Consider the following 56586-nt stretch of genomic DNA (forward strand, 5'->3'; position numbering starts at 1 on the left):
CTCTTTCGAGAGATGAAAGATGGACGTAGGATGGCAACGCAACACTCCAATTGGTCTGGACAACCGAGCCGATCATACATCGGCTCTGGGGTGTTGCACTTCGCGCTGGAAATCAGGGATGGCTCGTTGGCTTCTCAACAAAGCCAGGGGATCAGAGAGTTCGAGCCAGACTATGACAGCATGGTGACATGGAAATAGGGGTGCCGACAAATCCTTTCAAAGACGTCACGGCGCGGCCGGGTATGCTGCCGGGCTAACAAGGTCGAGGCGCAGTGGGATCGTCAGTCGTGGGCGCTGAGATCGAGCCGGGTCGCCGAAAGAATTGGTCCCGGTTCGCCAGTTTGCGACATCAGCTGGATGAAGACGGCGCAACCGTTCTCGCCGTTGGCACCCGTTGTCAGGGTGGAGATTGGCAGGCTGATCTTCATCGGCTCGCCGGACCATGCACCCATAATTCGCCAGTCACGAACCGGGTTGGTCTCGACGAGCGTCGATCCGAGGTTCTCGCCGCGCGTGATTTCAGTCTTCGAGCGTGCGTCATAGGTGACGACAATCAGCACCGGCAGTGATCCGTCGCCGATCGGCTGGGACATGCTGGCTCGGATTTTCAGGTTGTCTCCGACGATGCGGGCCGAGACGGATGCACCACCGTCTGTATCGATTGCTGATAGGGTCTGGAGAAGCTCGACAACGTCTTCGGACTTGGCCCCGACGATCTGTCTGCGGCCGTCGACGATCATCTGGGGCGTAAAGAGCGTCGAGAGGTTGAAGCTCTCGCCATAGGCCTGTTGCCGCGCCGTATTTTCGGGCGAGCCATAGGTGTCGCGCCAGCCGATATAGTCCCAATAGTCGACATGATAGGCTAGGGCGAGAACACCGGGTCGCTCGGAGAGATCGGACAAAGCCGTCTCCGCCTGCTGACAGGAACTGCAGCCCTGGCTTGTGAAAAGCTCCACCACATGCGCAACGCGCGAGCCTTCTTCCGCGCTCTCTGGTTCCTGCGCAAACGAAGAGTGAGCCGTAACCATCGCTAGGAAGATGACCAGCAGGAAAACCGGTTTCCAGACGGCTGATGATGCCGAGGCTGGCTCTTGAAGTCGAGCCGATGGAAAACCGCAACTGTGCAAAGCTGTCGTCAAACCTTCGAGGATTACATGGCGTTTACGGCGCTTAGCCGCCTATCGGCAATATGATAGGAACCTGATCGCCACCGAGCCAGTCACGTCAGGGTGAGGCGAAAAACGATCGCGCGACGCGAGCGTGATTAAAATGTGAGCAGCAATTCCTCGTCTCGCTGTCTGACGTGAAAAAGCCGCCGGACAAGAAGTCCGGCGGCTTTCGATTGGTTAAGGCAGCGCCTGACCTCAGGCTGCGAGCTGGCGCAGCACGTAGTGAAGGATGCCGCCGTTCTTGTAGTAAGAGAGCTCGTCGTCGGTATCGATGCGCGTCTTGATCTTGATCGTCTGCTTCGATCCGTCGGCGCTCTCGATTACGGCTTCCATTTCCTGACGCGGCTTGATGTCCGTCAGGCCTTCGATGGTCACCTTCTCGTCGCCCTTGAGGCCGAGCTTCTCCCACGATTGACCTTCCTCGGCGAAGACGAATGGGACGACGCCCATGCCGACGAGGTTCGAGCGGTGAATGCGCTCGAAGCTTTCGGCGATGACGGCCTTCACGCCCAAGAGGATCGTACCCTTGGCTGCCCAGTCACGCGAGGAGCCGGTGCCGTATTCCTTGCCTGCGAAGACGACGAGCGGCACGCCCTCGTCCTGATACTTCATCGCCGCGTCGTAGATCGGCATCTGCTCGCCGGACGGATGGTGGATCGTCACGCCGCCTTCGACGCCCGGAACCATCTGGTTCTTGATACGGATATTGGCGAAGGTGCCGCGCATCATAACCTGATGGTTGCCGCGCCGGGCACCATAGGAATTGAAGTCGATCGGCCGCACCTGATGGCTGACGAGATATTCGCCCGCCGGACCGTCCTTCTTGATCGAGCCTGCCGGGGAGATGTGGTCGGTCGTGATCGAATCGGCGAAGAGGCCCAGGATGCGGGCACCCTTGATGTCCTCGACCGGCTTCGGCTCCTGGTCCATCCCGTCGAAATAGGGCGGGTTCTGGACATAGGTGGAGGTGTCGTCCCAATCGTAGGTAAGGCCGCCAGAGACGTCGATCTTCTGCCAGTGCTCATCGCCCTTGAAGACATCGGCATAGCGATCCTCGAACATGTCGCGGGTCACCGTCTCGCGGACGATCTCCGCGATCTCGTGCGTCGTCGGCCAGATGTCGCTGAGATAGACATCATTGCCGTCCTTGTCCTGCCCGAGCGGCTCCTTGGTGATGTCCTTGAACATCGTGCCGGCGATCGCATAGGCGACGACGAGCGGCGGCGAGGCGAGATAGTTCGCGCGAACGTCCGGGTTCACGCGGCCTTCGAAGTTGCGGTTACCCGAGAGCACCGAGCAGGCGACGAGATCGTTCTCGTTGATCGCTTCAGAGATCGGCTCCGGCAGCGGGCCGGAATTGCCGATGCAGGTCGTGCAGCCGTAGCCAACGAGATTGAAGCCCATCTTGTCGAGATCGGTCTGGAGACCAGACTTTTCGAGATATTCGGTCACAACCTGCGAGCCTGGCGCGAGTGACGTCTTCACCCACGGCTTCACCGTCAGGCCCTTCTCGAACGCCTTTCGGGCGACGAGACCCGCCGCGACGAGCACGTTCGGGTTAGACGTGTTGGTGCAGGAGGTGATCGCGGCGATCACTACGTCGCCATGGGAGAGGCCGTGAGAGGCGCCTTCCACGTCGTGTCGATAGGCGATGTCGCCCGGCACCTCGTTCGGCAGTGTCGCGCCTTCATCCATGAAGCGCGAATCGCCTGACGATTCCGGGTTGTCGTCCTTCTTCCGTCCACCCGTGATTTCGTCCAGCGCCTTGTGGAAGGCCGGAGCCGCATCAGTCAGCGCCACGCGATCCTGCGGACGCTTTGGACCGGCGAGCGAAGGCACCACCGTCGAAAGATCGAGCTCCAGCGTATCGGTGAAGATCGGATCCGGCGTCGAGTCCTCGCGGAACATTCCCTGAGCCTGACCGTAAGCCTCCACCAGCGCAATGCGATCCTTTTCGCGTCCGGTCGCTTCGAGATAGGCAAGGGTGTCCTTGTCGATCGGGAAGAAGCCGCAGGTTGCGCCGTATTCCGGAGCCATGTTGGCGATGGTCGCCTGGTCTTCCAGCGTCAGGTTCGAAAGGCCCGGGCCAAAGAACTCGACGAACTTGCCGACGACGCCCTTCTTGCGCAGCATTTCGGTGACCGTAAGCACGAGGTCGGTCGCGGTGGTGCCTTCCGGCAGCGAGCCTTCGAGCCTGAAGCCGATCACTTCCGGAATCATCATCGAGATCGGCTGACCGAGCATGGCAGCCTCGGCCTCGATGCCGCCGACGCCCCAGCCGAGAACCGAGAGGCCGTTGATCATCGTGGTGTGCGAGTCGGTGCCGACGAGTGTATCGGGATAGGCGACGGTTTCACCGTCAATCTCACGTGTCCACACGGTCTGGCCGAGATACTCCAGATTCACCTGGTGGCAGATGCCGGTGCCGGGCGGCACAACGCGGAAGTTCTGGAAGGCTTCCGAACCCCAGCGCAGGAACTGGTAGCGCTCCTTGTTGCGCCCGTATTCGGCGTCAACGTTCTTCTCGAAAGCGTCGGACGTGGCGAAATAGTCGACCATGACCGAGTGGTCGATGACGAGATCGACCGGAACCAGCGGGTTCACCTTCTTGGGATCTGCGCCGAGCTGCTTGGTTGCATCACGCATGGCGGCGAGATCAACCACGGCCGGAACGCCGGTGAAGTCCTGCATCAGAACGCGGGCGGGACGATAGGCGATTTCGTAGCCGGCCTTGCCCTTGTCATCCAGCCATTTCGAGACGGCCTGGATATCCTCCTTCGTCACCGTGCGCCCGTCCTCGTTGCGCAGCAGGTTTTCAAGGAGAACCTTCATGGAGAAGGGAAGGCGGGAAATGCCATCGAGGCCGTTCTTCTCGGCTTCCTTAAGGTCGAAGTAGGCGTAAGGTTTCCCGCCGACGTCGAGCGTCTTGCGGCATTTGAAGCTGTCGGGATGATTGGACATGGAGCGTTTCGTTCCTTTTCGAACCGAGACGACGGCCGAAGGGCGAACAGGCTTCGCGCGGCGGAAGACGCGCGTCGAAGATGCGGGTACGACCATTTCCGCTTTGCCCGCCCCGGGCACCCTCGGGACATCAAGGTGCCGCAGCATCGGCTCTAATGACGATCCACGCCGGTCGCTGGCATGGCTTGTAAGGTGCATCTAGCGCTGATTGGAACAGCTATAAAGGGCGTCTGGCTCAACCGACGCGAATTTATGCTTCGCTGCAGCATGATCCGGCTCGGCGCCGACGAGGTTCGGGTATTCGCAACTCGGATTCATCGCGGCGCCAAGTCCTTCGAAGGGCGTTGGAAAGACTACTCTCGGCGCGTCTTCTGTCGTCTTCCGGTTGCCAGTTTGCACTTGAAAGGATTTAAAGGTTCTGCGAAGACGAATACGCAACTCAAGGGCGTGCGATGCCGGTGAACAAGAAGAAGCCTAACCCAATCGACACCCATGTCGGCTCGCGCGTTCGGCTCCGCCGCACAATGCTCAGCCTCAGCCAGGAGAAGCTCGGCGAGGCCCTCGGAATCACGTTTCAGCAGGTCCAGAAATACGAAAAGGGCACGAATCGGATCGGCGCCAGCCGGCTGCAGCGCATTTCCGAGGTCCTGAAGGTTCCTGTCTCGTTTTTCTTCGAAGATGCTCCTGCTAGCGGCGAGCATGTGGCTGGAATGAGCGAACCGGAGGGTGGCGACTACGTCGTCGACTTTCTTTCGACGTCTGAAGGGCTGCAACTCAACAAGGCTTTCATAAAGATTGAAAACCAGAAAGTCCGACGTCGCGTCGTCGAATTGGTGCGCTCTCTGGCCGAGGATGATGACGACTGACCATCCAGTCGCCAGCCTTGTAAGGCAGTGGTTACGGAGGATACTCAAAAACCGCTAAACTGCCTAGAATCGGTCCAAAAGCGCGCTTTTGGAAGCTTTCCAAGCGTCGTCGTGCCTCATGGCATATTTGAGCTTTGGCGTCTTCGCTGCCTTGACCTTCGCTCAGCAATCGCTTCAAAGGCATGCCGGTATGGCCGATTTGTCGCCGCTGCTTGAAAATGCGCGGCCGCGGCCGGTGATGATTTTCAGAAAGACAGGAGTCGATTTGAATGGCGCATGCCAATTACATCTTTACGAGCGAAAGCGTTTCGGAAGGCCATCCCGACAAGGTCTGCGACCGCATCTCCGATGAAATCGTCGATCTCATCTATCGCGAAGCGCGCAAAACGGAGTCCAATCCGTGGGACGTTCGTATTGCATGTGAGGCTCTCGCAACGACCAACCGTGTCGTGATCGCCGGCGAGGTTCGCCTGCCTGACAGCCTGATGAAGGAAAACAAGGCGGGCGAGAAGGTCGTCAATGCCGGTCGCATTCGCTCAGCGGCACGGCGCGCGATCCGCGACATCGGCTACGAGCAGGACGGTTTCCACTGGAAGACCGCCAAGATCGACGTTCTTCTTCACTCCCAGTCGGCCGACATCGCCCAGGGCGTCGACAAGTCTCATGAGACGCGGGACAAGGAAAGCGCGGATACCGACGAGGGCGCGGGCGACCAGGGCATCATGTTCGGTTATGCCTGCCGCGAGACGCCGGATATGATGCCGGCTCCGATCTACTATTCGCACAAGATCCTCGAACTCCTCTCCGCCGCCCGTAAGAAGGGCGAGGGCGAGGTCGCCAAACTGGGACCCGATGCAAAGAGCCAGGTCTCGATCCGCTACGAGAACGACGAGCCGGTCGAGGTCACCTCGATCGTGCTCTCCACCCAGCACGTCGATCCGAGTTGGGATTCGGACAAAGTCCGCTCTGTCTGCGAGCCCTATATCCGTGAAGCGATGGGCGAGCTGCCGATCGCCGACAACTGCATCTGGTACATCAACCCGACTGGCAAGTTCGTGATCGGCGGACCGGATGGCGACGCGGGCCTCACCGGCCGCAAGATCATCGTAGATACGTATGGCGGCATGGCGCCCCATGGCGGTGGCGCGTTCTCCGGCAAGGACACGACGAAGGTCGACCGCTCGGCCGCCTATATGGCGCGCTATCTGGCAAAGAACGTCGTTGCGGCCAAGCTCGCCGACAAATGCACCATCCAGCTCGCCTACGCCATCGGTGTCGCGCAGCCGGTTTCTGTCTACGTCAACATGCACGGCACGGCGAACAAGGTGACCGAGGAGCAGGTGGAGAAGGCGATCCGCGCCACGGTCGATCTTTCGCCGACCGGTATCCGCAAGCATCTCGATCTCAACAAGCCGATCTACGCGAAGACGGCAGCCTACGGCCATTTCGGTCGCAAGCCGGGTCGCGACGGATCGTTCTCCTGGGAGAAGACCGATCTCGGCACGAAGCTGAAGGCGGCGATCAAGGAAGGCTGAGACTTTCCGCTATCCAGCCGATGGATCGAAAACAGAAGATATTCGAAGCCGCGCCTCAAGGTGCGGCTTCTTTGCATTCGCACTTTAATTGGACCGACAGGCCGAGACCGAAAAAGCGATGAGCGGCGACACGAATTCTTCCCATCCGACGCGCCAGCGTGAAGCCTTTTTCGGACGGCTGAAGGGCCCGAAACTTCGGGAGCGTCAGCGGCGGCTGATCGAGGAGGAGCTGCCGAAGTGCCGAGTCGATCTGGCTCAAGGCACACCAGAAAATCTCGGAGATCTGTTTCCGGTTCCGGTCGATACGGTGCGGTTGGAGATCGGGTTCGGCGGTGGAGAACATCTCCATCACGAAGCCGGGCGTTACCCTGAAACGGGCTTTATCGGCGTCGAGCCCTTCGTCAACGGTATGGCCAAGCTGCTGGGTCGTCTCGACGATGAGCCGCGCGACAATCTTCTTCTCTTCGACGAGGACGCCGTCACGCTGCTCGACTGGCTTCCGGAGGCGAGCCTTTCTGGCGTCGACCTATTCTATCCGGACCCCTGGCCGAAGAAGCGCCATTTCAAACGCCGCTTCGTGAACGAGAAGAACCTCGATCGGCTCGCCCGCGTTATCAGACCCGGTGGCCTCTTCCGCTTCGCCTCGGACATCGACACCTATGTGAACTGGACGCTGGTCCACTGCCGCGATCATTCCGCCTTCGATTGGCAGGCAGCCGGGCCGGCAGATTGGCATACGCCGTATGAAGGCTGGCCGGGGACCCGCTACGAGGCAAAGGCCAAGCGGGAAGGGCGGACGCCTGCTTATTTGACGTTTATGCGAGTTTAGGTCGGCAATTGCTTAAATAACGGAAGACAGCCGGTTTGCCGTCTCCGGCATGACTGTCAGGCTATTATCGATTCGCTCTCGCCAGCGGGGGCCTCGCGAACGAGCATTGGCATAAGCTTCGGCGAGATCGTCGGGTCGATCTTCGGCGAGAACCGAGACGAGGAATTTTGCCTGGGCGCGGTCTTTCCGGGCCTTCAGTTGATCCGGACCCTCCCGCCGTCGATCTGCGACGATCAATTTGTGTATGGCGAAGCGCTCAGGCCTCGGTATTTGAACCAGAACGCCGGAGCGGTAGAGAGCGACCGCCTTGATCGGTTCCGCAATGAGGAAATTCAGGTAGTTCAAGGCCTGAGCGCTGACCCCGAGGGCTGGCAGCGGCTTGACTGTCTCGTTTCCGAAGGCCGGCGTCAGAAACTCGACCATGGCTTCGCCGCTGCTTTGTCTCCACCGCCAGACTTGCCGATCGAAGATACCGGGAACCGGATCGAATTTTAGAGATGCGAGAATGGTGCCGGGATCGGTATCCACCTTGTCTTCGATTGCAAGTGAAAGCCGTTCGAAACTGGCAAAGTCGACATCTCCGGTCTGAGCCAGTTCTTCGTAGTCCATCCGAACGCCGAGTTCGCCTTGATACAGCGCGTAGGCAGAGGTTCCCACGAGGGTGCCGCCGAGGCGGAAGACGCCTGCCTTGGAAAAGGCGAGTAGCATCGACCCGGTCTCGCGATCGGTAGTGATGAAGCCCTCGGCCCGGAGTGTGCGAACGAGGCGGCTCATGCGCTTGGCGCGCTCGTCAGCTTCCGCCTTGAGCACGCTTGCTCTTTCCAGGCGTTCTCGGAGATCTGGTAGATCCTCGCCCAGATAGCGGCTCTTCATTTCGGATCCGAGGCGAAAGCGCTCGTATAGGTAGGTGCGGCCATTTCGTCTGCGCTCCTCGACAGTGCCGATCAGTCGCGATGCCTGATCGTCGAGATGAAGGCGCAGGAGGTCCTGATAAGCGACATGGGCCGGACGGCTATGTGATAAGATTTTCATGGCCGTGTATACGCATTTCGATAAACTGTGTGCATCAAAATAAAATTTGATGCACACAAAAGCAATGTGCATCAAAAAAACTCTTGATGCACACAATGCATTCCATTCACGCGGGTCAGTTTGGCACTCGGGACTCAATATCACTCTTGAACCCGACCTCCGATCAGCGTATATCCCGCCCATATTCTCTACGGTCGTTTCGAGAGAGTGGGTCCACCCGGTCCCGCTCTTTTTTGTTTTCGGGACATGGCGAAATCGCTCCGAAACGGCTGGGACGTCACATGAAAATCTGTGTTCTGCGCATTCACGCGGAACGGAGATAAGAATTACCGGAGCGACATTGACCGAACAAGAAACACGCATCGTGACCGAAGACGGACTTGAGGCGAAGATCGCCGCTATCGTCGAGCCGGTGATCGTGGAGATTGGCTATCGGCTGGTGCGTGTGCGCGTTTCCGGCATGAACGGCAAGACGGTGCAGATCATGGCCGAACGGCCGGACGGCACCATGGATGTCGAGGGCTGCGAAGAGGTGAGCCGCGCGATCTCGCCGGTACTCGAAGCCGAGGACCCGGTCGACGGAGCCTACCATCTGGAACTATCCTCGCCAGGAATAGATCGTCCGCTCGTGCGCGCCTCCGATTTCGAAGCTTGGGCGGGCTTTCTGATGAAGCTCGAAACCTCGCGCCTCGTTGCCGATCGCAAGCGCTATCGCGGGAAGATCCTGAAGGTCGAGAACAACGCGATCACCATCGAGCGTGACCAGCCGGCCTATGGTGAGCCGGCTTCGGTGGAAATTCCGCTCGATGCGATTGCCGACGCTCGCCTCGTTCTCACCGACGAGTTGATCGAAGCGTCGCTTAAGGCCGACAAGGCCCGGCGCAAGGGGCGCGGCAACGCCGCTGACAACGATAACGACGATGGCGAAACTGGCCGTCCGCATTGATCCATCCGTCGAAGCGTGGAGTTCTTCCACGCTGCGACGCAAGAGCCGGCCTGAATGTCGGTGAGACGAATGACTATTCGAGGTCGCCGCCGCGCTGTGAAGCCGGCCCGATCCTGAACGGAGGAATGAAAACATGGCAGTGAGTGCGAACAGGCTGGAGCTTCTGCAGATTGCGGATGCCGTCGCCCGTGAAAAGACGATCGACCGTGAGATCGTCATCGAGGCGATGGCCGACGCGATCCAGAAGGCAGCGCGCAGCCGTTATGGTCAGGAGACCAACATTCGCTGCGACATCAATACCAGGACCGGCGAGATGAAGCTGCAGCGGCTTCTCGAAGTGGTCGAGAATGTCGAGGATCCGGCGACCCAGATCTATCTTGAGCTCGCCCGCGACAAGAACCCCGACGCCGAGCCGGGCGATTTCATCGCCGAGCAGCTCCCGCCGATGGATTTCGGCCGCATCGCCGCCCAGTCCGCCAAGCAGGTCATCGTGCAGAAGGTGCGCGAGGCCGAGCGCGACATGCAGTATGACGAGTACAAGGATCGCGTCGGCGAGATCATCAACGGTCAGGTCAAGCGGGTCGAATACGGCAATGTCATCGTCGATCTCGGCAAGGGCGAGGCGATCATCCGCCGCGACGAGCAGATCCCCCGCGAACTCTATCGTCCGGGCGATCGCGTGCGCGCCTATGTCTACGATGTCCGACGCGAGCCGCGTGGGCCCCAGATCTTCCTGTCGCGTACCCATCCGCAATTCATGGCGAAGCTCTTCACCATGGAAGTGCCGGAGATCTACGACGGCATCATCACGCTTAAGTCGGTTGCTCGCGATCCGGGCTCGCGCGCCAAGATCGCCGTCGTTTCGTCCGACTCCTCCGTCGATCCGGTCGGTGCCTGCGTCGGTATGCGCGGTTCCCGCGTTCAGGCGGTCGTTGGCGAGCTTCAGGGCGAGAAGATCGACATTATTCCCTGGTCGCCGGATGCGGCTTCCTTCATCGTCAACGCCCTTCAGCCGGCGGAAGTCGCAAAGGTCGTTCTGGACGAGGATGCCGAGCGTATCGAGGTGGTCGTTCCGGACGATCAGCTGTCCCTCGCCATCGGTCGGCGCGGCCAGAACGTGCGGCTTGCTTCGCAGCTCACCGGCTGGGACATCGATATTCTGACCGAGGACGAAGAGTCCGAGCGTCGTCAGAAGGAGTTCAACGAACGCTCCGAGATCTTCATGGAAGCGCTCGACGTCGACGAGATGGTCGGTCAGCTTCTTGCATCGGAAGGTTTTGCGACGATCGAAGAGGTCGCCTATGTAGATGCTGAGGAGGTCTCCTCGATCGAGGGCTTCGACGAGGATACGGCCGAGGAACTCCAGAGCCGCGCCCGCGAATATCTGGACAAGCGCGAAGCGGAATTCGACGCCAAGCGGGTCGAGCTGGGCGTTCAGGACGAACTTCGCGAGATTCCGGGTCTCACCACCGAGATGCTAGTCGTGCTCGGCGAGGACGGCACCAAGACGATCGAGGATTTCGCGGGTTACGCCGTCGACGATCTCTGCGGCTGGACGGAGCGCGCGAAGGGTGAAACCAAGCGCTTCGACGGTACGTTGAGCAAGTTCGAAGTCAGCCGCGCAGATGCCGAGCAGATGGTTCTCAATGCCCGGCTGAAGGCAGGCTGGATCACTGAAGACGATCTCGCCGGCGAGGAAGAGGTCGAAGAGGAAGCTGAAGCCGAGACGGCGTAATATCCGGTCTGGACGATTCGGCCCTTTCTCATGTGAGAGGGCCGGTTTTCCGGATCACGCTAATTGGTGAGGCGAGGGTCAGGGATCGAATGAGTGCGGTCGAAAGCGAACCGGTGGACGAAGAGGAGATGGTTTTGAACGACCGGACCTGTATCGTGAGCCGGGAAGCGATGGACGCGGATCGGCTCGTTCGTTTCGTCCTCTCTCCCGACGGACAGGTGGTTCCGGACCTGAAGCGGCGTCTTCCGGGGCGCGGCGCGCATGTCAGATGCGCTCGGACATCGGTCGATGAGGCGATGCGCCGCAAGCTGTTCGCCAGGGCCTTTCGCGGAGAGGTCAAGGGGCCTGCCGATCTGGGTGCCGACCTAGACCGGCTGCTCGCAAAGTCTGCGTTGGGCTCGCTGGGTCTTGCCAAGAAGGCCCGCCAGCTCGTCACGGGTTCGGCGAAGGTCGAGGCTGCGGCACGAAGCGGAGAAGCGCTTTTCATCCTCCACGCGCAGGAGGCGAGCGAAGATGGAAGAAGAAGAATTGCCGCGGCCCGCTATGCCGGTGCCGACGGTTCGATGGAGAATGCCGCTCCGGTGGCGGCACCTTTCTCGGGAGTCGATTTGGATTTGGCGCTCGGGGGTGGAAATGTGATACATGCGGCGATCCTATCCGGAGATGCGGGATTGGCCGCCGCAAGACGCCTCCGGGCGCTCTTGGAATATCGGAGTGAAAGCCCTTCGGCCGCTCTTGCGGATGCGGAACGACACGCGCATGGCGAGGTCCAGCGATGAATTGAGTTGAATTCGGGAACGCACCCTCAAGAGGCGGCATTCCCAACATGGAACGGGCGCGGGACGAAATCTGCGTCGAGAAACGGAATTATAGATGAGCGATACCAAGTCCGGCGACGACAAGACGCTGAGTGTGAACCAGAAGAAGACCCTGTCCTTGAAGCGTGGCGGCAACGAACAGTCCACGGTCAGGCAGAATTTTTCCCATGGGCGCACGAAAAACGTCGTTGTCGAGACGAAGAAGCGGCGGATCACCAAGCCTGGCGATCAGGGTGCTTCTTCATCTGTTGCGGAAGGCCTGAAACCGCGTGCGCCGAAACCGGCGGCACCGGAACCTGCAAAACCTGCCGAGCCGAAGGCACCGGCGGCCGATAATCGTACGGTCGCACCGCCTCCGCCGCGTCCGCAGGCGCCGAGTGGCAAGCCGCGCAATATCGAATTCGCGAAGCCGCAGCCGTCGAGCCCCGAGCCGACCGAGCCGGTGAAGGCTGAAACGCCTGCCGTTGAAGCGCCCGCCGCAGAAGCGCCGGCTGTCGAGGCGGTGGCTGAGCCCGCGCCGAAGGCCGAAGCGAAAGCCTCTGAGCCCCAAGCCAAAACGGAGCCGAAGGCGGAGACAGCGGCGGCTTCTTCAGCTCCAGCTAAAGCAGAGCCTGCGAAACCGACTGCTACTGCCGCGCCCAGGCCTGCGGCGGCAACGCCTGCAAAGCCTCAGTCGGGCGGAGCATCCGCGCCGCAGGGTCGCGGTGGCCAAGGCGCTGGCCGCGGTCGCGATGATCGCCGCCCCGGCGGCCGTCAGGATCGCCGCGATTCGCAAGGTGCAGGCGGTGGCCAGCAGCGCTCCCCGCGCGGTGCAGTCCTGTCCGATCTTTCGTCGCGCGAGATGGACGCACGCAAGCGTGCGCTCGAAATCGCCAAGCAGCGCGAAGTCGAGGCGCGCCGTGTCTTCCAGGAAGACGAGGCCCGCCGCAAGTCCGAGGACGAACGTCGCCAGCGCGAGCGTGCGGAGGCCGAACAGCGAGCCGCTGAGGAAGCCGAACGCCGCGAGCGGGAAGCCGAAGAGCGTCGCAAGGCCGAGGAAGAGGCCAAGAAGAAGCCTGCGGCCGCAAAACCGCGTGGCGGTGCCGCCAAGCAGCCCGATCCGATGTCTCCTGCGGATGCCGAAGCGGCGCTTGCTCGCGAAGAACGCACTGGCAAGCGCGGCAAAGTCTCCGAGGAGGAGGAGCGCCGTCGTAAGGGCGGTGCGGAAGCGCCCCGTGGCTCGAAATCCTCAGGTGACCGCCGTCGCGGCAAGCTGACGCTCGATCGGGCCCTTTCGGGAGACGACGGCGGGCGCAGCCGCTCGCTTTCGTCGATCCGTCGCCGTCAGGAAAAATTCAAACGGTCGCAGCAAAGCGTGCCGAGAGAGAAGATTTCGCGCGAAGTGGTTATTCCCGAAACGATTACGATTCAGGAACTCGCCAACCGTATGTCCGAGCGGTCGGTCGACGTCATCAAGTACCTCATGAAAGAGGGACAGATGATGAAGCCGGGTGACATCATCGACCAGGATCTGGCCGAGCTGATCGCCTCCGAATTCGGCCATACGATCAAGCGTGTCGCCGAGTCGGACGTCGAGGAAGGCATCTTCAACGTCGACGACAAGGAGGAGAACCTCCAGAGCCGTCCGCCGGTCGTTACGATCATGGGCCATGTCGACCACGGCAAGACCAGCCTTCTCGACGCGATTCGCAAGACGAAGGTGGCATCGGGCGAATCCGGCGGCATCACCCAGCATATCGGCGCCTATCAGGTGGAACAGGACGGACAGAAGATCTCGTTCATCGATACGCCGGGCCACGCCGCCTTCACCTCGATGCGTGCCCGCGGTGCGCAGGCTACGGATATCGCCGTCCTGGTTGTTGCAGCCGACGACAGCGTGATGCCGCAGACAATCGAGTCCATCAACCACGCCAAGGCGGCCGGTGTGCCGATCATCGTGGCGATCAACAAGATGGATAAGCCGGATGCCGATGCCTCGAAGGTCCGTAACGGCCTTCTGCAGCATGAGGTGTTCGTCGAATCCATGGGTGGCGAGGTGCTCGACGTCGAGGTTTCGGCCAAGAACGGCACCAATCTCGACAAGCTTCTGGAAACGATCCTGCTCCAGTCCGAGATCCTCGATCTGAAGGCCGATCCGGACCGTACGGCGGAAGGCGTCGTCATCGAAGCGCAGCTCGACAAGGGCCGTGGTTCGGTCGCGACCGTCCTCGTCCAGACCGGTACGCTCCGTCGAGGCGACATCGTCGTTGCAGGCGACGAGTGGGGCCGCGTTCGCGCCCTCGTCAATGATCGTGGCGAACAGCTGAAAGAGGCTCCGCCCTCCATGCCGGTCGAAGTGCTCGGCATGCAGGGCACGCCGATGGCCGGCGATCGCTTCGCCGTCGTCGAATCGGAAGCGAAGGCCCGCGAGATCTCCGATTATCGCCAGCGTCTCACCCGCGAGAAGCAGGTCGCCAAGTCGGCAGGCCAGCGCGGCTCGCTCGAGCAGATGATGAGCCAGCTGACGGACTCCGGCCTCAAGACGTTCCCGCTCCTGATCAAGGGCGACGTCCAGGGTTCGATCGAGGCGATCGACGGGGCACTGGAAAAGCTTGGTACGGACGAAGTGCAGGCCCGCATCATCCATTCGGGTGCCGGCGCTATCACCGAGTCCGATATCTCGCTCGCCAAGGCCTCGAACGCTTCGATCATCGGCTTCAATGTCCGTGCCAACAAGCAGGCTCGTGACGCGGCGGCTCAGGAAGGCATCGAGATCCGTTACTACAACGTGATCTACGATTTGGTGGACGACGTGAAGGACGCGATGTCCGGGCTTCTTGCACCGGAACGCCGCGAGACTTTCATCGGCTACGCCGAGATCAGGGAAGTCTTCCAGATCACCAAGGTCGGCAAGGTCGCGGGTTGTCTCGTTACCGAGGGCGAAGTCGAGCGTGGTGCGGGCGTTCGCCTCTTGCGCGACGACGTCGTCATCCACGAGGGCACACTCAAGACGCTCAAGCGCTACAAAGACGAAGTCTCGAAGGTCCAGAGTGGTCAGGAATGCGGTATGGCGTTCCAGAACTACGAGGACATTCGCCAGGGCGACGTCATCGAGTGCTTCCGAGTCGAACACGTGGCCCGCACGCTCTAAAGCTTCGCGGATCGGACGATTAAACGTGATTGGGAGGCGGGCGAGCGATCGCCCGCCTCTTTGATTTTAGGCAATTCATCGTACTTCCCATAAGGCTGATGCGGAATTACTCTAGCAATTCGCATGCCTGTTCGCTTAATGCTGAATCAGGATCATCGGGCTCGGGGTGACGGATGGCGAAGGGTATCGACAGTGCGATCGACTCGGTCAGCGAGCGCGTCGAGGGAATCTGTGAGTTCCTACATGAACTCGATGCCGGCAAGCCGGTCGACGAAGAGGCGTTGAAGTCCGCAGTTCACAACTGCGCCAACGTCTCTCAGTCCATGAGAAGCCTCAAGCGCGTTGCCGAGCGCCTCGAAAATCGCGCTAAGCCAGCAAAGTAACCGCTCGATTACGGGCATAAGGCAGCCACTTTGCTTCGGGACGTCTGGCCTTCTTTCGTGCCTTCCCCTATTGCGGCCTGACGGTGCCGGCTGATCTTGCCTCTTTCATCGGCGCCGGCCTGGAAATGACAGCGGGACCGCTCAACCATGGTTGCCACCGATATCGCGACGCGGGTGTGGAACCACACCTTCAAGCTCGATCCGATCGTTCGCTCGCTTCTCGATACCGATTTCTACAAGCTGCTGATGCAGCAGATGGTGTTCGGGCTCTATCCGGATATCCAGGCGACCTTCAAACTCATCAATCGCACGCAGTCGGTGAAGCTCGCCGCCGAGATCGACGAGGCCGAATTGCGCGCTCAGCTCGACTATGCGCGCTCGCTGAAATTCACCAAGCGCGAGATGATCTGGCTGGCCGGTAACACCTTCTACGGGACGAGCCAGATCTTCCGGCCTGACTATCTGGAATGGCTCGCCGATTTCCAGCTGCCGCCCTACGAGTTGAAGACCGTCGACGGCCAGTTCGAGCTGACCTTCGATGGGCCTTGGACACACACGATGATGTGGGAGATTCCGGCGCTCGCGATTGTCAACGAACTTCGTTCAAGAGCCGCACTGCACGACTTCGAGCGCTTCGAACTCGACATCGCCTATGCGCGTGCGAAGACCAAGATGTGGGAGAAGGTCGAGCGGCTGCAGGCTTTGCCCGACCTGAAAATTTCCGATTTCGGTACGCGGCGCCGGCACTCCTTCCTCTGGCAGCGTTGGTGTGTGGAAGCGCTGAAGGAGGGCTTGGGCAATCGGTTCATCGGCTCCTCCAATGTGCTGCTCGCCATGGAGACCGATCTCGAAGCGATCGGCACCAATGCCCACGAATTGCCGATGGTTCTTGCCGCGCTAGCCGAGACGGAGGCCGAACTCAGGGCCTCGCCCTACAAGGTGCTGGAAGACTGGCAGAGCTACTATGGCGGCAATCTGCTCATCGTGCTGCCCGACACGTTCGGGACTGGAAGCTTCCTCAAGGATGCGCCGGACTGGCTGGCGAACTGGACCGGCTTTCGCCCGGACTCCGCCCCACCGATCGAGGGCGGGGAAGACATCATCGACTGGTGGAAAGCGAAAGGCGTCGATCCGAAGGAGCGGCTGCTCGTCTTCTCCGATGGGCTCGATTCCGACACGATCGAGGAAGTCTACCGGCACTTCCACGGCCGCGTCCGCATGAGCTTCGGCTGGGGTACCAATCTCACCAACGACTTCCGCGGCGTCGCACCGGAACCCGCCGATGGTCTCGAAGCGATTTCGCTCGTCTGCAAGGTGGTGAGCGCCAATGGCCGACCGGCCGTCAAGCTCTCGGACAATGCGGCTAAGGCGACCGGCGATCCGGCCGAAGTCGAGCGCTATCTTCGAATATTCGGTGAGCCGGACTACGGCGAGCGCAAAGTCGCCGTCTAGTCGGTCCCGCGTTCGCGGGGCACATCCGATCGTCGGTCTCGTTCTACATCTGCTTCGTGCCGGGCTTCTTCCGGTGCGTTCGTACCGGTTCCGTCCTCGCTGTCCTCGAAAGCATCCGGATCGAGCATATCCGCGTCTTCCAGCTCATTGTCATCGGGCGATTGCGCCGCCCCGACCGCAAGAGCGGCAAGCGCGCCCTTCTTTGGCGGGACGAGGACCTGGGCCGGGCGGATGCGCAGCTTGGCGATGCGGTTCTTGTCACGCTTCAGCACCGTGAAGCGCTTCTGGAAGAAGGTGAAGGCCTGTCGTTCCTCGGGGATCGTCCCCGTCTCGTGGATGACGAGGCCGGCGATCGTCACGGCTTCCTCGTCTGGCAGGTTCCAGTCGAGCGCCCGGTTGAGGTCGCGGATCGGCACCTGACCGTCGACCACGACGGAGCCGTCGGCCTCCGTCGTGACGCCCTGCATTTCGAGATCGTGTTCGTCGGCGATGTTGCCGACGATCTCTTCCAGAATGTCCTCCAGCGTGATCAGCCCTTCCACTTCGCCATATTCGTCGACAACGATGGCGAAATGCGTCTTGCGGCGCAGGAAGGCGTTCAGCTGGTCCTGAAGCGTCGTCGTCTCAGGCACGAACCATGGGCTCGCGCAGACCTTCAGAATATCGATCCGCGAGGGATCGTTCTCGACCTCATGCAGCGCGCGCAAAAGGTCCTTGGCGTGAACGATGCCGACGATGTTGTCGTAGTGCCCGCGCCAGACCGGCATGCGGGTATAGGGACTTTCGAGGATCTGCTTGACGATCTCCGCCGGCGGGTCTTCGGCGTTCACCTGACGCATGCCCGTCCGATGGACCATCACGTCGGAGACTTCGAGTTCGTGCAGGTCGAGCAGGCCTCCCAGCCGGTTGCGGTCGGCGTTGACCAGCGAGCCCTCACGGTGGAGCACCTCGACGGCGCCGCGAAGCTCCTCGTGGGCGGTCAGCAGCGAGGCCGATGAATCACGGCCCGCACCCAGCATGATGAGCAGTTTGCGAACGATCCAGTTGACGACGCGGGTGAGGGGGCCCAGCGTCGCGACGACGATCGATACGGCCCGCGCGACCTTCAGCGCGAATCCGTCCGGAGAAGCGATGGCTGCCGATTTCGGCAGGACCTCGGCGAAAATGACGACGAGGATCGTCATCGCGATGGTCGCGTAGACGACGCCCGACTGGCCGAAGATGCCGAGAAATGCGGTCGTCGCCAGCGATGAGGCGAGAATGTTGACGAGGTTGTTGCCGATGAGAAGGGCGCCGATCAGCCGGTCGTTCTTCTCCACGAGCTTCTGGACGATCGTCGCGCGCGCGTCGCCGTTCTTCTCATAGCTCATCAGCCGCGCCCGCGAGACCGCGGTGAGCGCGGTCTCTGACCCCGAGAAAAAGGCCGAACAGCAGATCAGGATGATCACGAAGAAAAGCAGAACCCAGAGGGTCACGGTCATTGCGCGAGCTCCTGTGCCAAAAAGCGGCGCACCGTATCTGGATCGACATCGTTCTCGATATAGGCCTTGCCGATCCCTCGCGTCAGGATGAAGGTCAGGGTGCCGCGCAAGACCTTTTTGTCCTGGGCGATGGCGTCCATCAGGTCTTCGACCGCCGGCGGGGCGCCGGGGATATCCTGAATCGTCGTCGGCAGTCCGACGCTCGAAAGATGCGCCGCGACTCGCCGGGCATCTTCTTCAGGGGCGAGGCCGAGAAAGGCGCAGAAGCGATGGGCAAGGCAGACGCCGATCGCGACGCCCTCGCCATGAACCAGCCGCGCTGCGTCGTATTCACAAACCTTCTCGAGCGCATGGCCGAAGGTGTGACCGAGATTGAGAAGCGCCCTCGAGGCCTCCTCGGTTTCGTCGCGGGCGACGACCTCCGCCTTCGCTTCGCAGGAAGCCGCGATCGCATCGATCAGCGCGCCTGCACCGGCGAAGATTTCCCGGTGATTTCGATCCAGCCAGTCGAAGAAGTCTGGCCGATCGATCAACCCGTATTTGACGATCTCTGCATAGCCGGCGGCGAACTCGCGCGGCACCAGCGTGTCGAGAAGGGCCGTGTCCGCAAGAACCAGGCTCGGCTGGTGGAAGGCACCGACGAGGTTCTTGCCCTGTGGCGAGTTGATGCCGGTCTTGCCGCCCACAGAGGAGTCCACCTGGGCTAGCAGGCTCGTCGGCATCTGGACCATCGCCATACCGCGCCGCACGACCGCGCTTGCGAAGCCTGCGAGATCTCCGATGACACCGCCGCCGAAGGCGAGAACGGCGTCGCCGCGCTCGAAACGACCTTTGATGACCTCCTCGACCACCCGCTCGAGGCCGCCATAGGATTTCGTCTTCTCGCCAGCCGGAAGGATGATCGCGCGGTGTTCGACTCCTTCGGCTTCCAGAGCGATCTTCAGCCGGTCGAGATGGACCTTGGCGACGTTTTCATCAGTGACAATCGCCACGCGCGCTCCCGGCAGTACGGCCTTGATCCGCCGGCCAGCCTCGTCGATCAGTCCCGGCCCGATGACGATGTCGTAGGAGCGATCGCCCAGAGGCACGGTAATCGTCCTCTGCCGCAGGGCCGTGGTCTCGCGCTCTTTTGACTCCGCACTCACAATTTGTCTCCCTTGCCGAGATAGTCACGAAGCGCTTCGGCCGCTTCGGCTGCGATGATGTCGCGTTTGACCTCCCGCGACTGGATGACGATGTCCGCGCCGCCATAGATCGGATAGCGCTCTTCCATCAGTTTCTTCATGGTCGCGCGGGGATTGCCAGTCTTCAGGAGTGGGCGATTGGAGCGCTTCATCACGCGCATCATCAGCGTATCCAGATCGGCCTTCAGCCAGAGCGTAACCGCATGCTCCTTGAGATGGGCACGGGTTTCCGCGTTGATATAGGCGCCGCCGCCGGTGCCGAGCACGCGAGGGCCTTCCAGAACCAGCCTTGAGACGACGCGGGCTTCCAGCGCCCGGAACTCCGGTTCGCCGTAGGATTCGAAGAGTTCCGGGATAGACATCCGGGACACTTCCTCGATTTCCTGATCGCTGTCCGAGAACGGAATACCGATAAGCGACGCAAGCCGGCGTCCGACGGTCGTCTTTCCGGCTCCCATCAAACCGACGAGCGCGATCGATCGGTCCTGGAGCTTGTCCCGGACGTCCGAATAATCGAGCGTTGCCGTGTTTGATGTCATTGAAGCCGGTCTTTCCTCTCGCGCCTCAAATTGTACTTAGCCGATCGATCGGGCCGATGCGGGTTGCCAGTGATTCGCAGAACCCCGAGCCGATATTGGGGATCGGGCCGAGTTTTGCTTTGCAATATCGGCCCGCCAAGATAAAAGCCTTTCTAAGAAACGCCGCCCTTTTCGCGAAGACGCCTTTTTGCTCGATAGGCCGCAGCACGAAATCTTCCTAACGCCGCGATGCCGACCCTCTTCCGCCTCCTCACGATCCTCGCGATCATTGCCGGCATCATCTACGGCATCATGGCCGCGCTCGTCTACTTCGTCGAACCGACGCGGAGCGAGTTGACGATCGAAGTTCCGCTTCCGCCTCTCAAACCCGTCGAACCTGAGCCGGCTCCTCCGCAAACGGATGATGCCGCCGCAGTTGACGGCGCTGGAGAGGGGACTGCTCCCGCCGAGACGGCGCAATGAGCAGCCCGGCCGCAGCGCCCTCTTCGACAGGACCCGGTGACGGCGCGATCATCGAAGCTTTTCTCGAGATGATGGCAGTCGAGCGCGGGGCCGCCGACAACACGCTTCAGGCCTATGCGCGCGATCTCGATGCCGCTCGCCGCTTCCTCAAGCCCCACGGCGGGTTCATGCGGGCTGAGAGCGATGCGATCCGCGCCTATCTGACCGATCTTTCGGCGCAAGGACTGTCGGAAGCGACGCGCTCGCGGCGGCTATCGGCTCTGCGCCAGCTCTATCGCTTCCTCTACACCGAAGGGCGTCGCAACGACGACCCGACCGGGCCGATCGAGGGCGCGCGCAAGAAGCGGCCTTTGCCGAAGGTGATGAGCGAGGACGAGGTCGACCGCCTGCTGGAACTCGCCGCGGCTGAAACGCGTAACGGCGAACTCACCGCGGGAGCCCGCTTGAGAGCGGCCCGCCTTCGGGTTCTCGTCGAGCTTCTTTACGCCACTGGCCTGCGCGTTTCCGAGCTCGTTTCGCTGCCGAAGAGCATGCTCGCCAACCGGGCCCGGACGATCACCGTTCTCGGCAAGGGCAACAAGGAGCGATTGGTGCCGATCGGTGCGGAGGCGCGTGAAGCGCTAGACGCCTACGGGCTCGCCCTGAAGGATACGAAATCGCAGGACGAAGGCCCTTGGCTCTTCCCAGCGGACTCCGAAAGCGGCCATCTCAGCAGGCAGGTCTTCGCCCGCGAGCTGAAGGGGCTCACCGCCCGCGCCGGAATTCCGGTCGCGAAGATTTCGCCCCATGTTCTCCGCCATGCCTTTGCGAGCCATCTTCTTCAGAACGGCGCCGATCTGCGTGCCGTTCAGGAACTTCTCGGCCATGCGGATATTTCGACCACGCAGATCTATACCCATGTTCTGGAGGAGCGGCTGCACAAGCTGGTTACCGAGCATCATCCCCTTTCGGTGGGGCGCGGGGACTGGTAACAGACGCGCAACTCGAACTTCACATTCCCGTTGACGTTACCGAAGCAGCCGGCGAGGCGTCAGGAGTCCTCGGGCGAGAAACGGAAGCGTATGTACAACTATCTGGATTTCGAACGGCCGGTCGCCGACCTGGAGGGCCAGATCCTGGAGCTCAGAAAGATCGAGGCCGAGGACGGCGCGGTCGATGTGCACGAAGAGATCGATCGGCTTGAGACGCGCTCGCGCGACGCCCTCGCCAGCCTTTACCAGAAGCTCACGCCCTGGCAAAAAACGCAGGTCGCGCGCCATCCCGACCGGCCGCACTGCAACGACTACATCAAGCGTCTGATCACCGACTTCACGCCGCTCGCCGGCGATCGCTACTATGCCGAAGATTACGCGATGATCGCCGGCTTCGGTCGCTTCGACGGGCAGTCCGTCGCGGTGATCGGTCAGGAAAAGGGCAACGACACCCAGACGCGGCTGAAGCACAATTTCGGCATGGCGCGGCCCGAGGGCTACCGCAAGGCCGTCCGCGTGATGGAGCTTGCCGCGCGATTTGATATCCCCGTCCTCACACTGGTCGATACGGCCGGCGCCTATCCCGGCATCGGCGCTGAGGAGCGTGGCCAGGCCGAAGCCATCGCCCGCTCGATCGAGACCTGCCTCAATCTGACGGTTCCGCTTGTTTCCGTCGTCCTGGGAGAGGGCGGGTCCGGCGGCGCGATCGCGATCGCGACGGCGAATCGGGTCTACATGCTGGAGCATGCGATCTATTCGGTCATTTCGCCCGAAGCGGGTGCATCGATTCTCTGGCGTGATGCGACGCGAGCCCGCGATGTTGCCCAGGCAATGAAAATTACCGCGCAGGATTTGAAGGAACTGGGGGTCATCGACTCCATCGTCGAGGAGCCGCTCGGCGGTGCGCATCGCGATCCGGAAGCTGCGATGGAGACGGCCGCAAACCAAATAAGATCAGGACTTTCCGAGCTGTCCGGTCTCGATGGTGCGACCTTGAAGACTCAGCGGCGCGAGAAATTTCTCTCCATCGGGCGTAATCTTTGAGGGTGGTTGCGGGTAGGGCACAGTTCGCACTTGCGTTCCGCTGGGTGATTTCTGCCTAAATCTCGCCGCTGTTATGCGACCATCTGACACTCGGCCGGGCTCGCCCCCGTCGCGGTATACGCGGCGAGTGAGCAGGCCGAAGCGAATGGGGCAGTTTAACAACACCTTAATTTGCTTTTGAGAGGATGAGGGGAAACGCGTGGGGGTAAATGCTTGGTTCAAGCTTCCCGCGTGATGCGATCCGCTGGGCACTTACGTCCTGGGTCGTGACTAAGACAGAGCGCGGGGTCTCGGCTATGGGGATGGTCGTCCCGCGCTCCTCTTGCAGGGGAAGCCACGGAAACATGATCGTTCGCCGCCTCTTGACCGGAGCCGTTCTGGCTACCGCGATGTTCACCGCAACAAGCTGCAAATATGCCGATCTGCTCCCGGCCGAGGCGCCGTTGCCGGCGGCTCTCGTCGCGCAGATCCGGGCAAACAGCATGGGCGTGAATTCGCCAATGCTGGTCCGTCTCTTCAAGGAAGAATCGGAACTCGAAGTCTGGAAGCAGCGCACCGATGGCACTTACGCCCATCTCAAGACCTATCCGATCTGCGCGTGGTCAGGAAAGCTCGGCCCGAAGTTCAAGGAAGGCGACCGGCAGGCGCCGGAAGGCTTCTACAACGTCAATCCGACCCAGCTTAACCCGAATTCCAGCTACCATCTCGCGATCAACATGGGTTACCCCAACACCTATGACCGCGCGAACGGCCGTACCGGCAGCCATCTGATGATCCATGGCTCGTGCAACTCGTCCGGCTGCTACGCCATGGACGACGAGCAGGTTCAGGAAATCTACGGTCTTGCGCGCCATTCCTTCGAGGGCGGCCAGCGCAACTTCCAGATCCAGGCCTATCCCTTCCGCATGACGCCGCAGAACATGGCGCGTCACAGCAATTCGGAACATTATGCTTTCTGGACTATGCTGAAGAAGGGTTCGGACTATTTCGAGCAGACCCGCAAGCCGCCGCATGTCGGCGTTTGCGAGCGCAACTATATCTTCGATCAGTCGGCAGAGACGGTCTCCAAACTGTCTCCCACCGGCCCGTGCCCGCAGACGACCATGCCGGAGCTCGTAATTTCGAAGCATATGCAGGATCAGGTGAAGGTCGAGGAGCTCAAGTCCCGGATGAGCGAGAGCGAGTTCGCGACCTACACTTCCTACAGCTACAAGACCGGACAGAAGATTTCGGCGGAAGCGTATGCGGCGGAGCAGCACCGTCGTCCGGGCTACGACCGCAAGGGCAACCGCGTCGGCGGTGGCGGTGGTATTTCCGGCTTTTTGAACCGTTAAGCGCCCGGTAATAACGTCTCTGTCGGGATTTACCCGCAGAGACGACCGCGCTGAGGACGTCCGGCGACAGGGGGCGGGCTATAAAACGCCCTTCTGGCGAAACCGATGTGCCAGTTCCTCGTCCGAACAGCCCTCCAGCATCAGCAACGCATCATAGGGATCGCCCGCAAGGTCGAGCGCCGCGGCAAAGGCTGGCTCCGTCTTGAGTTCCGCCTCGCGCTGCCGGAGAACGACATCGGGCAATGACGGGCCGCAGAGAGCGAGCAGCCGCTTCTCGCTCGCAAAATAACGCCAACCGTCCTGCTCGTCGACGGCGAGAGCCTCGCCGTAGACTTCGAACGGCCATCCATAGGTCGTGAAGGAGCAGTGCCGGATCGCAGAAGTTGGACCAGACGAAAATCCGTTTGATCCGCGAAATGGGCGTGAACCAACTGCGCGAAACACGCCCCGTCTCGGACCTCACCGAGAACGTCGATATCGCTCGATTTAAACGCGATCCCGAGGTGGAGAGTGCCCGCGATCCGCGGAGAAAACGGCGCGAGAATCCCCATGATCCGGGTCCGCTCGATTGCCTCCTCGAAAGAGGCCCGTTTCATCGGACGCATCCTTCTCAAGCTGAGGTCAAAGAAAAAGGCGGGCCCGATCGGACCCGCCCGCTTCTCTGTTCAGGCCGCTGCCCGCGGCCCGTGATCCAGGATCAGTTCGAAGAACCGCCTTCAGCCGCAGCGCGGGCGTCGGACAGCCACTGATCGACGGTCTCCTGGTTGTTCTCGATCCAGGTCGAAGCCTGCTGAACGATGTCTTCCTCGCTATCGGCGCCGCTGTTCATCTCGGCATTCTGCGCAAAGATGTCCTTGAGCGGGATCGACGCTTCTTCGAAGATCACCTTCGCTGCCGGGTTGGCTTCGAGGAACTCCGAGTTGACGACCGGACGAATGTCGTTGGCTGGCCAGCCCATTTCACACGGATCGGCAACGCAGCCCTCGACGCCTTCGACCGTCGCCGCGTCGGCGAGGTTCATCTGCTCTTCCGGGAGCTTGACTTCCGGTGTCTGAATCCAGACGACGTCCTCGCCCGGGGAGAGCTCGTTGACGGTCCAGTTCGGCGTCCAGGTGTAGAAGAAGATCGGATTGCCCTGCTGGTAGGCCGCGATCGCGTCGGCCATGGCGGCCGAATAGTTCGCCTGGATGGCGTTGACGTGGTCATTCAGCTCGAAGGCTTCCAGCTGGAAGGTGATGGTCTCTTCACAGCCCCAGCCCGGAGGGCAGGCGACCAGATCGGCCTTGCCGTCGCCGTTGCGGTCGAAGGCTTTCTTGACCTCGTCCTTCTTGAAATCGGTGATCTCGGTGATGCCGAGCTCGTCAGCCGTCTTCTTGTCGACGAGATAGCCCTGCAGCGCGCCGCCCTTTGCGACATAGCCGATCTCTTCGGCGCCATTGCTGAAGGTGCTCTCATAGGTGTTGTGCAGCGGGAACCAACCTTCGACCCAGCCGGTCACGTCACCCTGGCTGACGGCCTGATAGAAGGCAGGGGCGTCGAGCGTCGTCGGCTGGCCGACTTCATAGCCGAGTTCCTGAAGAAGCTGGCGGTAGACTTCGGTCGAGAACCAGCCGGTATCCCAGGTCGGGCGGGCCATCGTGACGGTGACGCCTTCGCCGGGCATCGAGGCTCCGTCCTGGGCAGCTGCCGGCAGGTTGCCGACAAAGGCCATGGACAGTGCCGTTGCGCCGACGAGAAGAGCCTTCGTGGATTTATGGATCATTCGTATTCAATCTCCCTGTGGTTGGTTCTTGGTTTCCAAATGCGGCAATCGCTTTCAATTGCCACACAGTTCTTGTGCATGAGTCTCGCAACTCGGGCACATCGCTGTCAAACCGCGCTGCTTTTTCAGGAAGCTACGGCTCGCAGCGGGAACGACGCCGCTTAGTCCAAGCGGCGTCGAATGGTCGCCTTTATTCCGCCGGCTCTGCCGAGCGGCTTCCACCGAAGAGCGGCTTTACCAAGCGGCTGACCGTGTCCTTGACCGAGGATTTACTCGAGCGCTTCTTCGCTTCGCCGAGCCCCTGGGTAATGCGATCAAGAATGATCGCCAGCAACACGATCCCGACACCGCCGGCGGTCGCTGTTCCGACGGCGAGGCGTCCGAGGCCGGTGTTCACCGTGAGGCCTAGACCGCCGGCACCGATGAGCGCCGCGATGACGACCATCGAGAGGGCCAGCATCAGCGTCTGGTTGAGACCGGCCATGATCGTGCGAAGGGCCAGCGGGAGCTGAACCTCCCACAGAATCTGGCGCGGGGTAGATCCGAAGGCCTTGGCTGCCTCGATGAGGTCGCCGCGCACGTTGCGGATGCCGAGGTTCGTGAGGCGGATGATCGGCGGAAGGGCGAAGATGATCGTCGCGATGACGCCGGGCACCGTGCCCACACCGAAGAGCATGACGATCGGCACGAGATAGACGAAGCTCGGGATCGTCTGCATGATGTCGAGGATCGGGCGCAGGATCGACAGGAACTTGTCGCTTCGCGCCGCCGCGATGCCGAGCGGAACGCCGAGCACGATACAGAACACGACGGCCGTGATGATCATCGAAAGCGTCGTCATCGTTTCCGACCACAGGCCGATCATGTCGATGAAGGCCAGCGCGATCAGCGTGAAGATCGCAGTGCCCCGTCCCGCGGTCCGCCAAGCGATGGCGCAGAGAACGGCGGTAAAGACGACCCACGGAACGGCGTTCAGGAAAGCGTCGAGATTCTGCATGAGCAGGTCGACGGGCTGTTGCATGGCGCGGAACACCGGCCGAAAGGTCGGGACCAGGAAGCCGCGAACGAAATCGTCGACCCAGTCGGCGAAGGGAATCTCGATGAGGTCTTCGGGACTAAACATACGTGTCTCACCAGTGTCGGGTTCGGGCGCCGAGCCGCTCTGCGACCCTTTCAGCACCAATTGTCATGCGATCTTCGTTGCGCGCTATTCGGCGGCCGTCTTGAGCGTCGCCTCTTCCTCGACGGTTTCGTCGTCGCCTGCGAGTTCTGCGAAGATCGTCTCCGGCTCGACGACCCCGATCAGCTTGTCGGCCTCATCGACGACCGCGATGGGAAGACCTTTGCGGGCGAGCGGATAAAGCTCGAAGATCGGCTTTTCGGCTTCCGCTTTCGGGAACTTGGTAATCAGTGCCGAGGAGCAGTCGCCGCCGGAATTCTGCAGGGCGGCCTGGGCGTCGCGGTAGCGCAGCACGCCGACAGGCTTGCCGTCTTCGACGACGTAGATCGCATCGCGGCCGAGGCGATCCATGGTCGAAAGCGCGGTCTGGGCACCAAGATCGGCCTTCTGAAGCGGTTCGGCCTGCTTGGCGACGCGCTTTGCCGGGAAGACGCGCGAGCGGTCGATGTCTTTGGTGAAAGCCTCGACATAATCGTCCGCCGGGCTGCCTACGATTTCCTCGGCCGTGCCGACTTGAACGAAGCGGCCGCCCTTCATGATGGCGATCTTGTCACCGAGAATCAGCGCCTCGTTGAGATCGTGTGTGATGAAGACGATGGTCTTGCCGAGCGAGCGCTGGAGTTCGAGCAGCTCGTCCTGCATGTCGCGGCGAATCAGCGGATCGAGCGCGCCGAAGGGCTCGTCCATCAGCAGAACCTGGGGTTCAGCTGCGAGGCCTCGCGCAAGGCCGACACGCTGCTGCATGCCGCCCGAAAGCTGATCGGGATAGCTGTCGGCATATTGTTCGAGCCCGACCTGTGCCAGTGATTTGCGAGCCCGCTCGTTTCGTTCCGAAACGCCCATGCCCTTGATCTTCAGGCCGAACGCCGCGTTCTCAAGAATGGTTTTGTGGGGAAAGAGGGCGAAGTGCTGAAAGACCATCGAGATCTTCTGGCGACGGATTTCGCGGATTTCTTCGTCGCTGCAATGGGCGATGTCGTCGCCATCGATGGTGATCGTGCCGGATGTCGGTGAGATCAGCCCGTTGAGCATGCGGATCAGCGTCGATTTGCCGGAGCCGGACAGCCCCATGACGACGAAGATCTCGCCTTCCTCGATATCCACGTTGACGTCGTTGACGCCGACGGTCGCGCCGGTCTTCGCGAGTATCTCCTCCTTCGTCTTGCCGCTTTCGACGAGGCGCATCGCCTCCTCGCCGCGCTCACCGAAGATCTTGTAGAGAGATTTGATACTGAGCTTAGTCGCCATGGGCACGCCGCCGTGAGGAAAGAGTGATTGGACTTTCGCGCAAGCGTAGCACCCTCCATTCGGCACTGCAAAATCGAATTTCTACACTTTTTGACCGCTGCACGGGAAAAATCAATTTTGTGTAGATATAATTTTTCGTAACCAAGCTAGCTGATGTTTTCTTGGTTAACCGGCAATTTTGCGACCAGACGAAGCATCGGCGAGCAGAAGTTTTTGCGCTGCTGCTGTCGCTCGTTACTTCGACGTTTTCGGCCCGGTACGAAATCTTACACGTCTGATTCCGCAAACCTTTTTGGGCACCAGAAAAGACCCCCGCGAATGCAGCGCGAGGGTCTCTGTTGGTCGTCGTGGGCCGGAGAGCCGGCCTAGAGTTCTCCCTTGCCCATGCGTCCGGCGATGTGATCGGCTTGTCGCAGCGCGAGAGAAACGATCGTCAGCGTCGGGTTCTCGGCTGCGCCTGTGGTGAACTGCGAGCCGTCCGAGACGAAGAGGTTTGGCACGTCGTGCGCTTGTCCGAAGCGGTTCACCACGCCGTCTTCCGGCCGCTCGCTCATGCGATTCGTGCCGAGATTATGCGTCGAAGGGTAGGGCGGCGTGTGGATCGTCCGCATTGCGCCCACCGCGTCGTAGATCGCCGAGCCCTGCTTGTAGGCATGGTCGCGCATCGCCTTGTCGTTCGGGTGATCGTCGAAATGAACGTCCGGGATCGGCATGCCGTATTCGTCGGTCTCGTCTGCCAAGGTGATGCGGTTGTCCTCGCGCGGCATATCCTCGCCGACGATCCACATGCCGGCCATGTTTCGGTACTGCTCCATGTCAGCGGCGAAGTCGCGGCCCCAGTCGCCCGGCATCAGGAAGGCCGCCATGAAGGGGAGGCCCAGCGAGAGCGTCTCCAGCTCGTAGCCGCCAACGAAGCCGCGCGAGGTGTCGTGCTTGGCCTCGTCGCGCACGATGCCGGCCATGGTCGTACCGCGATACATATGAACCGGCTTGTCGAAGACGCCGTAGACTGAACCCGTCGTGTGGCGCATGTAGTTCCGGCCGACCTGACCGGAGGAATTGGCGAGCCCGTCCGGGAACATCGAGGAATTCGAATTGAGAAGCAGGCGCGGACTCTCGATCGAATTGCCGGCAACGCAGACGACACGGGCCTTTTGGCGCTGCTCGCGGCCATCTTTGTCGGCATAGACGACGCCGGTCACCTTACCCGATGCATCGTGTTCGATCCGCATGACGTGGCTGTCCGGGCGCACTTCGAGCCGGCCCGTCGCCTCACCCTTCGGGATTTCCGCAACGAGGGTCGACCATTTGGCGCCCGATTTGCAGCCCTGGAAACAGAAACCGATCTGCATGCAGGAGGCGCGATCGTCACGCGGCTCCGAGTTGATCGCCATATTGCCGGTGTGAACTTCCTTGTAGCCGATCTTCTTCGCCCCGGCTTCCAGCACCTTGAAGTTGTTGTTGCCCGGCAGGCCCGGAATGCCGTTCGTGCGGGTCACGCCCATCCGGTTTTCGGCCTTCTCGTACCAGGGCTCCATCTCCGCAAGATCGATGGGCCAGTCGAGGAGGTTGGCGCCGTCCACTTCGCCGTAATGGGTGCGCGTCTTGAACTCATGCTCCTGGAAGCGAAGTGAGGCGCCGGCCCAGTGCACTGTCGAGCCGCCGACCGACTTGACGATCCAGGCCGGCAGGTTCGGGAAATCCTTGGCGACTCGCCAGTCGCCGGAGGTCATCCGCTTGTCTTTCCAGGCGAGCTGGGCGAAGGAATCCCATTCGTCGTTGATGAAGTCCCAGGTCTCGTGGCGGGAGCCGGCTTCGAGGATGACGACGTCGATACCCTTCTGGGCAAGCTCGGAGCCAAGCGTGCCGCCGCCGGCACCCGAGCCGACGATGACGACGACATTGGAATTGTTGTGGTCAAAAGGTGCTGGCATGATTTCTCCTCCCGAAGCCTCACGTCCGCGTCTCCTCCTCGAGACGTTTTTCGGACTGCTTCTTCATGCGTGACATTTCATCGAGCACACTCCGGCAATGGCCGGAGGAGGGCGCTTCAGCGCCTCAGGAAATCCAGTCGATGTCGTTGAAACCGCGGTCCAGATAGCCGCCCTTGTCGGCCGATTCGCCTTCGTATCCGAAGACGGGCCAGAGCTCTTTCTGGTTGTAGAGGCCGACGACGAGGTTCCCGCGTACCTTCTGGAAGAAGGGATCGGCCTCGATGAGCTTCAGAAGCGCCGTGCGTTCGTCGTCCGGGGCGATCTCGGAATAACGGACGCCGTGGGCCTCGATTGCGGCCTTGTCGAGCTTGGCACAATTGTCTTCGAGAAACGCGAGTTCCTCCTCGGAGGATCTGGCCGCTTCGTCGAGAATGTTGACGGCGTTCGCGTAGAACTTGTCCTCGATCTGTGCGTGTGGATAGCAGTCGCGCGACATCTGGACGAGGGTCTTGAAGGTCTCCGGGTCCGTCGACTGGGGCATCTGTGCCCATGCTTCGCCGACGATGAGACCAGTGGGCATGATCGTCATGGCCAGAAGGCCCGCTCCGGACTTCAGAAAGCCGCGGCGGCTCTGCACGATCCTGTCTTCTGAAAGCGCCATATCGTTTCCTCCCGATGGCGATGGAAAGAAGCGCCTGCCGGTCCTCCCGAGGCCGGCAGGCACCGAACCCTCGAAGTTATTGGAAGCGTCCCGAGCGCTCCAGAACCTCGATCTTGTAGCCGTCCGGATCCTCGATGAAGAAGAACCGGCCGAGCAGTGCCCCGTTGTGAGCGATTTCCTTGACGTCCTTCGGCGAGAGTCCGGCGGCAACCATGCGCTCGCGTTCCGCCTTCACGTCTTCGACCGAGAAGGCGATGTGGCCGTAGCCGTTACCGAGATCGTAGGGCTCGCTCTGATCACTGTTGATCGTCAGTTCGAGCTCGTGTGTCGCTTCGTCGTTGGACAGGTAGACGAGGGTGAACCCGTCGAACGGAAAGCGGTCCGCGACCTTCAGCCCGAAGGCCTTCTCATAGAATTCGAGGGACCGCTCCTCGTCGAGAACGCGGATCATCGTATGGATCATTTTCGCCAAGGCTGCTTCCTCGTCTTTAGTCTTCTCGCTGCTGACAGCGACGACGGGAATTAGGCGCTCCTCCCAGTGCTTGGCGGCGAAAAGCCGCCCGACACGCGCCTTGATCCGCCCCGCGCAGTCAGTGCGAACAGATTAGGCGATTGCCGGACCGCGAAGGTAGTAGGATGGTGTTACGTGGCGATTCGACTTGTCGCAGCCGTCGGACGTCAGCTCAGCTTGCGAGCGGCAGAGGTCTGCCGCGGTGCAGCGTCCGCATCTTCGACTCGCCGGCTTCGCGATCCCATGATGTCGCGGCCGACTGCCTCTGATGCTCCAGATGGACGAGGCATGCGCAGCGCAGATGGGAGGCGAAATTCTTGACTTCGCCGCGCAGGTCCAGAACTTCGTCGTGAAGCTTCGTCAGGAACTTCGCCAGGGACATGCCCTGACTTTCGGCAAGATGTTCGAGAGTTCGCCAGAAAGCGGCTTCGAGCCTGATCGAGGTGGAATGTCCGCTCAGCCGGACCGAACGCGTTTCGCCTTCGATTTCCTCCGGCGCGATCCCTGCAAACATCTGGCACATGATATCAAGCCTCTTCCCAAACCGCGCATTATTAGAACCGTTTGAATGTGAACTGGCAAGCTTCATGCGTGAGTAATTCGCCACCAAAACGATCCTGGCGCATTGTTACGGCTTAGAGGAACCGTTCCAGCTCCCGCCTCAGGCGGCGGCGTTCTCTCTTCTTGTGAATTTGGTAGGTGATCACAGAATTCGGCGTGATGCGGGTTTTTTCGTCGGCGTGCCAGTCGATGGTGAATTTCCGTTTCGCGCCAACCGGCAGGTCCTCTGGACCGTAAAGCGCGACAACGGTCATCTCGAGGGCCTTGATTGCGGTCTTGTCCCTGATTTTCGGGGCATCGTTCGCGAGTTGTTCGATGAGGGCATCGAAGTGGCCGATATCGAGATACTGACCGCTTTCGAGGCTCCCCTGCCGCATCGCCGAGCGCGGATCCATGCCGAGGTCTTCGGGCAGTTCCCGCATGTCTGTGAGCTGAACCTCGCGTTTGCCCTCGTCGGTTTCGAGCTCGGCGATCAGGCTCGTCACATAGATCGGCTCCTGACTCATATTCGTGACCAGGCACCGCGCGTGAAGGCCCTTGCCGGCACCGCGGGAAATCAGGATCGAGGAGCGGCGCTGCCGGAGATAGCTGTTGAACAGCAGCTGAAGATAAAACACCCAGACGCACAGCATCGCAGCGCTGATGATGACGCTCAAAATATTGCTGTGCGAACCGATCCAAGATGCGATCGACATGGCGCTGCTTCCCGTTCAGGCAGTTCTTTTATCTCAAGGTAACGCGCGGATGACCCAGAACGAAAAAATGAATGGAGGTGACGAACGATAAGGAGATTGCCGTGTTCCGTGCTGCTCTTTGTTTTCTGTCGTGCTTATTAGCCTCGGTGTTGTTTGCGCCCGCCGGGCTTGCGCAGACAGGCTCGCCGGCGCGTGCCGAGCAATATCAGCGCGAGGGCTGGAAGACCGATTTCTTCCGCTCCGAGATAGATCTGACCGAAATTCGTGATGGCGGCCCGCCGAAGGATGGTATCCCCGCTATCGACGATCCCCGCTTCGCCTCAGTCGCCAATGAAAGCGTACTCGACGACCGTGAGCCCGTCATTCCGGTGACGATCGGCGCCGAGACGCGAGCCTACCCGGTCCGCATCCTGATGTTCCATGAGATCGTCAACGACGATGTGGGCGGTGTGCCGGTCGCCGTAACCTACTGTCCTCTGTGCAATGCGGCGATCGTCTTCGACCGGCGGCTTGACGGAAGGGTGCTGGAATTCGGGGCCACCGGGAAGCTGAGGCATTCCGATCTGGTCATGTATGACCGGCAGACCGAGACCTGGTGGCAGCAATTCACGGGACAGGGTCTGGTTGGCGAACTTGCAGGCCGCTCGCTCGATATGATCCCCACAGGAATGGTCGCGTGGAGCGACTTCAGGAAGCGCCATCCCGAGGGCCACGTGCTTCAACCGCCAAAGACGGTTTTGGGTGACTACGGGCGTAACCCCTATGTCCGATACGACAGCGCCGCGCAGCCATTTCTGTACGACGGTCAAATGCCCGAGGATATCGGGCCGATGGAGCGGGTCGTCCTGGTTCGTGACGAAGCCGGAAAGCCTGTGACTGTAGTGACGATGAATGCACTGCGGGAAGCAGGTGCGATAGAGAGGAACGGGTACACGGTCAGCTGGAGCGCCGGACAAGCCTCTGCACTCGACGCCGAACGCATCGCTCAAGGCCGCGATGTCGGCAATGTACGGGTAACGGGGGCAGCCGGACGACCGGCTCTGCACGAGGTCACCTTCGCCTTCGTCGCCTACGCCTTCTACCCCGATCTTCCAATTCGATAGTCGACGGTTGCCATTCATCCGAAGTCGCGCGAAACAGCGACTATGCCGATGCCCATTCCGCCCCGCCGATCGCTGCTTATCGTTCCCGCGAGCAATGCCCGCGCTCTGGAAGCGTCCGATCGTGTCGCTGCGGACGGGATCGTCTACGATCTTTCCGAAACCGTCCTGCCTGCCGATAAGCCGGATGCGCGAGAGCGTCTGCGCGAGCATCTTGCCGCTTCGCGCTTTCCCGGTGAGCGGATCGTACGAATCAACGGACTCGACACCGCCTGGGGTACGGAGGATTTTCTCGCGGCCAGAGGCGCCGATGTCGACGCGATCCTGTTGCCGCGCGCCGAAGAGCCGGGTGTCGTCCGGCAGATCGTCACGGCGCTGCACGAGACCGACGCACCCGAAAGCTTCAAGCTTTGGGCGATGATCGAGACGCCGACGGGCGTTGCCAACGCCATGGCGATCGCGAACGAGAGTTCGGGCCGTCTATCGGCCATGGTCGCCGGTATCGGAACGCTCAAGATCGCATCCGGTATGCGCCCCGATCGCGACCGCACCGAGCTCATGCCATGGCTGACGACCATCGCGCTCGCCGCCAAAACCCATGGCCTCAGCGTGATCGACGGTCATTTTGCCGACGTGCGGGATGCGGAAGGTTTTTCGCGTGAATGCGCAAGCGCCCAGCGGCTCGGCTTCGATGGCAAGCTTGCGATCCATCCGCAGCAGATTAGCGAAGCCAACGAACGGTTTGCGCCGCCGCAGGCCGCGATCGATTGGGCCACGAAAGTGGTCGATGCGTTCTCATCCTCGCCCGACATCGAGGCCGGCGTCGCCGCTATGGATGGGCGCACCATCGACCGACTTCACCTGACAGAAGCCGACCGCATTCTGAAATTGCGCGACGCGATTGCGGCGAGACAGGACATGAAAGCAGAAAGCAAATGAAGCTCTATCGGTTTCTCAGCGGTCCGGACGACTCTTCATTCTGCCACAAGGTCTCGCTCGCGCTTTCAAAGGGCTGGGAGCTACACGGCTCGCCGACCTATGCCTTCGATCAGACAAGCAGCACGATGCGCTGCGGACAGGCGGTGACGAAGACGGTCGAGGGTAAGGACTACGATCCGGAGATGAAGCTCGGCGAGCAGTAGGATGGCCATGGTTGCTATCGCCCAGGGAATTTTCAATCCTCGGCTTTTCAATTGAGGCGCAGCGCGGCTGTCCTTCTTACGATTATGAAAGGCATTGCCGCACTCTGTCTCGTTATCGCGATCGCGATCGCACTGGGCGTTCTGGTTCCGCGCGGGAGAACCGTCGAACCCGATCGGTTGGGCCTGACGCGTAACATCCTGATACTTTCGAACGCCATTCACACCGATATTGCCCTGCCTCTCGATGACGCGACCCGGAGTGCCTTCGGCTTCGTCGAAACTGCTGGCCTTCCCATCGGGCGACGCGATGCCGAGTGGATCTTGATCGGCTGGGGGGGCGAACAGTTCTACGTGAACACGCCGACCTGGAACGAGCTCAAGCTCTTGCCGGTGGTCCTGTCGATTTTCGGCGACCAATCCGTCCTTCGCGTTGCCTTGACTGGCACGATCGATCCCGATGCGTCCTTCGTCCGGCCAGTGGCTCTGAGCGACCGGGAATATCGCAGGCTTCTCGACGCCATTCTTGAAAGCTTCAGGACCGAGCCAGGCGGCCGACGCACCGCGCTCGATGTATCCGGCTATGGCGATTTCGATCGGTTTTATCCCGCCAAGGGCCGATTTCAGGTGCTGTTCGGCTGTAATACTTGGACCGGGGACATGCTGCGCCGAGCAGGCCTTACCACTGGATGGTGGACGCCTCTGCCCTTTCTTCTCGATGCATCTCTCGACCTGCACGAGCCTCGCGCTGCCGATGAAGGGAACGGCTGAGCGCTCCTGCGCGTCTTCTCCTTGGAGAAATGCAATTCAGGGAGAGCCTCGATGTCGAGCACGAAGCAGTTGACCGATCACAACGCGATCCAGGCATGGGCGGCGGAAAGCCGAGGACGGCCGGCGATCGTCGCCGAAACGGAAGGCGAAGGCGGGCCGGGCCTCCTGCGCTTCGATCATGGTCAGGATAACGACGGGCTTGAGCCGGTCTCCTGGGATCGCTTCTTCGAAATCTTCGAGGAGCAGAAACTCGCCCTTCTCGTCGATGCATCGGGCGATAATTCGCAGTTCAACAAGTTCGTCAGCCGAGACTGACGAAACGCCTTCGCGGTTGCGTCCTTTCAATCCGTTGAAGTTCTCCGCGTTATAATATAACACCGATTATCTAGCGGATCACCGCGAACATCGGATGAGGACGTGACATGCTGACGGGTTCGGTCCTGAGTTTTCTGGTCTTCTTCGCGATCGTCTTCGTGGTCGCGATGAGCGGGGCGGTCTTTAAGCCGGGCCCATGGTACGAGCGGCTCGACAAGCCGTCCTGGACGCCGCCTAATTGGGCGTTCCCCACTGTCTGGACGGTTCTCTATCTTTTCATCGCGATCGCGGGATGGCGCGTCTATCAGGAGGCTGGACTGGTCGCCTTGCCCTTCGTGATCTACGGCGTGCAGCTGGCGCTTAACGCGGCGTGGTCGGCGCTCTTCTTCGGCATGCGGCGCGCAGATCTCGCCTTCGCCAATGTCGTCGCGCTCTGGTTTCTGGTCGCGGCGAATTTCTCTGTCTTCCTGCCGATCGATCTCTGGGCCGGGCTCCTGCTCGTTCCCTATCTCGCCTGGGTCACGGCGGCGGCCTGCCTCAACTATTCCGTCTGGCAGCGCAATCCGCAGGTCTTTTCAGGCCGCGCCGCCTGATTTTACCGGTTCTCGCGCGGCGGTGTTTCCATCCATTTGATGACGAGCATCGCCGGGATGATCCAGAGGAAGCCGGTCAGGAAGAAATAGGCGAGATGCACCCAGCCGCTCGACTCGGCAAAGAAGGCGACGGCGACAGTCGTCGCGATCAGCGCATAGACGATCACCAGGAAGATGATGATGATCGTTCCGATGAATTTCTTGAGGCGAACCGGCATGTCGCTCCTTCGTTGTCTCGCGACGGCTTGTGGCTCCGCCCGACTCCTTGCCCCTTAATGGCGACCTGCGCCCCGGATTTCCAGACATTTCCCATGTGACCGATCGCAATGCGTCCCCGTTGGACGCCTGACCGGATCGTATTGACGCAACCGCTGCGACGCAGATGCGGCTTGTTTCCGCCGACAATCGGATGCAAACGACGCCACATGAGTACCGCCACTTTCGAGCAGGCCGAACCACGGGCCGTTTCCTCCACAGGACGCAACCGCTTCTGGGTGCGTCTCTGGCTTCTCGTCGTCGTCGCCTTCGTCTTCGCGATCGTTACCGTCGGCGGCGCGACGCGGCTGACCGAGTCGGGGCTTTCCATCACCGAATGGAAGCCGATCCACGGCGTTATCCCGCCGCTTTCGGCCGCCGAATGGGAAGAGGAATTCACGCTGTACAAGCGCATTCCGCAATATCAGGAACTGAACCGGGGCATGAGCCTGTCGGAGTTCAAGACCATTTTCTGGTGGGAATGGGCGCATCGGCTACTTGCCCGCGGCATCGGCCTCGTCTTCGCGATCCCGCTCGTCTTCTTCTGGGCGACTGGCCGGCTGGAGCCGTTCCTGAAGCCGCGTCTTTCAGGGATTCTTGCCCTCGGCGCGATCCAGGGCGGTATCGGCTGGTGGATGGTCGCCTCGGGCCTCGTCGATCGGACGGACGTGAGCCAGTATCGGCTCGCCACACATCTGACCGTCGCTTCGCTCATTCTGGCGGCTTCGCTGTGGGTGGCCGAGGGCCTTAAGCGCCGAGATCCGGTGCCGCCGCCGACGCGCGGCTCGCTTGCCGTGGGCCTTGGGCTTGTCGCGCTGGTCATCCTGCAGATCTATCTCGGCGGTATCGTAGCGGGGCTCAATGCTGGCCTCATCTACAACACCTGGCCGCTGATGGACGGGGCATTCATCCCCGCCAATCTGTTCGGTCTTCAGCCGGCTTGGCTCAGCCTCTTCGAGGATCACCTGACGATCCAATTCGTCCACCGGATGACGGCCTATCTGATCTTCATCCTGACGTTGATTCATGCCATCGCCGCCCAGATGATATCGCCCGGCACGCGCCATTCGCGCACGGCCTGGATGCTGTTCGGCGCGGTCGTCGTTCAGGCGATGATCGGCATCGTGACGCTGCTTCTTGTCGTGCCGATCTCTTGGGCGCTGCTGCACCAATTCGGCGGCGTCGCGGTACTCGCCGTCGCGATCATCCATGCGCGCGGGCTCAAGGGCGAGTATCCGAAGCTAGCGACAGCGAGCCCGTAAAGTGTCCGCCGCCGCCGGGGCTTGTGAGACACTCACGCCTCGCCATCCATCAGGCGCTTGCGCAGAACCTCAATATGGTCTGGGCGGATTCCGCAGCAGCCGCCGATGATTTGGACGCCCCGCCGAACCCACCGCTCGGACGCATTCGCGTAGTCTTCGGTGGAGATGGCGTTTTCGTAGAGCCAGCGGCCTTCGTGATAGACAGCCGCATGGGCGTAGACCCCGACAGGGCCATTCCAGTACTTATCGGTCACGTCGAGGCACGCATCGATATGCCTCACATCCGTGTGCATGATTGAGACAAGGGGCACGTTTTCAGTCGCCAAGATGCTGAGCGCGTCGGCAAGGGGCTCTCCGTCCGGCTCGCCGAGGCTGAGACCGCGATCGCCCATGAGCCGCATTGTGCCGTCCGCCGCTGCGTCGCAGGATAGGCCGACCCAGATAGGCAGCCCACTCTCTCGCGCGCCACGCAGCGTCGTCTGCATTCGCGATACGCCGACCATCATCTCCAGCATAAGGAGATCCGCGCCCGCGTCCCGCATGATCGCGGTCTGCACGGCAACGCTGCGTTCCAGCCGTTCCAGCGGCGGGTGGCGATATGTCCACGACCAGTATGATACGCCACCGGCGATAGCCACACCGGGCGCATCCATTCGATCACGCGCTTCGACCGCGAGTTCTATGGCTCGACGATTGTAGTCGGCGAAACGCCCGGCTTCGCCCGCGTCCGTCAGGGCGTGATGGGTTGCGGCGAACGTGTTGGCGATGACGATCTCGGCTCCGTGGCAGATGTATTCCTCATGGATGCTACGGACGATGTTGGGATGGGACAGCGTTCCTCCACCGTTCCATGCTCCTGGGAGTTGCGGCACGCCGCGCCCCTCGATTTCGGTACCGGTCCCGCCGTCGATCAAGATGGTCTCGCCGGCGCTGATGCGAGCCATCAGTTCTTCGTAGCGCTTCATAGACGTCTCCTCCTCGCTCGTATTCGAGCTGCCGCCCATCCGGCTAAGAGACTGAAATATAAACGCGGAATTTGCACCTGCCATTTCGTTAGCAGGTTGATAGCTTCACAAACGGCGCGAGACGCGAGGGCAAATTGCCGCGAGTCCTTGCGCAAGGTCCGGTCGCGTCGTGGACTGAGGGCCTCTTGGTTTCGGATTGTCCCCAAATGGCGGTTCTTAAGTATCGCCGTTCCTCTACTTGATGATTTGCGAGGGAAATTTGAACTGATTGGAGATGGATATGACCGCAAGATCGATCGTAACCGCGACCGTTCTGCTCTGTCTGACATCCGCCACTGCCGTTGCCGGCGAAGCCGTGACATATCAAGCCGATGGCGCGGACTATGAAGGCTACTTCGCGCCCGCTTCGGGCGAAGGCGGCGGCAGCGGCCTCGTTCTCATCATCCACGATTGGGACGGCCTGACGGATTACGAACGCCAGCGCGCCGACATGTTGGCCGAAATGGGCTACGACGCCTTCGCCGTTGATCTCTACGGTGCCGGTAATCGTCCGGAGACGACCGAAGCCAAGAAGGCCGAGACTGGCAAGCTCTATGACGACCGAGAGGCGATGCGCAGCCGCATCTTGGCAGGCCTCGAAACCGCACGGGGCCAGTCCGAGGCGGACGAAGCCGTCGTCATGGGCTACTGTTTCGGCGGCGCGGCAGTTCTCGAGCTCGCCCGGTCCGGCCAGGCGAGCGATATCACCGGCTACGCCACCTTCCACGGCGGCCTCTCCACGCCCGAGGGCCAGAGCTACCCGTCGGACACCGCGCCGATTCTTATCGAACACGGCGGCGCTGATACGTCGATTTCCATCGCCGATGCCGCCGAACTCGCCAAGACGCTGGAAGACGCCGGCATCACCTACCAGCTCGACATCTATTCAGGCGCGCCCCACGCTTTCACGGTCATCGACTCTGACCGCTATCAGGAGCGGGCCGATAAGAAGTCGTGGATGAACTTCGAGGCGTTTCTGGAGGAGAATCTTGGCGAGGGAACAACTGCCGGCTGATCCTCACGGAAACAGCGGCAGCTGCTCCAGTCCGAGCGTCTCGTCCATGCCATAGGCGAGATTGAAGTTCTGGAGCGCCTGGCCGGCAGACCCCTTTACGAGATTGTCGAGGGTCGAGATGACGATGGCGCGGCCGGGGATTCGATCGGGGATCACGTTCATCGCCACATAGTTCGAGCCGCGCACCATCTGGGGCTGGGGCAGGGTCTCGCCGTCGAGAATGGTGACGAAGGGCTCGCCTGAATAGGCGCTGATCAATGCGTCCTTCAGGTCCGAAGCGCTGGCGCCGTTCTTCATGCGCACATAGCTGGTCGTCAGCTCGCCCCGGCTCATGGGGATCAGGTGAGGCGTGAAGTTCACCCGGAGGCCGTCGAGCTTGGCGGCTTTGCCGATTTCCTGCTCGATCTCGGCCATGTGCCGGTGCTTGCCGACGGCATAAGGCGACAGTCCTTCGCCGGCCTCGCAAAAGAGCGTGTTTTCCTTCAGGCCACGGCCGGCGCCCGACACGCCCGACTTGGCGTCGATGACGAGGTCCGTCGCATCGACCAGACCCTCTGCTGCCAGCGGAACAAGCGAGAGGAGAACTGCGGTCGGATAGCAGCCCGGGCAGGCGATCAGACGGGCCGCCGCGATCTCGTCGCGGTAGAGTTCGGTGAGGCCGTAAACCGCCTCCGGCTGAACTTCGGTCGCGATGTGATCGAGCCCATACCATTCCTTGTAGGCTGCCGGATCACGCAGCCTGAAATCGGCCGACATGTCGATGATCTTGACGTTCGGATGAGACTGGAAGATCTGCTTGGTGATCGCCTGGGTCGTGCCGTGCGGCAAGCCGCAGAAGACCGCATCGACCGAGGACCAGTTTGCATCGTCGATCGAGATCAAATCCGGCAGGTCCACATGGGAGAAGTGCCGGAACACGTCCTTAACTGGCTTGCCCGCATGGGCGTTCGCGGTCAGCACGGTGAGTTCGATCGCCGGATGACGCAACGCGAGGCGGATGAGATCCGCTCCCGTATAGCCGCTCGCGCCTAGAACTCCGACCTTGATCTTTTCCATCGTTTACTGGCCTTTTCGGGAAACTGTCTCGCGGCTCTGAGCAATGACCTGCCCGCGTCGTGATCAGGGCGATCCGCGACAAATCCGCAAGTTTTCGCGCCGAACAATACAAACTCGTTCTCGATGTCAAGAATTGCGCGGCTCGGTTCCTCGCCCGGTGCGCCTCAGGAAAATCGCCATCCCGAGAAGCGTCAGACCCGCAAGGGCGAACCAGGTCAGCGCATAGGAGAGATGAGAATTGTTGAACTGGGTGACCGTAAGCCCGCCGATCGGATAGCTTGGCTCCACGCCGGCAAGCGATTCTTCTCCGGAGCCTTCCGCATCGACGAAATAGGGTGCGATCGGGCCGGCTAAGCCTTGTGCCGCCGCGATCGCGGTCACGTCGCGCGAATACCAGCGCCCGGCATCCGGATCATTGCTTCTCAGGAATCCACCGCCCGGCTGGCTCATGCGCAGGAGCCCGTTCACAGTCACAGCGCCCTCGGGCGGAGCGATCTCGCCCGCGACTTCGCGCGACGGTACGAAGCCGCGATTGACGAGCACGGTGAAGCCTCGCCCGGTCTCGATCGGCGTCATCAGCCAGTAGCCAAGCCCGTAATCGGTCGTCGCCTGCGCGAGAGCGTCCGATCCCTTCATGAACTCGCCGGTAACCGACACATGGCGATATTCGTCGTCTTCGAACGAGAGAGACGGCCATCGATCAGAACCGGGAGCCTCGATCGGCGGGGCGCTCGCTCGCTCCTCGACCGCGGCGATGAGATCGAGTTTCCAGGTCCTGCGCTCGATCTGCCAAACGCCGAGACCGACGAAGATCGTAAAGAGTGCGATCGACAGGCATGCGACGAGGACCGAAACATGGTTACGTCGGAACCATGACATCCCTCTGCCTCGCGAACCCTGGTCTGCGTCGTCGCTTTCGGCCATGGCGCACAGTCATCCAGCTCTCTGTCGAGAGAACAGCTTGGTTCAGGAGCCGTTTCCGGACCGGGGAATGATCACGATATGGGGCCGGCCGTTCTCGCCGTGGATCGTTGTCCCCGGTGCCGTCTCCGGCTCGTTGCCGCTTTGTGACTCCGCCTCGGTCGGTCCCCCACCGGTCGTCTCGGACTCTTCGCCGGATGAAGTGGAAGGCTCCTGTTCGGGCGCCGATTCGCCGCCGCCAGCGGTTTCCGAGGATGCTCCGGCTGGAGCAACCTGTCCGGCTTCAGCTCCGGAGAGCGGTGGCGGGGTCGGCGCCTCGGGAGGTCCTTCCTCCGCGGCGTCGCTTTCAATCGGAGAGAGTTGATTGACCGGGGCCTGACCCGGAGCATCCGAGCCCGATCGGTGCTCCATCTCCATGTCGCCCATGGGCATCATGTTCTGGTTCAGGTGATACATAACCCAGAGCGAGCCTGAAATCGTGATGATCACCAGAACGGCGGTGAAGATCAGCGCCATGATCGTCCAGCCACCCTCGGACTTGGAGTCCATGTGGAGGAAGTAGATCATATGGACGAAGATCTGCGCCACTGCGAAGCCGGTGACGAGGAGCGCCGTCGTCACGCCGTCCTCGATCGGTCGGGCCATCACCAGCCAGAACGGGATCGCCGTCAGGATGACGGAGAGGACGAAACCGGTGAGATAGCCGCTCAGGGTCGCGTGGGCTTCGCCGCCCTCGGAATGGTCGTCGTGAGCGGCCGCATCGTGGTTTGCCGTCGACGCGTGGGAGCTGGTGCTCATCATATCATCCTGATGAGGTAGACGAAGGTGAAGACGCCGATCCAGACGACGTCGAGGAAGTGCCAGAACATCGACAGGCACATCACGCGTCGTCGATTTTCGGCGCCAAGGCCGTGCTTGGCGATCTGCGCCATAAGCGTGATCAGCCAGATAATGCCGAAGGTGACGTGCAGGCCGTGCGTGCCGACGAGCGTGAAGAAGGCGGACAGAAAACCGCTACGCTGCGGAGACGCGCCTTCTCCGATGAAGACACCGAACTCGTAAAGTTCGATGCCGAGGAAGAGTGCTCCGAAAATGCCAGTGACCGCCAGCCAGATGAGGACCATCTTGGTCTGGCGCGCCTGCATCGCGATCATGGCGAAGCCGTAGGTGATCGACGAGAAGAGAAGCATCGCCGTGTTCACGGCGAGGAGCGACAGTTCGAAAATGTCCTCCGGGCGCGGGCCGGCTGCGTAATTGGCACCCAGTACGCCGTAGGTCGCGAACAGGACCGCGAAGATGAGGCAGTCGCTCATCAGGTAGATCCAGAAGCCGAGCATGGTGCTCGCCCCCGGTTCGTGCTCGTGTTCGTCCAGTTCGAAGAACGACTCCGGCGGATTGCTATGGCTGTGGGCCGTGTGCGCCATGCCTCAGCTCCTCCCCGCCGCCAGAGACGCGTAGGCCTGTTCCGTTTCGGCGACTTCATGTGCGGGGATGTGATAGTCACGATCATAGTTGAACGTGTGCCAGATCGCATAGCCGATCAGCCCGAAGAAGCTGAGGGCGGCAAGCCACCAGATATACCAGATCAGCGCGAAGCCGCAGACCGTCGAGAGGCCGGCGAGGATGATCCCGGCCTCGGTGTTCTTCGGCATGTGGATGGGTTTGAATCCCTCCGCTGGCCGCTTGAAGTCGTTTCGCTTCATGTCGGTGAATGTGTCGAGATCGCGCACGATCGGCGTAAACGCGAAGTTGTATTGCGGCGGCGGTGAGGACGTCGCCCATTCGAGGGTCCGGCCGTCCCAAGGATCACCGGTGGTGTCCTTGAGGGCCTCCCGGTTGCGGAACGAGACGTAGAACTGGATCAGCAGCGCAGCGATGCCGCAGGCAATCATCAGTGCCCCGGCGGCTGCAATAACAAACCAGATCTGCAGCGACGGATCGTCGAACTCGCGCAGGCGGCGCGTCACGCCCATCAGGCCGAGCACGTAGAGCGGCATGAAGGCGAAGTAGAAGCCGACCACCCAGAACCAGAAGCTGACCTTGCCCCAGAAGACGTCGAGCTTAAAACCGAACGCTTTGGGGAACCAGAAGTTGATGGCCGCGAAGCAGCCGAAGAGCACGCCGCCGATGATCACGTTGTGGAAGTGGGCGACCAGGAATAGAGAGTTGTGAACCGTGAAATCGACCGGCGGAACGGCAAGGAGAACACCGGTCATGCCACCGATGACGAAGGTGACGATGAAGGCAATCGTCCACATCATCGGCAGTTCGAAGCGGATGCGGCCCTCATACATGGTGAAGAGCCAGTTGAAGACCTTAACCCCTGTGGGGATCGAGATGATCATCGTCGTGATCCCGAAGAAGGAGTTCACGCTCGCCCCGTTGCCCATGGTGAAGAAGTGGTGGAGCCAGACGAGGTAGGAGAGGATCGTGATCACCACGAGGGCGTAGACCATCGAGGTATAGGCGAAGAGGCGCTTGCCCGAGAAGGTGGACGTGATTTCGGAAAACACCCCGAAGAGCGGCAGGATGAGGATGTAGACCTCCGGATGGCCCCAGATCCAGATGAGGTTGAAATACATCATCGAATTGCCGCCGAGGTCATTCGTGAAGAAGTGCATTCCGGCGTAGCGGTCAAGCGACAACAGGACGAGCACGGCGGTCAGCACCGGGAAGGCGGCGATGATGAGGACATTGGTGCACAGCGAGGACCAGACGAAGACCGGAAGCCGCATCATCGTCATGCCCGGAGCGCGCATCTTGATGATGGTGACGAGCAGATTGACGCCTGACAGAAGCGTTCCGACGCCCGCGATCTGGAGGCCCCAGATATAGTAGTCGACGCCGACGCCCGGACTGAATTCCGCCCCAGAGAGCGGCGGGAAGGCCAGCCAGCCGGTGCGCGCGAATTCGCCGACGAAGAGCGAAAGCATGATCAGGACCGCGCCGCCCGCCGTCATCCAGAACGAGAAGTTGTTGAGGAATGGGAAGGCGACGTCCCGCGTGCCGATCTGCAGCGGGATGATGTAGTTCATGATGCCGGTGATCAGCGGCATGGCGACGAAGAAGATCATGATCACGCCATGGGCTGTGAACACCTGATCGTAGTGATGGGCGGGAAGGAAGCCCTCATTGCCGCCGAACGCGATCGCCTGCTGCGCGCGCATCAGAAGCGCGTCTGCAAAGCCGCGCAGCAGCATGACGATGGCGAGGATGATGTACATCACGCCGATCCGCTTGTGATCGACGCTCGTCAGCCACTCGTGCCAGAGATAGCCCCACCAGCGGTAATATGTGATGGCGCCAATAAGCGCCGCTCCGCCGATCAGGACACCGAGGAAGGTCACGACCAGAATCGGCTCGTGATAGGGGATCGCATCGAGGGTGAAGCGTCCGAAGATCAATCGCGAAAGATCGGTATTGGCAAACATGTCAGGGTCTCCGACCGATGGGAGCTCGGTTTCGGCCGGCGCCGATGCCGGTATGGGCTCGACGCTCTCTCAATGGGATTGATTCAGCTGGGGTGGTGCGATCGAATCCGCACCGTTGCCGCCGCCGTTCTCCAGCATACGATCGGTATGCGGGACGCGCCCGGAAGCCGGCGCCGTAGCGCCTTGCGGTGAATGCGGGTCGAATTCGTCGATCGGGAAGTGGTCGTATCTTAGTGCATCGACGTCCACATGCGCTTCCTCGCCGCCAGGCTCGCCGCGATTGATGTTCGATATCTCCTGAACGCACATCTTCCCGTCCTGCACGCACATGCCGAGAATGCGCTGGTAGAGCCCGTGTTGCACCGAAGAAAAATACCGAACCGGATCGGCCTCGCTCGGATAGGCGAGCCGCAGATAGGATTGCTGGTTCAATTCGTCGTCCGCCTGGCGCACCTTCTCGACCCAGGCTTCGAAGTCCTCGGGCGTTTGGCCGTGGAATTTGAAGCGCATGTCGGAGAAGCCGGCACCGTTGTAATGCGAGGCAAAGCCGTCATAGACGCCTTCCTTGTTGACGACGGCGTGGAGCTTCGTCTCCATGGCCGGCATGGCGTAGATCATGCCCGCGAGCGTCGGCACATAGAAGGCGTTCATCACCGATTCGGCCGTCAGCTCAAAACGAATTGGTCTGTCGACGGGAGCAGCCAATTCGTTGACCGTGGCGATGCCGTATTCCGGATAAAGGAACAACCATTTCCAGTTCAGCGCGACCACCTCGACGACAAGCGGTTCGCCTTCGGTATCGACGCTTTCGCTGGTGGTGATCTCGTCGAGCGGGCGGTACGGATCGAGAAGATGAGTGCCGACCCAGGTCACCGCGCCGAGAACCACGATGATGAGCAGCGGCGCGCCCCAGACGGCGAGCTCCAGCTTGGTCGAATGATCCCAGTCCGCCTGATAGCGCGCTGTCTTGTTCGTTGCACGGTAGCGCCAGGCGAAGATCAATGTCATCGCGATGACGGGAATGATGATGAGAAGCATCAGGCCGGTCGCGATCAGCAGCATATCGCGCTGGCGCGCCGCGATGTCGCCATCCGGAAACAGCACGACCAGATCACCGCAGGCGCTGAGAAGCATCGGAAGCGGCAGAACGGCGAGGAAACGGAAAAGTCGCAAGGGGCCACACCCGCGATGATCATGACAGGAACGAGCAGCAATCCCGACATGCGCCGGGCATTGACTGCCGTGGAATGCTGGTATTCAACAATTCAAGCGCCGCCTCAACCCCCAATCGAGCGGGCGCGTTGTTGCGCGGGGCGTCGTATCGCCGCCGCGACACGGTTATGAGCATGAGGTCGTGGGATGAGCGAAGCAACGGCGGTCGGAGCGGTCGGGAGCGAAATCGCCACGAGCCGGCATGGACTGAATCCGAGCGACATTTCGGTGGGCGTCGTCATCGGTCGTACGTCTGAATTCTTCGATTTCTTCGTCTTCGCAATCGCTTCGGTTCTGGTGTTCCCGCGGCTCGTTTTTCCTTTCGTCGATCAGGTAACGGGCACGCTCTATTCCTTCGCGCTGTTCGCGCTGGCCTTCATGGCGCGGCCACTCGGCAGCTGGATCTTCATGACGATCGATCGCCGTCACGGCAAAGGCACCAAGCTTACGATCGCGCTCTTCCTGCTCGGCACATCCACGGTCGTCGTAGCGTTCCTGCCGTCCTACGAGCAGGTCGGTGCGTTCTCGATCTGGCTTCTCGCGCTTTTCCGCATCGGCCAGGGTATTGCGATCGGTGGCACTTGGGACGGGCTATCTTCGCTTCTGGCGATGAACGCGCCGGAGAAGCATAAAGGCTGGTGGGCGATGGTCCCGCAGCTCGGCGCGCCGTTCGGTTTGATCCTAGCATCGGGTCTTTTCGCGTTTTTCCACGGATTTCTGCCTGACGAAGAGTTCATGAGCTGGGGCTGGCAATTCCCCTTCTTCGTCGCCTTCGCGATCAACGTGGTCGCGCTTTTCAGCCGGTTGAGAATCGTTGCGACTCCGGAATACATCCATCAGTTCCAGCGCCGCGAATTGCAGGCGACCCGTGTGCGCGCGACCTTCAAAGCCTATGGCAAGGTCATCATTGTGGGGGCCTTCGCGCCGCTCGCGAGCTTTGCCATGTTCCACATGGTAACCGTGTTCCCGCTATCCTGGGTCGAACTTTATTCTGGCGAAAGCATCACCCGCTTCCTCATCATCGAGGGTGTGGGGGCCGCCGTCTGCGCGGGCTCGGTTGTCGCGTCCGGCCTGCTTGCCGACCGGTATGGCCGGCGAACTCTCCTCAGCGCGATGGCGCTTCTGATCGCGGTCTTCAGCGGCTTCGCGCCGTCGATGCTCGCCCAGGGGGAAGCAGGCGAGGTGGTCTATATGATCGCCGGTTTCGTGATTCTCGGCCTTTCCTTCGGCCAATGCTCCGGCGCGGTCGCGTCGAACTTCCCAACCAAATACCGCTATACCGGCTCCGCATTGGTTTCGGACCTCGCATGGCTTTTTGGCGCAGGGCTGTCGCCCTTCGTCGCGCTTTATCTTACCGAAAAGCTGGGTCTGATCGCGGCGGGTGGATATCTGCTTTCAGGCGCTCTCTGCACGCTCCTCGCGCTCCGCTACAACGAGATGCTGGAACACCGCGAATAGCATCGCCGGGCAAGGGCAGGGCGCTATTCGCTTCAATTCGCGTGGCGAACCGGACCTATCGACACATCATCGGGCGCATAAAGACGAGCCTGCATTAATCGGCTGCGCGTGGAAGATGCTGCGAGCCGCAGCTTAAGCCGGAAGCAATTTCGCGCCGATTTTCGGTTTTAGGCTTTCTGAGAAAATGGTCGGAGTGGCAGGATTCGAACCTGCGACCCCCTCGTCCCGAACGAGGTGCGCTACCAGGCTGCGCTACACTCCGACTACACCGGTATTCGCGCTGAAATCGACCGGATGAGCGCCCATATAACCGCTCGGTCCCGGTGCCGCAAGCGCCTTCTGCCATGAAACTTCGGGGTGATCCGAGGGCTTCATTCCCGCGCTTGATTCCGCCCATTCAGCGCGCTTTCAACCAGCTGTCACGCCTTGTCGCTCTGTTTCCACGCCGGCGATCGCATTGGCGAAATCCTTCGCCTTGAAGGGTTCGAGATCGTCGATGCCTTCGCCGACGCCGACGAAATAGACCGGCAGTTTGTGCTTCGCCCCGATCGCGACGAGGATGCCGCCGCGTGCGGTGCCGTCGAGCTTGGTCATGACGAGGCCGTTCACACCCGCGACGTTCCGGAAGATGTCCACCTGATTCATCGCGTTCTGGCCGGTGGTCGCATCCAGGGTCTGGAGCACGGTGTGCGGGGCATCGGGATCGCGCTTTTGCAGGACGCGGATGATCTTTTCGAGCTCGGCCATCAGTTCGGCCTTGTTCTGGAGCCGCCCCGCCGTGTCGATGATGAGAACGTCCGACTTGTTCTTCACCGCGACATCGTAGGCATCATAGGCAAGGCCGGCCGCGTCCGCCCCGATCTGACGCGCGACGACCTCTGAATTGGTCCGCTCGCCCCAGATCTTGAGCTGTTCGACGGCGGCTGCGCGGAAGGTGTCACCAGCCGCGAGCGTCACGCTGATGCCCGCACGCGTCAGCTTGGCCGCGAGTTTGCCGATTGTCGTCGTTTTGCCGGTGCCGTTGACGCCGACCACGAGGATGACGTGCGGCACCTTTTCAAGATCGAGCTCCAGCGGTTGGGCCACCGGATCGAGGGTCTTCTCGATCTCCTCTGCGAGCACGCGCTTTACTTCCGAGCCGGAGATTTCCTTGCCATAGCGGCCGTCGGAGAGCCTGTCCGTGATCCGCATGGCGGTTTCGACACCAAGATCGGCCTGGATGAGAACATCCTCGAAATCCTGAAGCACGTCCTCGTCGAGCTTGCGCTTCGTAAAGATCGAGGTGATCGAGCCGGTAAGGTTGGATGAGGACCGACCAAGGGCCTCGCGCAGCCGCTGCAGCCAAGGCAGTTTCGGCGCTGCCGCGACGCTCTCGTCCTCGCGTCTGGCCTCTTCACGCAGGCGAAAGCCGGCGTCGCCGGAGACTTCGGGGAGGGGGCGGTCGCGGGTGATGGCGCTTGAGCGCGGTGCATCCTCGTCTTCATCCGCCGGCAGATCGCTGTCGAGCCAGGAAAAATCCGACTGTTCGGCTTCATCGTTCTCTACGGCGTCGTCACTGCGGAGAAACTCAGGTTCCTCGGCGGTGTCGGGAAGGTCTGGGTGATGTTCACCGGCTTCGGGAACCGAAGTCGGGGGCCCATCGCCTTCGTGGTCGTGAACAGGATTGAGGCTGTGTTCGCGCGGCTCCGCCGAATCCTCAGCCTCCCGTTCCGCTATCGGCTCGGGCGAAGCGTCATCCGAATCGGACCAGCGCTCGTCTGCCTCTTCGACGGGCGCATCGAGGAAGCTGAAATCTTCCGGCTGCGGCTCGCGTTCGGCGCTAGTTTCTGGCTCTTCGTCGCTATCGAGAAAGCTGAAATCGGAGCTTTTCTCGCCTTCAGACGGCTCGTTTAGCTCCAGCTGCTCCGCTGCGCTGTTTTTTTTTGAGCCGAGCCTTCCGAATCCGCGTCGTCGGAAGCCTGCTGTTCCATCTCTTTGACAGGCGTCACGCCGCCATTCTCGGAACTCTCGGCACCCGCTTCGGAATCGGCGACGACGGTCGCTGCCGATGTGGGCCGCGCGTCGGGATCGGGCGCGTCCTCGCGGCCGACCTCGGTATCGTTCGGGCGCGGCGTCTGGCCGTGTTCAGGCGTGCGTTCTTCCTCGCTCGCGGATCCAAACGAAAAGATGCGTTTGAAGAAGCCCTTCTTCTCGGCCATGGCGTATCGTCATCCTTTCAACGATCGGGGTCGGTTGCACCGGAACTTGGCGACCTGCCGTCAAAACACAAGCGGTGCGGCATCAAGCATTCCGTCGTGCGCACCAGTAATTCTAGCAGCGACCAGCGATCCGGGAAGGCCGGCCGCGATCCTGCAAAGGGTGAAGTCCTCGGCCCGGCCAATGCCCTCGCGCTCGACCAGGATCGAGTGCTGCGTGCCGATTTGCCGCGCAAGATGCTGCGCGAATGCGTCCTCGCCAGCGGCACGGAGCCGGGCGGCACGCTCCTTGACGATGGTCTTCGGCAGCTGCGGCATCCGTGCGGCTGGCGTGCCCTCGCGCGGTGAAAACGGGAAGACGTGCAGGAAGGTGAGGCCGCACTCGTCGACCAGCTTCAGCGTGTTCTCGAACATTGCATCGGTCTCGGTCGGAAAACCGGCGATGAGATCGGCCCCGAAGACGATGTCCGGGCGCTTTGCCCGCATTTCCTGGCAGAATGCGATCGAATCGGCCCTGAGATGCCGGCGCTTCATGCGCTTCAGGATCATGTCGTCGCCGGCCTGCAGCGACAGATGGAGATGCGGCATCACGCGGCGATCGCAGGCGATCGCCTCGATCAGCGCCTCATCCGCCTCCACGCTGTCGATCGATGAGAGGCGCAGGCGCGGCAGGTCCGGCACGTTCTTGAGAATCGACTGGATGAGCCTGCCGAGCTTCGGTGCGCCGGGAAGGTCCGCGCCCCAGCTCGTCATGTCGACGCCAGAGAGCACGACCTCGTTATAGCCAGTCGCGACCAGCCGCTTCACCTGCTCGACCACCGCACCCATCGGCACGGAGCGCGAATTGCCCCGGCCATAGGGGATGATGCAGAAGGTGCAGCGATGGTCGCAGCCGTTCTGAATTTGAACGATGGCCCGTGCGCGGCCCTCGATCGCATCGACCATATGGCCGGCGGTCTCGGTCAAGCTCATGATGTCGTTGACCTTGACCTTTTCCTCCGCCGCGACCCCGAAGTCCGGAAGCGCCGCGTAACTCTCCGCCTTCAGCTTCTCGTCATTGCCGATGACGGCATCGACCTCGGCCATCTGGGCAAAGCGTGCAGGCTCGGTCTGCGCCGCGCAGCCGGTGACGACGATGCGCGCGTCCGGGTTTTCCCGGCGCGCCTTGCGGATCTGCTGGCGCGCCTGGCGGACGGCCTCGGCGGTGACGGCGCAGGTGTTGAAGACGATTGCAGGCCGCTCGCCCGCGCCGAGCCCTGCGGCGCTGGCCTCGCGCTTCATTACCTCGGCTTCGTAGGTGTTGAGGCGGCAGCCGAAGGAGACGACGTCGACACCCATCAGGCGGGCTCCGCTTCCTCTTGGGCGTCGCGCGCGAACTCGCCGGTCGCGGGATCGAGCCGGCCCGACCACATCCATGTCGCAGGGCCGGTCATCATCACCTTGTCGTCCTCGCGCCATTCGATGAGCAGATCACCGCCCGGCACGGTGACGGTGACGCTTCGGTCCGTCCGTCCGGTCCGCGCGGCGGAAACGGCAGCGGCGCAGGCGGCCGAGCCGCAGGCGAGCGTCAGACCGACACCGCGCTCCCAGGTGCGCAGAGTGAGGGCATTCGATGCGGTGACCTGAGCGATCGAAATATTGGCCCGCTCCGGAAAGATCGGATGATGTTCAAGAACCGGACCGAAGCGCTCCAGATCGTAGCTCCAGACGTCGTTCTTCACCCAGAAGATCGCATGCGGATTGCCCATGGACGCGACCGACGGTGAATGCAGCAAGGGCGCATCGATCGGGCCGATCTGGAGTTCAATCGCGCGGGTATCGCGGAATTCCTCGGCGAGCGGAATATCCTCCCAGCCGAAGCGTGGCCGGCCCATGTCGACGGTTATCATGCCGTCTTCCGCCTCATGAGCGGTCAGAATCCCGGCGCGGGTCTCGAAGGTGAAATCCCGCTGTCCGCTCTCGCTGCCGAGCGCCTGGACGACGCAGCGTGTGCCGTTGCCGCAGGCCTCGGCCTCCGAGCCGTCGCGGTTGATAATACGGATAAGGGCGTCTGTGCCGTCGAGGCGCGGATCGTGGATCGCCATGATCTGGTCGAAACGGGTTGCCTCATGGCTTGCGAGCGCGCGTGCGGCTTCGGGTGAGATACGCGTCTTCGAGCCGCGCAGATCGGCCACAACGATCTCGTTGCCGAGCCCGTTCATACGCGCAAAAGGCACGCTCATCCGTGCGTTCTGGTCGGTGTTTCCGCTCATGGCCGCTATATGGCTGAACGTTCGCGGGATTGAAAGTCGTCGCGCGAACCCAGGCGTGACAAGGCGGCCAGTGACCAAGCCAGTTTCAAGGATGGGGCAGCCTGACTGGCCGCACTCAACGACATTCGACTCGAATTTTCTTTGAAAGTCGGTCGGGTCAGCCACTGACGGTTAAATCTAACCTCAGTGATCCAATTCAGCGCTATCTCACGGCCAAATTCCACTCTAATTGCGGGTAGGCTGCGACACAATGGCCTAGTTTATTGAATACCGAGGAACGATGGATGGCTCATCCGGCAAACGACAATCGGTTCTTTCGCCTCAGAAAGGATTGGGTTTCCGTCTTGCTCGCTTGGTGTGGCCTCGCTGGCTTTTGCGCCATCTTCTGGGTCGGGTTGAAATGTATCTTCATCACGATATTCGATTGAAAAAACTGGATTTTAGGCCGGTTTCGGTTTCCGGGACATGAGCAGGGCCGGCTTTTTTCGAACGGGATAACGCTATCCTCGTCGTAACATGCGGTAATGCCGTGGGCGGAAGCCGGATGTGAAATCCAGCCGGCCACGTTCGTTGCCGCGCGCCTCTACGACTTGCGCTCCGGCCTGGAATATCTGGCCGGAGCGCGATGTCGGTCGATCAGTTGCCGCCGGAAGAGCCTTCGCCGCCACCACCGGACTCACCCCCGCCGCCGGACTCGCCGCCACCACCGGCATCGATGTTCACGTCGGGGGCTTCGATGCTGACATCTCCACCGCCACCCGATGAGCCACCGCCGAACAGGCCTCCACCGAAGGCAAAGAAAGCTCCGATCAGGATCACGACGAGAAGGATACCCGCGATCAGCCAACCGCCTCCGCCGCCGCCACTGCCTCCACTGGAGCCTCGATCATTGTTCACGATGACGGTGCGGTCGCGCGGTTCATTCGGCGGATTGGTGTTGCTCATTGGGTAGACCTTTTCGGGAGTGTTCGATTTCGAACTGCGAAACGCCGGTCCGTAAATCCCGTTCCCAAAGCCCTGATGAAAGGGTTAGCGGAGATCGAAATCGGCTTTCGCCGCAGATCATTTCACTTTGCTGTGCTGGGACTCTTCGCAGGCGCACAATGCTGGTATGTCCACGATAATCATGGCTGATCGCACCGTTCTCCGCGGATCGGCCGCCCGATAGGCCACTCAACACCTGCATTGCACCGCATGACCGAACTCTTGTCCTTTCTCGCCCGCAACGGCCGCTGGATCGCCGGCGGTTTTCTCCTGTGCTTCTTCTCCTCTTTCGGGCAGACCTTCTTCATCGCGCTGTCGAATGCAGAGATCAGAGAGGCGTTCGATCTCAGCCATGGGGATTTCGGCGTCCTCTACATGATGGCGACCCTCGGCAGTGCGGCGACGCTGCCCTTTCTCGGCGGGCTCCTCGATCGCTTTTCGATCATGGCGGTCGCAATCGGCGTGATGGTGATGCTGGCGGTGGCGAGCCTTGCCCTGCCGCTCGCGGGCTCGATCGTCACGCTCGTTCTTGCACTTTATCTCCTGCGCCTCTTCGGCCAGGGCATGATGACCGAGATTGCCCACACCGCGATCGGCAAGTGGTTCGTCGCGAGCCGGGGGAGGGCGATTTCCATTTCGAGCCTCGGCCAGCATGTGGGGACGGCAATCTTCCCGTTCCTGTTCGTCGCCGCGTCGTCCCTCTTTGGCTGGCGAGGCGCGTGGATGGCCGGCGCTGCCGTTATGCTGGTGCTCGCCCTGCCGCTGATCGCCGGCCTCGTCATGCGCGAGCGGGACCCGCTTACGGCCGAACCGCCAAGCCATGACAAGACACCGATCCGCGACTGGTCGCGCCGCGAAGTTCTCGCCGATCCGAAATTCTATGCCGCATTGATCGGCGTCCTCGCCCCGCCCTTCATCGGCACGACGATCTTCTTCCATCAGGTTTATCTGACCGAGCTGAAGGGCTGGCCGCTGGAGGTCTTCGCCCTCGGCTTTGCGGTGATGAGCCTCACCACCGTCGCAGCGACGCTTATCGCCGGCTCATTGGTCGACCGCTACACCTCGGTGCGACTCCTGCCGAGCTTTCTCGTGCCGCTTGGTATCGCGTGCTTCGTCGCGGCCTGGGGCACCGGCCTCTGGACGATCTTCGTCTTCATGGCTCTTCTCGGCATTTCGATGGGCCTCTCCTCGACCCTCGTCGGCTCTCTGTGGCCAGAGCTCTACGGCGCCGCCCATCTCGGCGCGATCCGCTCGATCGTGATTTCGGCGGCCGTGCTCGCCACCGCCGTCGGGCCGGGCATCACCGGCTATCTCATCGATCACGACGTCGCCTACGAAGCCCAGCTCGCTGCCATGGGCCTCTACAGCTTCCTCGCCTCGATTGTGATGCTGACACTGTCACGCCGCATCGTGGCCGAGCGGGTTGCACACGCGCATTGAGTCACATTGCTTATGAGTACTGACCGAGCCGCCTCAAGCGCAATTGACGCAGAGATGCGCCGCCGGGTCGATCTCCAGTCGGCCTGAGGCAATAGGTTCGTCGCATTCGTGGCAGTAGCCGTAGTCGCCGTCCTCGATACGGGCGAGCGCCCTGCGAATTTTCTGAATGCGATCGCGTCGGCGCCGCTCCACGGCCTGCGCCATCTGCTGCACCTGCATGGCGTCCATGCGCGAGAGCCGGCCGACGCTCTGCTGGTCGAGCTCCACCGGCGCGCGGTTCTCGCTCGCGTCTTCCGAGAGCGTGGTCAGCTCTTCGAGCTCTGTTTCGAGGCGCTTTTGGAATTTATCGGTGTCGATCCCGTCCTCGGACGGCGTGGTCATTGCTTGCCTCCCGGTTGGCATTTCGACTTTCGCAACTGTCTCACGTCCATGGGTCGGCGACGCGAAGGCCTGCACACTCGCCGGTGCCCTTGTGTCACTTCTCCCAGTCCGTCCCGATCGCCTTGCGGTCGAGGTCGTCGGCCTGGCCCTTGATATCCTCAGCTTCCGCGTGGTCGTCGCCGTTCGGCTTTTCGACCTCGTCGATCACCGTCGGCGTCGAGGTAAGGGCGAGCTTGAAGAAGATCGGGAAGTGATCCGACTTGATGTGCTCGCAGCGCGTGATGCTGACGAGCGAGAAGTGCTCGTCGTGAAAGAGATGGTCGAGCGGCCAGCGCAGGACGGGATAGCGTGCATCGAAGGTGTTGTAGAAGCCGCGGCCGACGCGCGGATCGAGCAGCTGCGACAAGCGCTGGAAGAGCCGCGTCGTGTGCGACCATGCGACATCGTTAAGATCGCCGCAGACGATGGACGGCATGCCGTCGTCCTTGGCGAGCTTCGCCACGCGTATGAGCTCGGCGTCTCGGCCAGCTGAATCGGCGTTCGGCACCGGCGGCTCGGGGTGGACGCAATAGATGCGGAAAGTCTCGCCGTTCCTCAGCCGCACATCGCAGATGAAGCACGGGACCTTTTCCATGGTGAGATATTCGACCTCGACCTTTTCGAAGGGCAGGCGCGAATAGAGGATCATCCCATAGGAATTGTCGTAAGGTCGCGAAATGACGTGCGGATAGCTTTCAGCGAGCGGCGAAAGCCCCTCGGCCCAGGGCTCGTCGGTTTCCATGAAGAGTGCGAGATCGGCGTCGGCCCGGCGTGCCATTCCAAGGCAGCGCTCATAGTCGCGGTTCGACATCTTCACATTGCAGGAGAGTACCGACACCACGTTGTCGCCATTGACGTCGCCGTCATAGACATGGCTCTGCTGCTTCCGGATAGGCGTAAACTGGCCGATCATGTAGGCGTGAATGCCCAGCACCACGATGAAGGTGGCGAGCAGCGGATAGAGCCAGACCGGATCGGTCACGAATACCGGCGTTGCCAGCAGGCAGACAAAGGCGATCGCCACCATCTGGAGCCGCGGAAACTCGCACATGCGCACGACGCCGTGGGAGACGCGCGAGAAGGGAATAAGCGCCGCGAGGCCGAGCAGGACGGCGAGCACGGTCAGAATGGTCAAGGCTATCAAATTCGTCTCGCTTGTAGTCGAAGTTCGTCGGCCCTTCGTAATCCGACAGCTAGAACACGAGGGCGGGACGTAAACGTGCGATATGTAAGCAGACCTTTCGTCGGCTGGCCGCTGCGCTCCTTTCGCGCGTTCGGTTGACTTTATGGCCGGGCTCGTGCTTTAGCCCCGTTTGATCTCACGCGTTCATCGTCGTCTT

Annotated in this window: 52 protein-coding genes, 1 tRNA gene and 3 pseudogenes; 25 read left to right on the top strand and 31 right to left on the bottom strand. The window is 61.3% G+C overall.

The annotated features are described in order from the left end of the window. Positions 1-281 precede the first annotated feature (281 nt). Both ABRA89_RS16925 and acnA read right to left on the bottom strand, forming a co-directional pair. The gene (locus ABRA89_RS16925) at positions 282-1028 is read right to left on the bottom strand and encodes a DUF1223 domain-containing protein (RefSeq protein ID WP_349942674.1); all 747 of its coding nucleotides are present in this window, start codon (positions 1026-1028) and stop codon (positions 282-284) included. Positions 1029-1364: 336 nt separating this feature from the next. Continuing rightward, positions 1365-4130: an aconitate hydratase AcnA gene (gene acnA, locus ABRA89_RS16930; protein WP_349942675.1), complete on the bottom strand. Its 2766-nt coding sequence runs from the start codon at positions 4128-4130 to the stop codon at positions 1365-1367. A gap of 452 nt (positions 4131-4582) precedes the next feature. Between acnA and ABRA89_RS16935 the strand changes: the two genes are divergently transcribed. The 3 genes from ABRA89_RS16935 to trmB all read left to right on the top strand — a co-directional run bounded on the left by ABRA89_RS16935 (position 4583) and on the right by trmB (position 7360). Further along, positions 4583-4996, top strand: a complete 414-nt coding sequence (locus ABRA89_RS16935) for a helix-turn-helix domain-containing protein (RefSeq protein ID WP_349942676.1) — start codon at positions 4583-4585, stop codon at positions 4994-4996. 269 nt (positions 4997-5265) lie between these two features. Continuing rightward, positions 5266-6531 carry a methionine adenosyltransferase gene (gene metK, locus ABRA89_RS16940; protein ID WP_349942677.1) on the top strand — a complete coding sequence of 422 codons (1266 nt, stop codon included), beginning with the start codon at positions 5266-5268 and terminating at the stop codon, positions 6529-6531. A gap of 118 nt (positions 6532-6649) precedes the next feature. Further along, the gene (gene trmB / locus ABRA89_RS16945) at positions 6650-7360 is read left to right on the top strand and encodes a tRNA (guanine(46)-N(7))-methyltransferase TrmB (protein ID WP_349942678.1); all 711 of its coding nucleotides are present in this window, start codon (positions 6650-6652) and stop codon (positions 7358-7360) included. A 12-nt stretch (positions 7361-7372) separates the two neighbouring features. Here trmB and ABRA89_RS16950 read toward each other — a convergent pair whose 3' ends face one another. After that, positions 7373-8575 (bottom strand): nucleotidyltransferase family protein, encoded by a 1203-nt coding sequence (locus ABRA89_RS16950; protein WP_349942679.1) that lies wholly within the window; start codon positions 8573-8575, stop codon positions 7373-7375. 157 nt (positions 8576-8732) lie between these two features. Here ABRA89_RS16950 and rimP point away from each other — a divergent pair, with 157 nt between their 5' ends. From rimP to pncB, 7 genes and pseudogenes are all read left to right on the top strand, one after another. After that, positions 8733-9338, top strand: a complete 606-nt coding sequence (rimP, locus tag ABRA89_RS16955; RefSeq protein WP_349942680.1) for a ribosome maturation factor RimP — start codon at positions 8733-8735, stop codon at positions 9336-9338. A 133-nt stretch (positions 9339-9471) separates the two neighbouring features. Continuing rightward, entirely contained in the window at positions 9472-11073 is a 1602-nt protein-coding gene (nusA, locus tag ABRA89_RS16960) for a transcription termination factor NusA (protein WP_349942681.1), read from the top strand. Between the two features lie 89 nt (positions 11074-11162). After that, entirely contained in the window at positions 11163-11852 is a 690-nt protein-coding gene (locus tag ABRA89_RS16965) for an RNA-binding protein (protein WP_349942682.1), read from the top strand. Positions 11853-11946: 94 nt separating this feature from the next. Further along, a pseudogene (locus ABRA89_RS20445) lies at positions 11947-12093 on the top strand (translation initiation factor IF-2 associated domain-containing protein); the annotation flags it as partial. 639 nt (positions 12094-12732) lie between these two features. Beyond that, positions 12733-15021, top strand: coding sequence for a translation initiation factor IF-2 (infB, locus tag ABRA89_RS16970; protein ID WP_463671312.1), 2289 nt, complete (start codon positions 12733-12735; stop codon positions 15019-15021). Positions 15022-15194: 173 nt separating this feature from the next. Next, positions 15195-15404 carry a hypothetical protein gene (locus ABRA89_RS16975; protein WP_349942684.1) on the top strand — a complete coding sequence of 70 codons (210 nt, stop codon included), beginning with the start codon at positions 15195-15197 and terminating at the stop codon, positions 15402-15404. A gap of 147 nt (positions 15405-15551) precedes the next feature. After that, positions 15552-16856 carry a nicotinate phosphoribosyltransferase gene (gene pncB, locus ABRA89_RS16980; RefSeq protein WP_349942685.1) on the top strand — a complete coding sequence of 435 codons (1305 nt, stop codon included), beginning with the start codon at positions 15552-15554 and terminating at the stop codon, positions 16854-16856. On the opposite strand, the gene ABRA89_RS16985 is transcribed toward pncB, so the two are convergent. Genes ABRA89_RS16985 through ABRA89_RS16995 form a run of 3 tightly spaced genes read right to left on the bottom strand, consistent with a single transcriptional unit; the run spans position 16853 to position 20060 of the window. After that, positions 16853-18337, bottom strand: coding sequence for an HlyC/CorC family transporter (locus ABRA89_RS16985; RefSeq protein ID WP_349942686.1), 1485 nt, complete (start codon positions 18335-18337; stop codon positions 16853-16855). The genes pncB and ABRA89_RS16985 overlap by 4 nt on opposite strands. After that, on the bottom strand, positions 18334-19482 hold the full coding sequence (gene aroB / locus ABRA89_RS16990; RefSeq protein WP_349942687.1) for a 3-dehydroquinate synthase: 1149 nt from the start codon (positions 19480-19482) through the stop codon (positions 18334-18336). Before aroB ends, ABRA89_RS16985 begins: the two co-directional genes overlap by 4 nt. Continuing rightward, positions 19479-20060 carry a shikimate kinase gene (locus tag ABRA89_RS16995; RefSeq protein WP_349942688.1) on the bottom strand — a complete coding sequence of 194 codons (582 nt, stop codon included), beginning with the start codon at positions 20058-20060 and terminating at the stop codon, positions 19479-19481. Before ABRA89_RS16995 ends, aroB begins: the two co-directional genes overlap by 4 nt. Before the next feature lie 228 nt (positions 20061-20288). On the opposite strand from ABRA89_RS16995, the gene ABRA89_RS17000 reads away from it, so the two are divergent. The 4 genes from ABRA89_RS17000 (at position 20289) to ABRA89_RS17015 (ending at position 23871) form a co-directional block, all read left to right on the top strand. Next, on the top strand, positions 20289-20522 hold the full coding sequence (locus ABRA89_RS17000) for a hypothetical protein (RefSeq protein ID WP_349942689.1): 234 nt from the start codon (positions 20289-20291) through the stop codon (positions 20520-20522). Continuing rightward, on the top strand, positions 20519-21493 hold the full coding sequence (locus tag ABRA89_RS17005; RefSeq protein WP_349942690.1) for a site-specific tyrosine recombinase XerD: 975 nt from the start codon (positions 20519-20521) through the stop codon (positions 21491-21493). The genes ABRA89_RS17000 and ABRA89_RS17005 overlap by 4 nt, the downstream gene beginning before the upstream one ends. A gap of 90 nt (positions 21494-21583) precedes the next feature. Further along, positions 21584-22537 carry an acetyl-CoA carboxylase carboxyltransferase subunit alpha gene (locus ABRA89_RS17010; RefSeq protein WP_349942691.1) on the top strand — a complete coding sequence of 318 codons (954 nt, stop codon included), beginning with the start codon at positions 21584-21586 and terminating at the stop codon, positions 22535-22537. Between the two features lie 344 nt (positions 22538-22881). After that, the gene (locus tag ABRA89_RS17015) at positions 22882-23871 is read left to right on the top strand and encodes a murein L,D-transpeptidase family protein (protein WP_349942692.1); all 990 of its coding nucleotides are present in this window, start codon (positions 22882-22884) and stop codon (positions 23869-23871) included. Positions 23872-23949: 78 nt separating this feature from the next. On the opposite strand, the pseudogene ABRA89_RS17020 reads toward ABRA89_RS17015, so the two are convergent. From ABRA89_RS17020 to ABRA89_RS17060, 9 genes and pseudogenes are all read right to left on the bottom strand, one after another. Continuing rightward, positions 23950-24476: pseudogene (locus ABRA89_RS17020) on the bottom strand (DUF4269 domain-containing protein). Between the two features lie 92 nt (positions 24477-24568). Continuing rightward, entirely contained in the window at positions 24569-25633 is a 1065-nt protein-coding gene (proX, locus tag ABRA89_RS17025; RefSeq protein ID WP_349942693.1) for a glycine betaine/L-proline ABC transporter substrate-binding protein ProX, read from the bottom strand. Between the two features lie 190 nt (positions 25634-25823). Continuing rightward, a complete protein-coding gene (locus tag ABRA89_RS17030; protein WP_349942694.1) occupies positions 25824-26756 on the bottom strand; it encodes an ABC transporter permease in 933 nt (310 codons plus the stop codon). A gap of 84 nt (positions 26757-26840) precedes the next feature. Then, positions 26841-28061 carry a quaternary amine ABC transporter ATP-binding protein gene (locus ABRA89_RS17035; RefSeq protein ID WP_349942695.1) on the bottom strand — a complete coding sequence of 407 codons (1221 nt, stop codon included), beginning with the start codon at positions 28059-28061 and terminating at the stop codon, positions 26841-26843. A gap of 365 nt (positions 28062-28426) precedes the next feature. After that, a complete protein-coding gene (locus ABRA89_RS17040) occupies positions 28427-29995 on the bottom strand; it encodes a GMC family oxidoreductase (protein WP_349942696.1) in 1569 nt (522 codons plus the stop codon). A gap of 124 nt (positions 29996-30119) precedes the next feature. Beyond that, the gene (locus ABRA89_RS17045) at positions 30120-30656 is read right to left on the bottom strand and encodes a gluconate 2-dehydrogenase subunit 3 family protein (RefSeq protein WP_349942697.1); all 537 of its coding nucleotides are present in this window, start codon (positions 30654-30656) and stop codon (positions 30120-30122) included. A 76-nt stretch (positions 30657-30732) separates the two neighbouring features. After that, positions 30733-31128: a VOC family protein gene (locus ABRA89_RS17050; protein WP_349942698.1), complete on the bottom strand. Its 396-nt coding sequence runs from the start codon at positions 31126-31128 to the stop codon at positions 30733-30735. A gap of 211 nt (positions 31129-31339) precedes the next feature. Continuing rightward, complete coding sequence (locus ABRA89_RS17055; protein ID WP_349942699.1) at positions 31340-31690, bottom strand: ribbon-helix-helix domain-containing protein; 351 nt, start codon at positions 31688-31690, stop codon at positions 31340-31342. A gap of 112 nt (positions 31691-31802) precedes the next feature. After that, on the bottom strand, positions 31803-32423 hold the full coding sequence (locus ABRA89_RS17060; protein ID WP_349942700.1) for a hypothetical protein: 621 nt from the start codon (positions 32421-32423) through the stop codon (positions 31803-31805). Between the two features lie 71 nt (positions 32424-32494). On the opposite strand from ABRA89_RS17060, the gene ABRA89_RS17065 reads away from it, so the two are divergent. From ABRA89_RS17065 to ABRA89_RS17090, 6 genes are all read left to right on the top strand, one after another. Then, positions 32495-33526, top strand: coding sequence for a DUF3179 domain-containing protein (locus ABRA89_RS17065; protein WP_349942701.1), 1032 nt, complete (start codon positions 32495-32497; stop codon positions 33524-33526). A gap of 48 nt (positions 33527-33574) precedes the next feature. Next, positions 33575-34462 (top strand): HpcH/HpaI aldolase/citrate lyase family protein, encoded by an 888-nt coding sequence (locus tag ABRA89_RS17070; RefSeq protein ID WP_349942702.1) that lies wholly within the window; start codon positions 33575-33577, stop codon positions 34460-34462. Next, complete coding sequence (locus ABRA89_RS17075) at positions 34459-34665, top strand: DUF1737 domain-containing protein (protein ID WP_349942703.1); 207 nt, start codon at positions 34459-34461, stop codon at positions 34663-34665. The genes ABRA89_RS17070 and ABRA89_RS17075 overlap by 4 nt, the downstream gene beginning before the upstream one ends. Before the next feature lie 84 nt (positions 34666-34749). Beyond that, complete coding sequence (locus ABRA89_RS17080) at positions 34750-35433, top strand: TIGR02117 family protein (protein ID WP_349942704.1); 684 nt, start codon at positions 34750-34752, stop codon at positions 35431-35433. 51 nt (positions 35434-35484) lie between these two features. Continuing rightward, positions 35485-35748, top strand: a complete 264-nt coding sequence (locus tag ABRA89_RS17085) for a hypothetical protein (protein WP_349942705.1) — start codon at positions 35485-35487, stop codon at positions 35746-35748. A gap of 107 nt (positions 35749-35855) precedes the next feature. Continuing rightward, positions 35856-36341, top strand: a complete 486-nt coding sequence (locus ABRA89_RS17090) for a TspO/MBR family protein (RefSeq protein ID WP_349942706.1) — start codon at positions 35856-35858, stop codon at positions 36339-36341. A gap of 2 nt (positions 36342-36343) precedes the next feature. Here ABRA89_RS17090 and ABRA89_RS17095 read toward each other — a convergent pair whose 3' ends face one another. Further along, a complete protein-coding gene (locus tag ABRA89_RS17095) occupies positions 36344-36559 on the bottom strand; it encodes a DUF2842 domain-containing protein (protein WP_349942707.1) in 216 nt (71 codons plus the stop codon). A gap of 207 nt (positions 36560-36766) precedes the next feature. Here ABRA89_RS17095 and ABRA89_RS17100 point away from each other — a divergent pair, with 207 nt between their 5' ends. Beyond that, entirely contained in the window at positions 36767-37858 is a 1092-nt protein-coding gene (locus tag ABRA89_RS17100) for a COX15/CtaA family protein (protein WP_349942708.1), read from the top strand. Positions 37859-37890: 32 nt separating this feature from the next. Here ABRA89_RS17100 and ABRA89_RS17105 read toward each other — a convergent pair whose 3' ends face one another. Beyond that, positions 37891-38823: a homocysteine S-methyltransferase family protein gene (locus ABRA89_RS17105; protein WP_349942709.1), complete on the bottom strand. Its 933-nt coding sequence runs from the start codon at positions 38821-38823 to the stop codon at positions 37891-37893. A 280-nt stretch (positions 38824-39103) separates the two neighbouring features. Between ABRA89_RS17105 and ABRA89_RS17110 the strand changes: the two genes are divergently transcribed. Beyond that, a complete protein-coding gene (locus ABRA89_RS17110; RefSeq protein WP_349942710.1) occupies positions 39104-39877 on the top strand; it encodes a dienelactone hydrolase family protein in 774 nt (257 codons plus the stop codon). Between the two features lie 3 nt (positions 39878-39880). On the opposite strand, the gene argC is transcribed toward ABRA89_RS17110, so the two are convergent. From argC to cyoA, 6 genes and pseudogenes are all read right to left on the bottom strand, one after another. Then, entirely contained in the window at positions 39881-40933 is a 1053-nt protein-coding gene (gene argC / locus ABRA89_RS17115) for an N-acetyl-gamma-glutamyl-phosphate reductase (RefSeq protein WP_349942711.1), read from the bottom strand. Between the two features lie 126 nt (positions 40934-41059). After that, positions 41060-41812: an SURF1 family protein gene (locus ABRA89_RS17120; RefSeq protein WP_349942712.1), complete on the bottom strand. Its 753-nt coding sequence runs from the start codon at positions 41810-41812 to the stop codon at positions 41060-41062. 444 nt (positions 41813-42256) lie between these two features. Continuing rightward, positions 42257-42652: pseudogene (gene cyoD / locus ABRA89_RS17125) on the bottom strand (cytochrome o ubiquinol oxidase subunit IV); the annotation flags it as partial. After that, a complete protein-coding gene (gene cyoC / locus ABRA89_RS17130; RefSeq protein WP_349942713.1) occupies positions 42652-43278 on the bottom strand; it encodes a cytochrome o ubiquinol oxidase subunit III in 627 nt (208 codons plus the stop codon). The pseudogene cyoD and the gene cyoC, both read right to left, overlap by 1 nt. Before the next feature lie 3 nt (positions 43279-43281). Beyond that, positions 43282-45285, bottom strand: a complete 2004-nt coding sequence (cyoB, locus tag ABRA89_RS17135; protein WP_349942714.1) for a cytochrome o ubiquinol oxidase subunit I — start codon at positions 45283-45285, stop codon at positions 43282-43284. A 69-nt stretch (positions 45286-45354) separates the two neighbouring features. Further along, the gene (gene cyoA, locus ABRA89_RS17140) at positions 45355-46458 is read right to left on the bottom strand and encodes a ubiquinol oxidase subunit II (protein ID WP_349942716.1); all 1104 of its coding nucleotides are present in this window, start codon (positions 46456-46458) and stop codon (positions 45355-45357) included. A gap of 186 nt (positions 46459-46644) precedes the next feature. Between cyoA and ABRA89_RS17145 the strand changes: the two genes are divergently transcribed. After that, entirely contained in the window at positions 46645-47955 is a 1311-nt protein-coding gene (locus ABRA89_RS17145) for an MFS transporter (protein WP_349942717.1), read from the top strand. 185 nt (positions 47956-48140) lie between these two features. Here ABRA89_RS17145 and ABRA89_RS17150 read toward each other — a convergent pair. Together ABRA89_RS17150 and ftsY are read right to left on the bottom strand one after the other, a co-directional pair. Further along, positions 48141-48217, bottom strand: a tRNA-Pro gene (locus ABRA89_RS17150). Positions 48218-48363: 146 nt separating this feature from the next. Further along, positions 48364-49449: a signal recognition particle-docking protein FtsY gene (gene ftsY / locus ABRA89_RS17155; protein ID WP_463671313.1), complete on the bottom strand. Its 1086-nt coding sequence runs from the start codon at positions 49447-49449 to the stop codon at positions 48364-48366. A 108-nt stretch (positions 49450-49557) separates the two neighbouring features. Here ftsY and ABRA89_RS20450 point away from each other — a divergent pair, with 108 nt between their 5' ends. Next, positions 49558-49848 (top strand): hypothetical protein, encoded by a 291-nt coding sequence (locus tag ABRA89_RS20450; protein ID WP_463671310.1) that lies wholly within the window; start codon positions 49558-49560, stop codon positions 49846-49848. On the opposite strand, the gene ABRA89_RS17160 is transcribed toward ABRA89_RS20450, so the two are convergent. The 4 genes from ABRA89_RS17160 to ABRA89_RS17175 all read right to left on the bottom strand — a co-directional run bounded on the left by ABRA89_RS17160 (position 49845) and on the right by ABRA89_RS17175 (position 53347). Then, entirely contained in the window at positions 49845-50153 is a 309-nt protein-coding gene (locus tag ABRA89_RS17160; RefSeq protein WP_349942718.1) for a hypothetical protein, read from the bottom strand. The genes ABRA89_RS20450 and ABRA89_RS17160 overlap by 4 nt on opposite strands. A 60-nt stretch (positions 50154-50213) precedes the next feature. Next, on the bottom strand, positions 50214-51488 hold the full coding sequence (mtaB, locus tag ABRA89_RS17165; protein WP_349942719.1) for a tRNA (N(6)-L-threonylcarbamoyladenosine(37)-C(2))-methylthiotransferase MtaB: 1275 nt from the start codon (positions 51486-51488) through the stop codon (positions 50214-50216). Then, complete coding sequence (dapF, locus tag ABRA89_RS17170; protein ID WP_349942720.1) at positions 51488-52402, bottom strand: diaminopimelate epimerase; 915 nt, start codon at positions 52400-52402, stop codon at positions 51488-51490. The genes mtaB and dapF overlap by 1 nt, the downstream gene beginning before the upstream one ends. Before the next feature lie 636 nt (positions 52403-53038). Continuing rightward, positions 53039-53347, bottom strand: a complete 309-nt coding sequence (locus ABRA89_RS17175; RefSeq protein WP_349942721.1) for a hypothetical protein — start codon at positions 53345-53347, stop codon at positions 53039-53041. Between the two features lie 249 nt (positions 53348-53596). Here ABRA89_RS17175 and ABRA89_RS17180 point away from each other — a divergent pair, with 249 nt between their 5' ends. Next, positions 53597-54826 carry an MFS transporter gene (locus ABRA89_RS17180; protein ID WP_349942722.1) on the top strand — a complete coding sequence of 410 codons (1230 nt, stop codon included), beginning with the start codon at positions 53597-53599 and terminating at the stop codon, positions 54824-54826. A gap of 33 nt (positions 54827-54859) precedes the next feature. Here the strand turns inward: ABRA89_RS17180 and ABRA89_RS17185 are convergent, their stop codons facing one another. Continuing rightward, the gene (locus ABRA89_RS17185) at positions 54860-55207 is read right to left on the bottom strand and encodes a TraR/DksA family transcriptional regulator (protein WP_349942723.1); all 348 of its coding nucleotides are present in this window, start codon (positions 55205-55207) and stop codon (positions 54860-54862) included. 94 nt (positions 55208-55301) lie between these two features. Further along, positions 55302-56381, bottom strand: coding sequence for an endonuclease/exonuclease/phosphatase family protein (locus ABRA89_RS17190; RefSeq protein ID WP_349942724.1), 1080 nt, complete (start codon positions 56379-56381; stop codon positions 55302-55304). Between the last annotated feature and the right edge of the window lie 205 nt (positions 56382-56586).

Source organism: Fulvimarina thalattae, assembly GCF_040239565.1.
GTDB lineage: Bacteria > Pseudomonadota > Alphaproteobacteria > Rhizobiales > Rhizobiaceae > Fulvimarina.

Bases quoted from the DNA above. Each gene is read 5' to 3' on its own strand.
- ABRA89_RS16925 (WP_349942674.1), bottom strand. From the start codon at position 1,028: ATGGTTACGGCTCACTCTTCGTTTGCGCAGGAACCAGAGAGCGCGGAA.
- acnA (WP_349942675.1), bottom strand. From the start codon at position 4,130: ATGTCCAATCATCCCGACAGCTTCAAATGCCGCAAGACGCTCGACGTC.
- ABRA89_RS16935 (WP_349942676.1), top strand. From the start codon at position 4,583: ATGCCGGTGAACAAGAAGAAGCCTAACCCAATCGACACCCATGTCGGC.
- metK (WP_349942677.1), top strand. From the start codon at position 5,266: ATGGCGCATGCCAATTACATCTTTACGAGCGAAAGCGTTTCGGAAGGC.
- trmB (WP_349942678.1), top strand. From the start codon at position 6,650: ATGAGCGGCGACACGAATTCTTCCCATCCGACGCGCCAGCGTGAAGCC.
- ABRA89_RS16950 (WP_349942679.1), bottom strand. From the start codon at position 8,575: ATGGGCGGGATATACGCTGATCGGAGGTCGGGTTCAAGAGTGATATTG.
- nusA (WP_349942681.1), top strand. From the start codon at position 9,472: ATGGCAGTGAGTGCGAACAGGCTGGAGCTTCTGCAGATTGCGGATGCC.
- ABRA89_RS16965 (WP_349942682.1), top strand. From the start codon at position 11,163: ATGAGTGCGGTCGAAAGCGAACCGGTGGACGAAGAGGAGATGGTTTTG.
- infB (WP_463671312.1), top strand. From the start codon at position 12,733: ATGGACGCACGCAAGCGTGCGCTCGAAATCGCCAAGCAGCGCGAAGTC.
- ABRA89_RS16975 (WP_349942684.1), top strand. From the start codon at position 15,195: ATGGCGAAGGGTATCGACAGTGCGATCGACTCGGTCAGCGAGCGCGTC.
- pncB (WP_349942685.1), top strand. From the start codon at position 15,552: ATGGTTGCCACCGATATCGCGACGCGGGTGTGGAACCACACCTTCAAG.
- ABRA89_RS16985 (WP_349942686.1), bottom strand. From the start codon at position 18,337: ATGACCGTGACCCTCTGGGTTCTGCTTTTCTTCGTGATCATCCTGATC.
- ABRA89_RS16995 (WP_349942688.1), bottom strand. From the start codon at position 20,060: ATGACATCAAACACGGCAACGCTCGATTATTCGGACGTCCGGGACAAG.
- ABRA89_RS17000 (WP_349942689.1), top strand. From the start codon at position 20,289: ATGCCGACCCTCTTCCGCCTCCTCACGATCCTCGCGATCATTGCCGGC.
- ABRA89_RS17005 (WP_349942690.1), top strand. From the start codon at position 20,519: ATGAGCAGCCCGGCCGCAGCGCCCTCTTCGACAGGACCCGGTGACGGC.
- ABRA89_RS17010 (WP_349942691.1), top strand. From the start codon at position 21,584: ATGTACAACTATCTGGATTTCGAACGGCCGGTCGCCGACCTGGAGGGC.
- ABRA89_RS17015 (WP_349942692.1), top strand. From the start codon at position 22,882: ATGATCGTTCGCCGCCTCTTGACCGGAGCCGTTCTGGCTACCGCGATG.
- proX (WP_349942693.1), bottom strand. From the start codon at position 25,633: ATGATCCATAAATCCACGAAGGCTCTTCTCGTCGGCGCAACGGCACTG.
- ABRA89_RS17030 (WP_349942694.1), bottom strand. From the start codon at position 26,756: ATGTTTAGTCCCGAAGACCTCATCGAGATTCCCTTCGCCGACTGGGTC.
- ABRA89_RS17035 (WP_349942695.1), bottom strand. From the start codon at position 28,061: ATGGCGACTAAGCTCAGTATCAAATCTCTCTACAAGATCTTCGGTGAG.
- ABRA89_RS17040 (WP_349942696.1), bottom strand. From the start codon at position 29,995: ATGCCAGCACCTTTTGACCACAACAATTCCAATGTCGTCGTCATCGTC.
- ABRA89_RS17045 (WP_349942697.1), bottom strand. From the start codon at position 30,656: ATGGCGCTTTCAGAAGACAGGATCGTGCAGAGCCGCCGCGGCTTTCTG.
- ABRA89_RS17055 (WP_349942699.1), bottom strand. From the start codon at position 31,690: ATGTGCCAGATGTTTGCAGGGATCGCGCCGGAGGAAATCGAAGGCGAA.
- ABRA89_RS17060 (WP_349942700.1), bottom strand. From the start codon at position 32,423: ATGTCGATCGCATCTTGGATCGGTTCGCACAGCAATATTTTGAGCGTC.
- ABRA89_RS17065 (WP_349942701.1), top strand. From the start codon at position 32,495: ATGGAGGTGACGAACGATAAGGAGATTGCCGTGTTCCGTGCTGCTCTT.
- ABRA89_RS17070 (WP_349942702.1), top strand. From the start codon at position 33,575: ATGCCCATTCCGCCCCGCCGATCGCTGCTTATCGTTCCCGCGAGCAAT.
- ABRA89_RS17075 (WP_349942703.1), top strand. From the start codon at position 34,459: ATGAAGCTCTATCGGTTTCTCAGCGGTCCGGACGACTCTTCATTCTGC.
- ABRA89_RS17080 (WP_349942704.1), top strand. From the start codon at position 34,750: ATGAAAGGCATTGCCGCACTCTGTCTCGTTATCGCGATCGCGATCGCA.
- ABRA89_RS17085 (WP_349942705.1), top strand. From the start codon at position 35,485: ATGTCGAGCACGAAGCAGTTGACCGATCACAACGCGATCCAGGCATGG.
- ABRA89_RS17090 (WP_349942706.1), top strand. From the start codon at position 35,856: ATGCTGACGGGTTCGGTCCTGAGTTTTCTGGTCTTCTTCGCGATCGTC.
- ABRA89_RS17095 (WP_349942707.1), bottom strand. From the start codon at position 36,559: ATGCCGGTTCGCCTCAAGAAATTCATCGGAACGATCATCATCATCTTC.
- ABRA89_RS17100 (WP_349942708.1), top strand. From the start codon at position 36,767: ATGAGTACCGCCACTTTCGAGCAGGCCGAACCACGGGCCGTTTCCTCC.
- ABRA89_RS17105 (WP_349942709.1), bottom strand. From the start codon at position 38,823: ATGAAGCGCTACGAAGAACTGATGGCTCGCATCAGCGCCGGCGAGACC.
- ABRA89_RS17110 (WP_349942710.1), top strand. From the start codon at position 39,104: ATGACCGCAAGATCGATCGTAACCGCGACCGTTCTGCTCTGTCTGACA.
- argC (WP_349942711.1), bottom strand. From the start codon at position 40,933: ATGGAAAAGATCAAGGTCGGAGTTCTAGGCGCGAGCGGCTATACGGGA.
- ABRA89_RS17120 (WP_349942712.1), bottom strand. From the start codon at position 41,812: ATGTCATGGTTCCGACGTAACCATGTTTCGGTCCTCGTCGCATGCCTG.
- cyoC (WP_349942713.1), bottom strand. From the start codon at position 43,278: ATGGCGCACACGGCCCACAGCCATAGCAATCCGCCGGAGTCGTTCTTC.
- cyoB (WP_349942714.1), bottom strand. From the start codon at position 45,285: ATGTTTGCCAATACCGATCTTTCGCGATTGATCTTCGGACGCTTCACC.
- ABRA89_RS17145 (WP_349942717.1), top strand. From the start codon at position 46,645: ATGAGCGAAGCAACGGCGGTCGGAGCGGTCGGGAGCGAAATCGCCACG.
- ABRA89_RS20450 (WP_463671310.1), top strand. From the start codon at position 49,558: ATGTTCACCGGCTTCGGGAACCGAAGTCGGGGGCCCATCGCCTTCGTG.
- ABRA89_RS17160 (WP_349942718.1), bottom strand. From the start codon at position 50,153: ATGGCCGAGAAGAAGGGCTTCTTCAAACGCATCTTTTCGTTTGGATCC.
- mtaB (WP_349942719.1), bottom strand. From the start codon at position 51,488: ATGGGTGTCGACGTCGTCTCCTTCGGCTGCCGCCTCAACACCTACGAA.
- dapF (WP_349942720.1), bottom strand. From the start codon at position 52,402: ATGAGCGGAAACACCGACCAGAACGCACGGATGAGCGTGCCTTTTGCG.
- ABRA89_RS17175 (WP_349942721.1), bottom strand. From the start codon at position 53,347: ATGAGCAACACCAATCCGCCGAATGAACCGCGCGACCGCACCGTCATC.
- ABRA89_RS17180 (WP_349942722.1), top strand. From the start codon at position 53,597: ATGACCGAACTCTTGTCCTTTCTCGCCCGCAACGGCCGCTGGATCGCC.
- ABRA89_RS17185 (WP_349942723.1), bottom strand. From the start codon at position 55,207: ATGACCACGCCGTCCGAGGACGGGATCGACACCGATAAATTCCAAAAG.